At 42.0% G+C, this 57,040-nt stretch carries 61 protein-coding genes (2 of these 61 running past the window's edge); 56 read left to right on the top strand and 5 right to left on the bottom strand.

Features of this window, described 5'->3' with window-relative positions:
• A protein-coding gene (locus tag I6G42_RS08490; RefSeq protein WP_038805491.1) for a UDP-N-acetylmuramoyl-L-alanyl-D-glutamate--L-lysine ligase crosses the window boundary here: on the bottom strand, positions 1-1,399 show its 5' portion. Its footprint begins 47 nt before the window's first position; the window shows 1,399 of its 1,446 coding nt (coding positions 1-1,399); its start codon is at positions 1,397-1,399; its stop codon lies off the left edge, out of view.
• A 105-nt stretch (positions 1,400-1,504) separates the two neighbouring features.
• Between I6G42_RS08490 and I6G42_RS08485 the strand changes: the two genes are divergently transcribed.
• Positions 1,505-3,127 carry a putative polysaccharide biosynthesis protein gene (locus I6G42_RS08485; protein WP_038805490.1) on the top strand — a complete coding sequence of 541 codons (1,623 nt, stop codon included), beginning with the start codon at positions 1,505-1,507 and terminating at the stop codon, positions 3,125-3,127.
• Between the two features lie 110 nt (positions 3,128-3,237).
• Here the strand turns inward: I6G42_RS08485 and I6G42_RS08480 are convergent, their stop codons facing one another.
• Positions 3,238-3,603 (bottom strand): DUF3397 domain-containing protein, encoded by a 366-nt coding sequence (locus I6G42_RS08480; protein WP_038805489.1) that lies wholly within the window; start codon positions 3,601-3,603, stop codon positions 3,238-3,240.
• A 91-nt stretch (positions 3,604-3,694) separates the two neighbouring features.
• Here I6G42_RS08480 and I6G42_RS08475 point away from each other — a divergent pair, with 91 nt between their 5' ends.
• The 7 genes from I6G42_RS08475 (at position 3,695) to I6G42_RS08445 (ending at position 9,687) form a co-directional block, all read left to right on the top strand.
• Positions 3,695-4,651: a TIGR01212 family radical SAM protein gene (locus I6G42_RS08475; protein ID WP_038805487.1), complete on the top strand. Its 957-nt coding sequence runs from the start codon at positions 3,695-3,697 to the stop codon at positions 4,649-4,651.
• Positions 4,635-5,192, top strand: coding sequence for a tRNA (mnm(5)s(2)U34)-methyltransferase (locus tag I6G42_RS08470; RefSeq protein WP_038805486.1), 558 nt, complete (start codon positions 4,635-4,637; stop codon positions 5,190-5,192). The genes I6G42_RS08475 and I6G42_RS08470 overlap by 17 nt, the downstream gene beginning before the upstream one ends.
• The gene (locus tag I6G42_RS08465; protein WP_000361095.1) at positions 5,185-5,439 is read left to right on the top strand and encodes a hypothetical protein; all 255 of its coding nucleotides are present in this window, start codon (positions 5,185-5,187) and stop codon (positions 5,437-5,439) included. Before I6G42_RS08470 ends, I6G42_RS08465 begins: the two co-directional genes overlap by 8 nt.
• 11 nt (positions 5,440-5,450) lie before the next feature.
• The gene (locus tag I6G42_RS08460; RefSeq protein ID WP_038805485.1) at positions 5,451-7,505 is read left to right on the top strand and encodes a cation:proton antiporter; all 2,055 of its coding nucleotides are present in this window, start codon (positions 5,451-5,453) and stop codon (positions 7,503-7,505) included.
• A gap of 35 nt (positions 7,506-7,540) precedes the next feature.
• Entirely contained in the window at positions 7,541-8,425 is an 885-nt protein-coding gene (locus I6G42_RS08455) for a YihY/virulence factor BrkB family protein (RefSeq protein ID WP_038805483.1), read from the top strand.
• Positions 8,426-8,513: 88 nt separating this feature from the next.
• Entirely contained in the window at positions 8,514-8,966 is a 453-nt protein-coding gene (locus tag I6G42_RS08450; RefSeq protein WP_038805482.1) for a MarR family winged helix-turn-helix transcriptional regulator, read from the top strand.
• A 13-nt stretch (positions 8,967-8,979) separates the two neighbouring features.
• Positions 8,980-9,687 carry a B3/4 domain-containing protein gene (locus I6G42_RS08445; protein ID WP_038805481.1) on the top strand — a complete coding sequence of 236 codons (708 nt, stop codon included), beginning with the start codon at positions 8,980-8,982 and terminating at the stop codon, positions 9,685-9,687.
• Between the two features lie 61 nt (positions 9,688-9,748).
• Here I6G42_RS08445 and queA read toward each other — a convergent pair whose 3' ends face one another.
• On the bottom strand, positions 9,749-10,777 hold the full coding sequence (gene queA / locus I6G42_RS08440) for a tRNA preQ1(34) S-adenosylmethionine ribosyltransferase-isomerase QueA (protein ID WP_038805663.1): 1,029 nt from the start codon (positions 10,775-10,777) through the stop codon (positions 9,749-9,751).
• A 150-nt stretch (positions 10,778-10,927) separates the two neighbouring features.
• Between queA and I6G42_RS08435 the strand changes: the two genes are divergently transcribed.
• From I6G42_RS08435 to I6G42_RS08325, 23 genes are all read left to right on the top strand, one after another.
• Entirely contained in the window at positions 10,928-11,635 is a 708-nt protein-coding gene (locus I6G42_RS08435) for a glucosamine-6-phosphate deaminase (protein ID WP_038805480.1), read from the top strand.
• 102 nt (positions 11,636-11,737) lie between these two features.
• On the top strand, positions 11,738-12,355 hold the full coding sequence (locus I6G42_RS08430; RefSeq protein WP_038805479.1) for a class I SAM-dependent methyltransferase: 618 nt from the start codon (positions 11,738-11,740) through the stop codon (positions 12,353-12,355).
• Positions 12,356-12,368: 13 nt separating this feature from the next.
• The gene (locus I6G42_RS08425) at positions 12,369-12,992 is read left to right on the top strand and encodes a Type 1 glutamine amidotransferase-like domain-containing protein (protein WP_038805478.1); all 624 of its coding nucleotides are present in this window, start codon (positions 12,369-12,371) and stop codon (positions 12,990-12,992) included.
• Between the two features lie 158 nt (positions 12,993-13,150).
• Positions 13,151-13,327 (top strand): 30S ribosomal protein S21, encoded by a 177-nt coding sequence (gene rpsU, locus I6G42_RS08420; protein WP_000048054.1) that lies wholly within the window; start codon positions 13,151-13,153, stop codon positions 13,325-13,327.
• Between the two features lie 130 nt (positions 13,328-13,457).
• The gene (gene hprK / locus I6G42_RS08415; protein ID WP_038805477.1) at positions 13,458-14,393 is read left to right on the top strand and encodes an HPr(Ser) kinase/phosphatase; all 936 of its coding nucleotides are present in this window, start codon (positions 13,458-13,460) and stop codon (positions 14,391-14,393) included.
• A complete protein-coding gene (gene lgt, locus I6G42_RS08410; RefSeq protein ID WP_038805476.1) occupies positions 14,386-15,174 on the top strand; it encodes a prolipoprotein diacylglyceryl transferase in 789 nt (262 codons plus the stop codon). The genes hprK and lgt overlap by 8 nt, the downstream gene beginning before the upstream one ends.
• On the top strand, positions 15,175-15,558 hold the full coding sequence (locus I6G42_RS08405) for a DUF948 domain-containing protein (RefSeq protein ID WP_000895027.1): 384 nt from the start codon (positions 15,175-15,177) through the stop codon (positions 15,556-15,558).
• Positions 15,559-15,573: 15 nt separating this feature from the next.
• The gene (locus tag I6G42_RS08400; protein ID WP_038805475.1) at positions 15,574-15,972 is read left to right on the top strand and encodes a YtxH domain-containing protein; all 399 of its coding nucleotides are present in this window, start codon (positions 15,574-15,576) and stop codon (positions 15,970-15,972) included.
• Between the two features lie 73 nt (positions 15,973-16,045).
• A complete protein-coding gene (gene hemW, locus I6G42_RS08395) occupies positions 16,046-17,176 on the top strand; it encodes a radical SAM family heme chaperone HemW (RefSeq protein WP_038805474.1) in 1,131 nt (376 codons plus the stop codon).
• 4 nt (positions 17,177-17,180) lie between these two features.
• A complete protein-coding gene (locus I6G42_RS08390) occupies positions 17,181-17,918 on the top strand; it encodes an acyl-[acyl-carrier-protein] thioesterase (RefSeq protein ID WP_038805473.1) in 738 nt (245 codons plus the stop codon).
• A 10-nt stretch (positions 17,919-17,928) separates the two neighbouring features.
• On the top strand, positions 17,929-18,702 hold the full coding sequence (locus tag I6G42_RS08385; RefSeq protein WP_038805472.1) for a TIGR01457 family HAD-type hydrolase: 774 nt from the start codon (positions 17,929-17,931) through the stop codon (positions 18,700-18,702).
• On the top strand, positions 18,692-19,312 hold the full coding sequence (locus tag I6G42_RS08380; protein ID WP_038805471.1) for a TIGR01906 family membrane protein: 621 nt from the start codon (positions 18,692-18,694) through the stop codon (positions 19,310-19,312). Before I6G42_RS08385 ends, I6G42_RS08380 begins: the two co-directional genes overlap by 11 nt.
• Positions 19,313-19,509: 197 nt before the next feature.
• Positions 19,510-19,911, top strand: coding sequence for a Spx/MgsR family RNA polymerase-binding regulatory protein (locus I6G42_RS08375; protein ID WP_004246303.1), 402 nt, complete (start codon positions 19,510-19,512; stop codon positions 19,909-19,911).
• Positions 19,912-20,190, top strand: a complete 279-nt coding sequence (locus I6G42_RS08370; RefSeq protein WP_001041968.1) for a UPF0223 family protein — start codon at positions 19,912-19,914, stop codon at positions 20,188-20,190.
• Positions 20,180-20,953 (top strand): inositol monophosphatase family protein, encoded by a 774-nt coding sequence (locus tag I6G42_RS08365; RefSeq protein ID WP_038805470.1) that lies wholly within the window; start codon positions 20,180-20,182, stop codon positions 20,951-20,953. Before I6G42_RS08370 ends, I6G42_RS08365 begins: the two co-directional genes overlap by 11 nt.
• Positions 20,954-22,258, top strand: coding sequence for an RsmF rRNA methyltransferase first C-terminal domain-containing protein (locus tag I6G42_RS08360; RefSeq protein ID WP_038805469.1), 1,305 nt, complete (start codon positions 20,954-20,956; stop codon positions 22,256-22,258).
• 210 nt (positions 22,259-22,468) lie between these two features.
• Positions 22,469-23,347, top strand: a complete 879-nt coding sequence (locus tag I6G42_RS08355) for a phosphate ABC transporter substrate-binding protein PstS (RefSeq protein ID WP_038805468.1) — start codon at positions 22,469-22,471, stop codon at positions 23,345-23,347.
• Positions 23,347-24,264: a phosphate ABC transporter permease subunit PstC gene (gene pstC, locus I6G42_RS08350; RefSeq protein WP_001070950.1), complete on the top strand. Its 918-nt coding sequence runs from the start codon at positions 23,347-23,349 to the stop codon at positions 24,262-24,264. The genes I6G42_RS08355 and pstC overlap by 1 nt, the downstream gene beginning before the upstream one ends.
• Positions 24,254-25,138 (top strand): phosphate ABC transporter permease PstA, encoded by an 885-nt coding sequence (gene pstA, locus I6G42_RS08345; RefSeq protein WP_197906185.1) that lies wholly within the window; start codon positions 24,254-24,256, stop codon positions 25,136-25,138. The genes pstC and pstA overlap by 11 nt, the downstream gene beginning before the upstream one ends.
• Before the next feature lie 10 nt (positions 25,139-25,148).
• On the top strand, positions 25,149-25,952 hold the full coding sequence (gene pstB / locus I6G42_RS08340; protein ID WP_000049847.1) for a phosphate ABC transporter ATP-binding protein PstB: 804 nt from the start codon (positions 25,149-25,151) through the stop codon (positions 25,950-25,952).
• A gap of 12 nt (positions 25,953-25,964) precedes the next feature.
• On the top strand, positions 25,965-26,723 hold the full coding sequence (gene pstB / locus I6G42_RS08335) for a phosphate ABC transporter ATP-binding protein PstB (protein WP_000138670.1): 759 nt from the start codon (positions 25,965-25,967) through the stop codon (positions 26,721-26,723).
• A gap of 11 nt (positions 26,724-26,734) precedes the next feature.
• Positions 26,735-27,388 (top strand): phosphate signaling complex protein PhoU, encoded by a 654-nt coding sequence (phoU, locus tag I6G42_RS08330; RefSeq protein ID WP_000946469.1) that lies wholly within the window; start codon positions 26,735-26,737, stop codon positions 27,386-27,388.
• A gap of 160 nt (positions 27,389-27,548) precedes the next feature.
• On the top strand, positions 27,549-28,364 hold the full coding sequence (locus I6G42_RS08325; protein WP_038805466.1) for an ABC transporter substrate-binding protein: 816 nt from the start codon (positions 27,549-27,551) through the stop codon (positions 28,362-28,364).
• Positions 28,365-28,384: 20 nt separating this feature from the next.
• On the opposite strand, the gene I6G42_RS08320 is transcribed toward I6G42_RS08325, so the two are convergent.
• On the bottom strand, positions 28,385-29,656 hold the full coding sequence (locus I6G42_RS08320) for a PLP-dependent aminotransferase family protein (RefSeq protein ID WP_038805465.1): 1,272 nt from the start codon (positions 29,654-29,656) through the stop codon (positions 28,385-28,387).
• Between the two features lie 145 nt (positions 29,657-29,801).
• On the opposite strand from I6G42_RS08320, the gene budA reads away from it, so the two are divergent.
• The 10 genes from budA to alaS all read left to right on the top strand — a co-directional run bounded on the left by budA (position 29,802) and on the right by alaS (position 40,033).
• On the top strand, positions 29,802-30,533 hold the full coding sequence (gene budA / locus I6G42_RS08315; protein ID WP_000375402.1) for an acetolactate decarboxylase: 732 nt from the start codon (positions 29,802-29,804) through the stop codon (positions 30,531-30,533).
• A 9-nt stretch (positions 30,534-30,542) separates the two neighbouring features.
• Positions 30,543-31,295, top strand: coding sequence for a YhfC family glutamic-type intramembrane protease (locus I6G42_RS08310; RefSeq protein ID WP_038805464.1), 753 nt, complete (start codon positions 30,543-30,545; stop codon positions 31,293-31,295).
• Between the two features lie 111 nt (positions 31,296-31,406).
• Positions 31,407-32,312: a UDP-N-acetylmuramate dehydrogenase gene (gene murB, locus I6G42_RS08305; RefSeq protein WP_038805462.1), complete on the top strand. Its 906-nt coding sequence runs from the start codon at positions 31,407-31,409 to the stop codon at positions 32,310-32,312.
• 158 nt (positions 32,313-32,470) lie between these two features.
• Entirely contained in the window at positions 32,471-33,628 is a 1,158-nt protein-coding gene (locus I6G42_RS08300; protein WP_000742901.1) for an ABC transporter ATP-binding protein, read from the top strand.
• Positions 33,609-34,415: an ABC transporter permease gene (locus tag I6G42_RS08295; protein WP_000754120.1), complete on the top strand. Its 807-nt coding sequence runs from the start codon at positions 33,609-33,611 to the stop codon at positions 34,413-34,415. Before I6G42_RS08300 ends, I6G42_RS08295 begins: the two co-directional genes overlap by 20 nt.
• Positions 34,412-35,185: an ABC transporter permease gene (locus tag I6G42_RS08290; protein ID WP_038805461.1), complete on the top strand. Its 774-nt coding sequence runs from the start codon at positions 34,412-34,414 to the stop codon at positions 35,183-35,185. The genes I6G42_RS08295 and I6G42_RS08290 overlap by 4 nt, the downstream gene beginning before the upstream one ends.
• Positions 35,182-36,252 carry an ABC transporter substrate-binding protein gene (locus I6G42_RS08285; RefSeq protein WP_038805460.1) on the top strand — a complete coding sequence of 357 codons (1,071 nt, stop codon included), beginning with the start codon at positions 35,182-35,184 and terminating at the stop codon, positions 36,250-36,252. The genes I6G42_RS08290 and I6G42_RS08285 overlap by 4 nt, the downstream gene beginning before the upstream one ends.
• Before the next feature lie 149 nt (positions 36,253-36,401).
• On the top strand, positions 36,402-36,653 hold the full coding sequence (locus I6G42_RS10075; RefSeq protein ID WP_038805459.1) for a hypothetical protein: 252 nt from the start codon (positions 36,402-36,404) through the stop codon (positions 36,651-36,653).
• A gap of 254 nt (positions 36,654-36,907) precedes the next feature.
• The gene (locus tag I6G42_RS08280; RefSeq protein ID WP_000847086.1) at positions 36,908-37,393 is read left to right on the top strand and encodes an LURP-one-related/scramblase family protein; all 486 of its coding nucleotides are present in this window, start codon (positions 36,908-36,910) and stop codon (positions 37,391-37,393) included.
• 21 nt (positions 37,394-37,414) lie between these two features.
• Positions 37,415-40,033: an alanine--tRNA ligase gene (gene alaS, locus I6G42_RS08275; protein ID WP_038805458.1), complete on the top strand. Its 2,619-nt coding sequence runs from the start codon at positions 37,415-37,417 to the stop codon at positions 40,031-40,033.
• A gap of 88 nt (positions 40,034-40,121) precedes the next feature.
• Here alaS and I6G42_RS08270 read toward each other — a convergent pair whose 3' ends face one another.
• The gene (locus I6G42_RS08270) at positions 40,122-41,570 is read right to left on the bottom strand and encodes an alpha-amylase (RefSeq protein WP_038805457.1); all 1,449 of its coding nucleotides are present in this window, start codon (positions 41,568-41,570) and stop codon (positions 40,122-40,124) included.
• Between the two features lie 272 nt (positions 41,571-41,842).
• Here I6G42_RS08270 and I6G42_RS08265 point away from each other — a divergent pair, with 272 nt between their 5' ends.
• From I6G42_RS08265 to I6G42_RS08195, 15 genes are all read left to right on the top strand, one after another.
• A complete protein-coding gene (locus tag I6G42_RS08265) occupies positions 41,843-43,006 on the top strand; it encodes a class I SAM-dependent rRNA methyltransferase (RefSeq protein WP_038805456.1) in 1,164 nt (387 codons plus the stop codon).
• On the top strand, positions 43,003-43,680 hold the full coding sequence (aroD, locus tag I6G42_RS08260) for a type I 3-dehydroquinate dehydratase (protein WP_038805455.1): 678 nt from the start codon (positions 43,003-43,005) through the stop codon (positions 43,678-43,680). The genes I6G42_RS08265 and aroD overlap by 4 nt, the downstream gene beginning before the upstream one ends.
• Positions 43,670-44,524, top strand: a complete 855-nt coding sequence (locus I6G42_RS08255) for a shikimate dehydrogenase (protein ID WP_038805454.1) — start codon at positions 43,670-43,672, stop codon at positions 44,522-44,524. The genes aroD and I6G42_RS08255 overlap by 11 nt, the downstream gene beginning before the upstream one ends.
• Before the next feature lie 18 nt (positions 44,525-44,542).
• Positions 44,543-45,610 (top strand): 3-dehydroquinate synthase, encoded by a 1,068-nt coding sequence (gene aroB / locus I6G42_RS08250; protein ID WP_038805453.1) that lies wholly within the window; start codon positions 44,543-44,545, stop codon positions 45,608-45,610.
• Positions 45,611-45,619: 9 nt separating this feature from the next.
• Positions 45,620-46,786: a chorismate synthase gene (gene aroC, locus I6G42_RS08245; RefSeq protein WP_038805452.1), complete on the top strand. Its 1,167-nt coding sequence runs from the start codon at positions 45,620-45,622 to the stop codon at positions 46,784-46,786.
• A gap of 9 nt (positions 46,787-46,795) precedes the next feature.
• Positions 46,796-47,899 (top strand): prephenate dehydrogenase, encoded by a 1,104-nt coding sequence (locus tag I6G42_RS08240; protein ID WP_038805451.1) that lies wholly within the window; start codon positions 46,796-46,798, stop codon positions 47,897-47,899.
• Between the two features lie 10 nt (positions 47,900-47,909).
• Positions 47,910-48,248, top strand: a complete 339-nt coding sequence (locus I6G42_RS08235; RefSeq protein WP_000065973.1) for a YlbF/YmcA family competence regulator — start codon at positions 47,910-47,912, stop codon at positions 48,246-48,248.
• Between the two features lie 90 nt (positions 48,249-48,338).
• Positions 48,339-49,622 (top strand): 3-phosphoshikimate 1-carboxyvinyltransferase, encoded by a 1,284-nt coding sequence (aroA, locus tag I6G42_RS08230; protein WP_038805450.1) that lies wholly within the window; start codon positions 48,339-48,341, stop codon positions 49,620-49,622.
• A complete protein-coding gene (locus tag I6G42_RS08225) occupies positions 49,615-50,091 on the top strand; it encodes a shikimate kinase (RefSeq protein WP_038805449.1) in 477 nt (158 codons plus the stop codon). Before aroA ends, I6G42_RS08225 begins: the two co-directional genes overlap by 8 nt.
• On the top strand, positions 50,088-50,936 hold the full coding sequence (gene pheA, locus I6G42_RS08220; RefSeq protein ID WP_038805448.1) for a prephenate dehydratase: 849 nt from the start codon (positions 50,088-50,090) through the stop codon (positions 50,934-50,936). The genes I6G42_RS08225 and pheA overlap by 4 nt, the downstream gene beginning before the upstream one ends.
• Positions 50,933-52,213 (top strand): LCP family protein, encoded by a 1,281-nt coding sequence (locus I6G42_RS08215; RefSeq protein WP_038805447.1) that lies wholly within the window; start codon positions 50,933-50,935, stop codon positions 52,211-52,213. Before pheA ends, I6G42_RS08215 begins: the two co-directional genes overlap by 4 nt.
• Before the next feature lie 147 nt (positions 52,214-52,360).
• The gene (locus I6G42_RS08210; RefSeq protein ID WP_001281452.1) at positions 52,361-53,197 is read left to right on the top strand and encodes a LicD family protein; all 837 of its coding nucleotides are present in this window, start codon (positions 52,361-52,363) and stop codon (positions 53,195-53,197) included.
• Complete coding sequence (locus I6G42_RS08205; protein ID WP_038805446.1) at positions 53,194-54,162, top strand: glycosyltransferase family 2 protein; 969 nt, start codon at positions 53,194-53,196, stop codon at positions 54,160-54,162. The genes I6G42_RS08210 and I6G42_RS08205 overlap by 4 nt, the downstream gene beginning before the upstream one ends.
• A 21-nt stretch (positions 54,163-54,183) precedes the next feature.
• Positions 54,184-56,358, top strand: coding sequence for a LicD family protein (locus I6G42_RS08200; protein ID WP_038805445.1), 2,175 nt, complete (start codon positions 54,184-54,186; stop codon positions 56,356-56,358).
• A 42-nt stretch (positions 56,359-56,400) separates the two neighbouring features.
• Positions 56,401-57,040 carry the 5' portion of a LicD family protein gene (locus I6G42_RS08195; RefSeq protein WP_038805444.1) on the top strand. The gene runs 173 nt beyond the window's last position, so only the first 640 of its 813 coding nucleotides appear in the window; it begins with the start codon at positions 56,401-56,403; its stop codon lies off the right edge, out of view.

The raw sequence follows: 57,040 nt of genomic DNA, 5'->3' as shown, positions 1-57,040 counted from the left end.
TCTTTCCTTGGACGATCTGGTAGCAATCAGCTCCCTTACCAGCAATAATCACGGCATCGAGTTCTTGATTTGTGATGGCCATAGCTGCCTTGATGGCTTGTTCACGATCGACAATCTTTTCAACAGGATGACTGATATAGCTACTGATTTCTTCAGCAATGGTCATTGGATCTTCATAGTTGGGGTCATCCGCAGTTAGAAAGACTTGAATTTCAGGATGTTGATCGAGAAGGAGTCCAAAGTCTTTGCGACGACTTTCACCCTTGTTTCCAGTCGAACCGAGAACCAGAGCGATCTTTCCAGTTTGATGGGTTTCAACAACAGAAATCAGTTTTTTCAGACTGTCACCATTGTGAGCATAGTCTATGAAGACCTTGGCTCCATTTTTCTGAGTGAGAACTTCCATACGTCCAGGGACGCGGGTTGCAGCGATCCCTTTTTTGATATCTTCAAGACTGGCACCTAGACGAAGACAGGCAAGTCCTGCAGCAACGGCATTTTCTTGATTGAAGTGACCGATGAGTTGGATATCATAATCACCAGCGAGTTTACCTGTAGCGGAAAAGCTAAAGGCTTTGGAGTTCTCGATTTGGTTACTTGACTGGCTACCATAGAAGTCATGTTCTTGATCTTCCACTTGTTCTTTCAATACAGAAAAGTGGTCCATGTCGCTGTTAATGACAACTGCTCGGCTATTTTTCATCAAGAGACGTTTGTGGTAGAAGTAATCTTCAAAGCTAGGATGCTCAATCGGACCGATATGGTCAGGAGTGATGTTAAGAAAGACACCTACATCAAAGGTCAGACCATAGACTCGATGAACAAGATAGGCTTGGCTAGAGACTTCCATTACAAGATGGGTTCTTCCATTCTTAACAGCCTGAGCCATCATGTCAAAAAGATCGATATTTTCAGGCGTTGAGAAGGAAGATTTAAAGAAGGTCTCGCCATCCAGAGTTGTGTTCATAGTTGACAAGAGGGCTGTTGGGTAGCGTTGAGATAGGATGTGGTAAGCAAAGTAAGCTGCTGTTGTCTTTCCTTTGGTCCCTGTGAAAGCGAGAATTTTGAGTTTTTTTTGTGGATTGCCATAGAATTCCATCGCAATTAAACTCATGGCTTTTTTGATATCGTTCACAACGATGACAGGAATACCAACTTCGTAGTCTTGCTCAGCTATATACCATCCGAGACCATGTGTAATAGCAGAGGTAAGGAATTCTTTTTTAAAAGAAGCTCCCTTAACGAAAAATAGGCTCTGTTCTTTAACTTTACGACTGTCGTAACTGATACTATCAAAAACAACTTCACTGTAGTTGTAGTGGTAATAACCTTGGTCAATAATCTCACGAAAAAGGCCATCTTTCTTTAGTATATCTAATACGGTTTCAATCTTAATCATACTTTCTATTATAAACTTCAAGCCCGAATTTTACAAGTAACAAGGAAAAGTTTATAATGGAAGATGAGGAAAATTTCCTAGTTATCAAAATTGAATGAGGAAGCTATGTCTAACGAAAACAATCACCAGCAAGCCCAGATGTTGCGAGGGACTGCTTGGCTAACAGCTAGTAACTTTATTAGTCGCCTCCTTGGGGCTATCTATATTATTCCCTGGTATATCTGGATGGGGACCTATGCTGCCAAGGCAAATGGACTCTTTACCATGGGTTATAATATTTACGCCTGGTTCTTGCTGATTTCGACAGCGGGTATCCCGGTTGCGGTTGCCAAACAAGTGGCTAAGTATAATACTATGCGAGAAGAAGAGCATAGCTTTGCCTTGATTCGGAGTTTTCTAGGCTTTATGACGGGCTTGGGACTAGTCTTTGCCTTGGTCTTGTATCTCTTTTCTCCCTGGTTAGCAGACTTATCAGGTGTGGGGAAAGACTTGATTCCTATCATGCAGAGTTTGGCTTGGGCGGTCTTGATTTTCCCGTCTATGAGTGTTATCCGGGGATTCTTCCAAGGGATGAACAACCTTAAGCCCTATGCTATGAGTCAAATCGCCGAGCAGGTGATCCGTGTTATCTGGATGTTGCTGGCTACTTTTATTATCATGAAGATGGGTTCTGGTGATTACTTATCAGCGGTTACTCAGTCTACCTTTGCTGCCTTTGTGGGAATGGTGGCTAGTTTTGCAGTCTTGATTTATTTTCTTTCCAAGGAGGGACTGCTCCAAAAAGTATTTGAAACACGAGATAAGATCAATAGCAAGCGACTCTTGGTTGATACCATCAAGGAAGCCATTCCCTTTATCCTGACAGGATCAGCCATCCAGCTCTTCCAGATTTTAGACCAGATGACCTTCATCAATAGCATGACCTGGTTTACCAACTACAGCAATGAAGACTTGGTTGTCATGTTTTCTTATTTCTCAGCCAATCCTAATAAAATCACCATGATTTTGATCTCTGTTGGTGTCTCGATTGGAAGTGTCGGCTTGCCACTTTTGACGGAAAATTATGTCAAAGGTGATTTGAGAGCTGCTGCTCGTCTAGTTCAAGATAGTATGACCATGCTCTTTATGTTTCTCTTACCAGCAACAGTTGGAGTCGTCATGGTAGGGGAGCCTCTCTATACAGTTTTTTATGGCAAGCCAGATAGTCTGGCCATGGGCTTGTTTGTCTTTGCGGTTTTGCAGTCTACTATTTTAGGTTTGTACATGGTCTTGTCACCCATGCTTCAGGCCATGTTCCGAAACCGCAAGGCAGTTCTTTACTTTGTCTATGGATCAATTGCTAAGTTAGTCTTGCAGTTACCAGCTATTGCCATTTTCCATAGTTATGGTCCCTTGATCTCAACGACTATCGGTCTCATCATTCCAAATGTTCTGATGTACCGAGATATTTGTCAGGTGACGGGTGCACGTCGTAAGATTATCTTAAAACGGACAATTTTGATTATGATTTTGACCATGGTCATGTTTATTTTGGTTGGTTTCCTACAGTGGATTTTAGGATTTTTCTTCCAACCAACGGGACGCTTCTGGAGTTTCCTTTATGTAGCCCTCATCGGAGGCCTCGGGGGAGGACTCTATGGTTTGATGAGTCTTGCTACCCATCTATTAGATAAGATTATTGGGCAACCTCAAGCAGATCGCTTGCGAGCAAAATTTAAACGATTTTAGTAACATAGATTTACAACTAAAAGAAATGATGGCTCTTTGTTAAGTGTTTGGGTTAGCTGACACTTAAATTTCTATAAAATAAAATCCCTAGAATCAATTGTTCTAGGGATTTATTGGGATGTGAGCATCATCAACTCTATAATCATAGCGATATACATGACTAAAGTTAGGAGAAAACCGGCTCTCCAGAAGAATTTGATAAATTTAGGGTAATAAAAACTTCGTTTTTTGACGAGGAAAAAGACTACAAGGAGGATGGCTAGGAGAGAAAGTGCAACACCAAGTCGCGGTAGAAAGTTGTGGGTAAAGGCTTTAGCAGTGATAAGGTAATACTCAAATACCAAAAGTGGAAAAGCTACATCCGCAAAGTTCAGTCCTAGTTTTTTCAGTTTAAAAAGTTTTGTTACAATGATGGAGACCACGAGGGTTAATACTAACAATAAAGTAGCTGCTATTTTCATTAAAATCATACCCATATTGTATCATAAAAAAACGCTAAAGGAAATGAGAAACAAGGGAATTTGTTGGAAAGTCAGGCTTTTGAGATTGTAGGTGTTTTTTGTTATAATGAAAGTTATGAAATCTTATAATACCTTGAATGATTATTATCGAAAACTTTTTGGAGAAAAGACTTTCAAAGTTCCTATCGATGCGGGATTTGACTGTCCAAATCGGGATGGAACTGTAGCCCATGGGGGCTGTACTTTTTGTACGGTTTCTGGTTCTGGAGATGCCATCGTGGCACCGGATGCCCCTATCCGTGAGCAATTTTATAAGGAAATTGACTTTATGCACCGCAAATGGCCAGATGTTAAAAAGTATCTGGTTTATTTTCAAAACTTTACCAACACCCATGAAAAGGTAGAGGTGATTCGGGAACGTTACGAGCAGGCTATCAATGAGCCAGGTGTAGTAGGAATCAATATCGGAACGCGTCCAGACTGTTTACCAGACGAAACCATCGAATATTTGGCTGAGTTATCGGAACGCATGCATGTGACGGTAGAATTGGGCTTACAGACCACCTTTGAAGCAACATCTGACTTGATTAACCGTGCCCATTCTTATGAATTGTATGTGGAAACAGTAAAACGCTTGAGGAAATATCCCAAGATTGAGATTGTTTCCCATTTGATCAATGGTTTGCCCGGTGAGACTCATGAGATGATGATTGAAAATGTCCGTCGCTGTGTCACAGATAATGATATTCAGGGTATTAAGCTGCACTTGCTTCACCTCATGACTAATACACGGATGCAGCGGGATTACCACGAAGGACGCTTGCAACTGATGAGTCAGGATGAGTATGTCAAGGTCATTTGTGACCAACTGGAAATTATTCCCAAGCATATCGTCATCCACCGAATCACGGGAGATGCGCCTAGAGATATGCTGATTGGTCCCATGTGGAGCCTCAATAAATGGGAAGTGCTAAATGCTATTGAAACTGAGATGCGCCGTCGTGGAAGTGTGCAAGGATGCAAGGCTGTAAAACAGGAGTTTAAAAATGAAAAGACCACTTGAGATGGCACATGATTTTTTGGCGGAAGTTGTGACAAAAGAGGATATCGTAGTGGATGCGACCATGGGCAATGGGCATGATACCCTTTTTCTAGCCAAGCTAGCCAAGCAAGTCTATGCCTTTGATATCCAGGAGCAGGCTTTGGAGAAAACCCAAGAGCGTTTAAATGAGGCAGGTTTAGAGAATGTTCAGTTGATTTTGCAAGGCCATGAGACACTTGATCAATTTGTGACAGAAGCTAAGGCAGGGATTTTTAATCTGGGTTATCTACCTTCTGCTGACAAATCCGTTATCACCCGACCTCATACTACCATTGAAGCACTTGAAAAGCTTTGTCATTTGCTTGTTAAGGGTGGAAGGATTGCCATTATGATCTACTATGGTCATAAGGGAGGAGACATTGAAAGGGATGCTGTTTTGGATTTTGTTAGCCAGTTGAACCAACAAGAGTATACAGCTGCCATTTATCGGACACTCAACCAAGTCAACAATCCCCCGTTTTTAGTTATGATTGAGAAATTAGAAAGATATAGACATGGATAAGCAATACCTACGTGAGAAATTAGAGGCTATGCGCCAAAATTTTGTCGAGTCAACGCATCACGAGCGAGCAGTCGGAGTGCTCGACGAAGCACATATGAGCAAGAAAATGCTTAAAATAAAGAAAAAATTAGTGGCTCTTGAAATGGAACGATGTCAGAAAAAAATTGAGCACAAAGACTGTTCCAAGATTGATCAGAAGATCCAAGAGCAGAAGGAGATGTTTGAATTTTGTTGTAAAAAAGACTAAGGAGGGTCTAGATGACACTACTAATTTACCTGATTCTATTTTTATTAGTCTTAATCGTTTCAACTACGACCAATAAACTTTTGCCTTTTTTGCCCCTCCCTCTTGTGCAAATCCTTTTGGGGATTGGGATTGGCTTATTTGTTCCCGATACGGACTTTCATCTCAATACAGAGCTGTTTCTGGCCATGGTTATTGGTCCCTTACTTTTCCGGGAGGCAGAAGAAGCGGATATTACGTCCATTTTGAAGCATTGGCGGATTGTTGTCTTTCTGATTTTTCCTGTGATTTTTATCTCGACCTTAAGCTTGGGGGGCATGGCTCACTTCCTTTGGATGACTCTTCCTTTAGCTGCCTGTTTAGCAGTTGGAGCGGCACTTGGGCCAACAGATTTGGTTGCCTTTGCATCTCTTTCTGAACGTTTTCGTTTTCCAAAACGGGTTTCCAATATCCTAAAAGGGGAAGGGCTCTTAAATGACGCTTCTGGTTTGGTTGCCTTTCAGATGGCTCTTGCTGCTTGGACAACAGGAACTTTTTCTCTCAGCCAAGCTGGGACTTCCCTAGCGCTTTCGATCCTTGGTGGTTTTGCAGTCGGTTTTGTGACGGCAATGATCAATCGTTTCTTGCATACATTTTTACTGAGTGTGCGAGCGACTGATATAGCGAGTGAACTCTTGCTTGAACTGAGTTTACCTCTCATGACCTTCTTTATCGCTGAAGAAATCCATGTTTCAGGGATTATCGCAGTTGTAGTTGCAGGGATTTTGAAGGCCAGTCGTTTCAAAAAAATCACACTCCTCGAAGCTCAGGTAGATACTGTTACAGATACTGTTTGGCATACCGTGACCTTTATGCTCAATGGTTCTGTCTTTGTCATCTTGGGAATGGAATTGGAAATGATAGCAGAACCTATCCTGACCAATCCCCTTTATAACCCCTTACTACTATTAGTATCGGTTGTTTTGCTGACACTTTTACTTTTTGCAATTCGCTTTGTTATGATTTATGGCTTCTATGTTTGGAGAACAAGCCGCCTCAAGAAAAGTCTCCGTAAATACATGAAGGATATGCTTCTTTTGACCTTCTCTGGTGTAAAAGGAACAGTATCTATTGCAACCATTCTTCTCATACCAAGCAATCTAGAGCAGGAGTATCCCCTCTTACTTTTTCTAGTAGCAGGCGTTACACTATTGAGCTTTTTAACGGGTTTGCTGGTTCTCCCTCACTTATCTGAGGAACAAGAGGAAAGCAAGGATCACTTGATGCATATAGCGATTTTGAATGATGTAGCTACAGAATTAGAAAAAGAGCTAGACCATCACAAGAACAAACTTCCTCTGTATGCAGCTATTGACAATTACCATGGTCGGATTGAAAACCTCATCCTTAGTCAGGAAAATAAGAGAGCTCAAGAGGACTGGGAGGCTTTAAAACTCCTCATCTTGAGTATCGAAAGTGATGGTTTGGAACAGGCTTACGAGGAAGGGAGAATCGGTGAGCGTGGTTATCAAGTTTATCAACGCTATCTGAAAAATATGGAGCAGAGTATCAATCGTAAGGTAGCATCTCGTCTTACTTATTACTTCCTTGTATCACTCCGTATCTTACGTTTTCTCCTTCATGAGTTGCTGACTCTTGGTCAGACCTTCCGTAGTTGGAATGACAAGGAGCAACGCCGCCTTCGAGCTATTGATTATGATCAAATATCCGAACTCTATCTGGAAAATACAGAGTTGATTATCGAAAGTTTGGAAAATCTCAAAGGGGTTTACAAGAGTTCTCTGATTAGTTTTATGCAAGAGTCTCGTCTGCGCGAGACGGCCATTATCGGTAGTGGTGCCTTTGTCGAACGTGTTATCAATCGCATCAAGCCAAACAATATCGATGAAATGCTAAGAGGTTACTACCTAGAACGTAAGTTAATCTTTGAATTCGAAGAGAAGAAATTGATTACAACCAAGTATGCCAAGAAATTACGGCAAAATGTCAATAATCTTGAGAATTATTCTCTAAAAGAAGCCGCAAATACCCTACCCTATGATATGATGGAATTAGTCAGAAGAAATTAGTTTAGAAAATCAACTTGTATTAGGAGGATCGCAACATGAAAAAGTGGTGGAAAGAGCTGATGGACAGGCCCTTATTGAAAGCTTTTTTGCATTATTATCAAGCATCTGATAGTGAGTTGACCAGTGTTGCAGTTGCCTACTATTGGTTGGTTTCAATCTTCCCCTTGCTGATGATAGTGGTCAATATTTTGCCCTATTTTCAAATTCCGATTTCAAATTTTTTGCTCACCATCAAGGAATTTGTGCCGGATACGGTCTATGATGTGGTCGCAAAGATTGCCCGAGAAGTCTTGACTCAACCATCGACTGGTTTGCTGAGTTTTGCAGTCTTGTCTGCCCTTTGGACCTTCTCGAAATCAATGGATTTCCTCCAAAAAGCTTTTAATAAGGCCTATGGAGTGGCCAAGAGCCGAGGTATTATCTCCCATCAATTGATGAGTTTACTCGTCAGCTTTGGCTTGCAAATTCTTTTTGCCCTAGCCTTATTTTTGAGTATGTTTGGGCGTATGTTGCTCAACCTGCTCAAAACTTACTGGCAATCAGACAGTCCTTTCTTTGATTACCTACAGGACTTTACAGGCCCTTTGATTTATGCCTTGCTCTTTGCCATCTTGGTCATGCTCTACTATTTCCTTCCAAATGTCAGAGTCCCTCGTATTCGCTACGTTTTTCCTGGTAGTATCTTTGTTTTGCTGACGCTTGTCTTTCTGTTGAATATCTTTTCTGTCTATTTCAATAACTATGTCAACCATCTAGTCGATGTCCGATTTTTCAGTTCCATTATCGTGGTGGTGATGATGTTCTGGTTTATACTCATCGCAAAGATTCTGATTATCGGAGCAGTTATCAATGCCAGTGTGCAGAGTTTGAAGGATCCAAAGTTTCGTGATAACACATTCTTTTTAAAAAATGAAGAATAAAAAAAGACGCTTTGTTTTCAAAGCGTCTTTTATTGCATTTGCAACAAAAATATGCTATTCTATCATCATAGATACGAGAGGAGGAAACATGTCGTTATTACGCGAAATCGGAATTATAGCACGTGCCTTGGACTCTATTGCCAATATCGAATTTCGTGATATAGACCTAGCTCGTGGTCAGTATCTTTATTTGGTGCGAATCAAGGAGAACCCAGGAATCATTCAAGAAGTCTTGTCGGATTTACTGAAGGTTGACCGTTCGACAGTTGCTCGTTCAGTAAAAAAACTGGAAGAAAAGGGGTTAATAAAACAAGGAATGACCAGTACAAATCGGAAAAATAAAGAGTGGTTTGTCACTGAAAAAGGAGAGGCACTTTATCCTTTTATCCTTGCTGAACATCACTACTCGGAGAATTCAGCCTTAAAGGGATTTTCTAAGGAAGAAGCCAGGGAACTGGAGAGCCTACTAATTCGGGTTAGAAAAAATATTACAAGTGATTGGGATATGGTCAAAAAAGGCCAGAAAAGAAATTATTTATAATAAGAGGTGAAAGATGAAAGTTATCGTTGAAAATGAATTTTGGGGCTTGTTTCCAGAAGCACAGATTAGCGTTTTAGTAGTAAAGGGATTAGATAATACAGTTGATGAAAGCAAGGATCCCTATTTCAAAACCTTGCTAGATAAGGGAGCTAAACGAGCTGAGGATTTCATTTCGGACGAGAATTTTACTCAGAATGATGTCATTCAAGAATGGCGTCAGGCTTTCAGCAAGTTCAAAACGAAAAAAGGTGCTCGTTCTTCGATTGAAGCCCTACTTAAGCGGGTCAGTCAGGGAAGAGAGTTTAATCCCATCAATCCCTTGGTAGACATCTACAATAGTGTCTCTCTATCTTATGCGGTTCCCTGTGGTGGCGAGGATGTGAACAAGATTGTAGGCAATCTTCATCTTGGTCAGGCTAAGGGAGGAGAACCTTTCTTTCCACTAGGAGCTGAAAACGATGCGCCTGCTTTACCTGAAGAAATCATCTATTACGATGATGAAGGAGCAGTCTGTCGTTGTTTAAACTGGCGTGAAGCCCAGAGAACCATGTTGACAGAAGAGACAAAAGATGCTGTCTTAGTGATTGAAGCGATCAATGCTGAACAGGCAAGACGTGCTCGGGTTGCCATGGAAGAATTACAGGACTTGGTAAAGGACTACTTTGGTGTTCAAGGCAAACTGGTTCATCTAACTTCTGAGTCCCCAGAAATTACACTTTAAACAGAAATAGCCCTGTCATCTCTTAGGAATAAACTATCCTAAAGAAATGGCGGAGCTATTTTTAATAGATAAACATGGCATCACCGAAACTGAAGAAACGGTAGTGTTCTTGAATAGCGTGCTGGTAAGCATCTAAGACTAAGTCACGACCTGCAAAGGCAGAAACTAGCATGACGAGGGTTGATTTTGGTAGATGGAAGTTGGTTGAGAAAGCATCGACAACCTTCCATTCGTATCCAGGTTTGATAAAGATATTGGTCCAACCAGAATCTGCTTGGATTTGCCCATCAAACTTGGAACCGATGGTTTCCAGTGTGCGGATAGAAGTGGTTCCAACAGCGATAACGCGTCCACCATTTTCCTTGACAGAGCGAAGGGTGGCTGCTGCTTCATCAGAAAGTTGGTAGAACTCTGAGTGCATCTCATGTTCGTCCAGATTGTCAACAGAAACGGGTCTAAAGGTTCCTAAACCAACGTGGAGGGTCAAATAAACCAAATGGACACCCTTGGCTTGGATTTCTGCGAGCAGTTCTTTGGTGAAGTGCAATCCAGCAGTTGGTGCAGCAGCAGAGCCACTTTCTTTAGCGTAGACGGTTTGATAACGTTCACGATCATCTAGTTTTTCGTGGATATAAGGCGGTAATGGCATTTCTCCTAGACTTTCCAAGACTTCTAGGAAAATTCCTTGGTATTCAAAGCGGACAATACGGCCTCCGTGGGTCAATTCTTCCGTAACTACAGCGCTGAGGCGACCATCGCCAAAGTTGACACGAGTACCGACCTTGAGGCGTTTGGCAGGTTTGGCTAGGACTTCCCACTCATCACCAACAGTATTTTTGAGAAGGAGAAGTTCCACGTGGCCTCCTGTTTCTTCCTTTTGACCATAAAGGCGAGCAGGGAGAACACGGGTGTCGTTCATAACAAGAGCATCGCCAGGTTCCAACATATCAATAATGGAGTGGAAGTGTTTATCCTGAAACTCTCCCGTTTCTCGGTTTACGATGAGGAGTTTAGAGGCATCTCGTTTTTCAAGTGGTGTTTGGGCAATCAATTCCTCAGGTAAGTGGAAATCAAAATCAGCTGTATTCATTTTTTTCATCATTCTTTCTAAGTTCTAATCTTATCCATTATAACATGTTTCAAGTTTGGGCGCTCTTTTTTTAGAAATTAAATCGTTTTCACTTGACATAAATTGGTCTATACCATATAATAAATATAGATTAAAACGGAGGATGAAAAGATGAAAGTTATTAAAGTTGAAAATCAAGTTGAAGGTGGAAAAGTTGCTTTTGAGATTTTGAAGGAAAAATTGGCCAATGGTGCTCAAACATTAGGACTTGCGACAGGGAGCAGCCCGCTTGAGTTTTACAAGGAAATCGTTGAGAGTGACCTTGATTTCTCAAATCTAACCAGTGTAAACCTTGATGAGTATGTAGGACTTGACGGAGACAATCCTCAGTCTTACCGCCACTTTATGCAAGAACACTTATTCAACCAAAAACCATTTAAAGAAAGCTTCTTACCCCGTGGGATTAAGGACAATGCTGAAGCTGAAGTGGAACGCTACAACCAAATTTTGGCTGATCATCCAGTTGATCTCCAAATTTTAGGAATTGGACGCAATGGACATATCGGCTTTAACGAACCAGGCACTTCATTTGACAGTCAAACGCATCTAGTAGAACTTGATCAATCTACTATCGAAGCCAATGCTCGCTTCTTTGACAAGATTGAAGACGTTCCAACTCAAGCCATCTCAATGGGGATTAAAAACATCTTGGATGCCAAGTCAATTATTCTCTTTGCTTACGGTGAGTCGAAAGCAGAGGCCATTGCTGGAACAGTATCAGGCCCAGTGACTGAGAACCTCCCAGCAAGTAGCCTACAAAACCACCCTGATGTGACTATTATTGCGGATGCTGAAGCGCTCAGCTTGCTTGAAAAGTAAAATTACAAGAACCACTTGCTCTTTGGAGTGAGTGGCTTTTTACTTCAAATGTTCACTATCCTGCTAAAGTGGTATAATATAGCTATACGAGGAGGCTCGACTTTGATTTATATAATTGGTTTTACTTGTTTTTTACTTTTGATGTTACTGTTTTCTCGTCTCATTCAGCAATCAAAGAACCCTTCGGGCTTTCTAGGAAAACGAATGATGAAATTGTGGAATAGAGCCTACCTCCCCATGTTTGTATGGGCAATTCGTCATCTGGATAGGACATTTTACCCTGTAATCTTAGATGTAGGAGTTGGAAATGGCCGTTCAACCATCCTACTGAAAGAAACTTTTCTGCAAAGTACTATAACTGGAATCGATATTTCAGATGCTGCAGTAGCTCAAGCCAAACAGATAGAGATAACTAATTTAAAATTTGAACGAAGAGACGTTAGGGAGACAGGCTTTTCTGATGAAAGTGTTGATTTAATCACAGCCTTTCAAACTCATTTTCATTGGCAGGATCTAGAGGCTTCTTTTATAGAACTTCGAAGAGTACTCAAATCAGACGGGATGCTCTTGCTGGCTTGTGAATATAACAAGTTATCTTATTTTTTACCAGAGGTTCAAAGCGAAGAAGCATTTAGACGATTCTTGTTATCAGTAGGCTTTGAGCTCATAACTAGTCAAAGAAAGGGATCGTGGATCCTTTATAAAATTGTTAAAAACTAATGGAGGTACAATCATGAAACAATTATTTTTATGTTCATACTTTGCTGGAGTCAAAAAGCTTTTTAGCGATTATGCAAAGGAAAAGAATCTAGAAAACAAGGTTTTATTTATTCCTACCGCTGGGAACAAAGAGGATTATACTGCCTATATCGATGAGGCTCAGCAAACATTCAGAGATTTAGGATTTGAGATAGAGGTTCTAGATATTGCTTCTTGTGATCGAGAAACTGCACAGGCAAAGATTTTCCAAAGTAAGATTCTTTATATCTCAGGCGGGAATACCTTTTATTTATTGCAAGAATTAAAGAAAAAGCAACTCCTATCTCTCATCAAAGAGCAAATAAGAGATGGGTTGGTCTATGTGGGAGAATCAGCAGGGGCTATCATTACAGCCAAGGATATTGACTACAATAAACTAATGGACGACAAGACGGTAGCGAAAGAGTTATCGGATACAGCGGGATTGGATGAAGTGGAGTTTTACATCCTTCCACATTATGGTGAGGAGCCTTTTACTGATAGTAGCAAGAAGACCTTTGAAACCTATAAAAATCAGCTCGACTTAATGCGAATGAACAATTCACAAGCTGTTATTGTAAATGATAAAGAAATAAAAGTTGTTTCTGAACAGGATTAAAATAATTTTTTTTTTCGCTATTATGACATCTATTCTAATACGTTGTCCCTTTTAAAAAGAAAATTGAAGATAATATAAGTTTTGGCAGTTTTTCCTTGACATTTATTCATTTTGCGTGTAAAATGGAATAGATCTTGAACTTGAAGGGAGTGAAAAAAATGTCTAAAACAGTAGTACGTAAGAATGAATCTCTTGACGATGCACTTCGTCGTTTCAAACGTGCGGTTACTAAAGCTGGTACTCTTCAAGAAACACGCAAACGTGAATTCTATGAAAAACCTTCTGTAAAACGTAAACGTAAATCAGAAGCAGCTCGTAAACGTAAAAAATTCTAATTGGAAATGAAAGGCTAGAGAAATCTAGCCTTTTTATTTTTAAATAAATACTGTAAATCCTGCAAAAAAAGGAAACTTCCAACTACAATTTGATATAATAGTAGGGAGAACTCGATTGAAGGAGGAAATTATGTCGGTTTTAGTAAGAGAAGTCATTGAAAAGCTCAGACTAGATATTGTCTATGGTGAAGGCGAATTGCTTGAAAAGGAAATCAACACTGCGGACATTATGAGACCTGGTCTTGAAATGACGGGCTATTTTGATTACTATACTCCAGAACGGATTCAACTGTTAGGGATGAAGGAGTGGTCCTATTTGGTCGCTATGCCTGCCCATAACCGTTATCAAGTTTTGAAGAAAATGTTTCTACCTGAAACACCTGCTGTCATCGTTGCTCGTGGCTTGGTAGTGCCAGAAGAAATGTTGAAAGCTGCTAGGGAATGTAAGATTGCGATTTTAACCAGTCGAACATCAACCAGTCGTTTATCTGGAGAGTTATCTAGCTACCTTGATTCCCGTTTGGCTGAACGTACGAGCGTGCATGGTGTCTTGATGGACATCTATGGCATGGGTGTCTTGATCCAAGGGGATAGTGGTATCGGTAAGAGTGAGACAGGTCTTGAGCTTGTGAAACGTGGACACCGTTTGGTAGCAGACGACCGTGTAGATATCTTTGCCAAGGATGAAATGACCCTTTGGGGAGAGCCCGCTGAAATATTGAAGCATTTACTTGAGATTCGTGGAGTGGGTATTATTGACGTGATGAGTCTCTACGGAGCAAGTGCTGTAAAAGATTCCTCACAAGTCCAGTTGGCTGTTTACTTGGAAAATTATGATACCCATAAGACCTTTGACCGTCTAGGAAATAATGCCGAAGAACTCGAAGTTTCTGGTGTAACGATTCCACGTATCCGCATTCCAGTAAAAACAGGACGCAATATCTCCGTTGTTATTGAGGCGGCAGCTATGAACTATCGCGCTAAGGAAATGGGCTTTGATGCGACGCGTTTATTTGAAGAACGCTTGACTAATCTCATCTCCAAAAATGAGGTGAAAGATGATTAATCCAGTTGCGTTTGAAATCGGTCCTTTTTCCATTCGTTGGTATGCTTTGTGTATTGTGGCTGGATTGGTCTTGGCTGTCTACCTTGCCATGAAAGAAGCTCCCAAAAAGAAAATTCTATCAGATGATATTTTGGATTTTATCCTGATTGCTTTTCCGGTAGCTATTTTAGGTGCTAGACTATACTACGTACTCTTTCGTTTAGATTATTACCTGCAAAATCCAGGTGAAATCATTGCCATCTGGAATGGTGGTTTGGCCATTTATGGAGGTTTGATAGCAGGGGCTATTGTTCTTTATATCTTTGCAGATAGAAAGCTGATTAATACTTGGGATTTCTTAGATATTGCAGCACCGAGCGTCATGATTGCCCAGAGTTTAGGCCGCTGGGGAAATTTCTTTAACCAAGAAGCCTACGGTGCAGCAGTGGATAATCTGGATTATTTGCCAGGCTTTATTCGTGACCAGATGTACATCGAGGGGAGCTATCGTCAACCGACCTTTCTATATGAGTCGGTTTGGAATATGATCGGTTTTGCTTTGATTTTGATTTTTAGACGAAAATTAAAAGGAATCAGACGCGGTCAGATCACGGCATTCTACTTGATTTGGTATGGCTTTGGTCGTATGATCATCGAAGGGATGCGGACAGATAGTCTTATGTTCTTTGGGCTGCGAGTTTCCCAATGGTTATCAGTTGTCCTTATCGGACTCGGTATTTTTATCATACTTTATCAAAATCGGAAGAAAGCCCCTTTCTATCATACAGAGGAGGAAAAATAAATGTTAGAAGTTGCATATATTCTTGTTGCGATTGCTTTGATCGTCTGTTTAGTCTATTTGACAATCACGATTCAAAAAGCAGGTCGTATGATTGATGAGACAGAGAAAACCATCAAAACATTGAGCTCAGATGTGAACGTTACCTTGCATCAGACTAATGAATTACTGGCTAAGGTCAATGTGTTAGCAGACGATATCAATATCAAAGTTGCGACGATTGATCCACTCTTTACGGCTGTGGCAGACTTGTCAGAGTCAGTATCTGATCTCAACCAACATGCCCGTGTTTTAGGTAAAAAAGCTTCATCAGCTGGTTCAAAGACCATTAAAACAGGTGCAAGCTTGTCCGCTCTTCGTTTCGCAAGTAAATTTTTCAAAAAATAGAAAAGGAGAAATCTTATGGGAAAACTATCCTCAATCCTTTTAGGAACGGTTTCTGGTGCTGCTCTTGCTTTGTTTTTGACGAGTGATAAGGGTAAGCAAGTTTGTAGTCAAGCTCAGGATTTTCTAGATGATTTGAGAGAAGATCCAGAATACGCTAGAGAGCAGGTTTGTGAAAAACTGACAGAAGTGAAGGAACAGGCAACTGACTTTGTGCTGAAAACAAAGGAACAAGTAGAATCTGGTGAAATCACTTTTGATAGTGTCCTTGACCAAGCTAAAAACTGTGCTCGACAAGCGACAGAAGCATCCAAGGAAACCTTTAACAATCTCAAGGAGCAGTGGCAAGAACAGTCAGTAACTCCAGACGTTGCTGAAGGCCAAGAAGAAATCATCATCGATATTACTGAAGTATAAGGTAACACCATCTCTGGTTTTTGGAGATGGTGATTTTTATCTGCAAGCCTGTCTTTGTGGTATAATAAATACTATGCAGAAAAAACCAACGTCCGCCTACGTGCATATTCCCTTTTGTACACAGATTTGTTATTATTGTGACTTTTCAAAAGTTTTTATCAAGAATCAACCAGTAGATAGTTATCTGGAGCATCTGCTAGAGGAGTTTCGTTCTTATGATATCCAAAAGTTGCGAACTCTCTACATTGGAGGTGGGACGCCAACGGCTTTGTCAGCTCCGCAATTAGAGCTACTCTTAGATGGCTTGACTAAAAATCTAGACTTGTCTGTCTTGGAAGAGTTGACCATTGAGGCCAACCCAGGCGACTTGGATGCGGATAAGATTGCGGTTTTGAAACAGTCACCAGTCAATCGTATTTCCTTGGGAGTGCAGACTTTTGATGACAAAATGCTGAAAAAGATTGGGCGTAGTCACTTGGAGAAGGATATTTATGAAAATATCGACCGCCTCAAACTGGCTAGTTTTGACAATATCTCCATCGATCTAATCTATGCTCTTCCAGGTCAAACTATGGCTCAGGTCAAGGACAATGTAGCTAAGGCTATCTCGCTTGATATTCCTCATATGAGCCTTTATAGCTTGATTTTGGAAAATCATACGGTCTTTATGAACCGCATGCGACGTGGGAAGTTGCCTTTGCCTAAGGAGGAACTTGAAGCTGAGATGTTTGAGTACATCATCGCAGAGCTTGAGCGAGCTGGTTTTGAGCATTATGAGATTTCCAATTTCTCTAAACCCGGATTTGAAAGTCGCCACAATCTCATGTACTGGGACAATGCCGAGTATTATGGTATCGGTGCGGGTGCTTCAGGTTATGTGAACGGGGTACGTTATAAAAACCACGGTCCTATCCGCCACTATCTCAGTGCGGTAGAGGCAGGAAATGCTCGGATAACAGAAGAACACCTGAGTCAAAGGGAGCAGATGGAAGAAGAAATGTTTCTGGGACTCCGCAAGAAATCTGGGGTTTCCATGGCACTATTTGAGGAAAAATTTGGACGGTCCTTTGATGGACTTTATGGCGAAATCATCAGAGACTTGGTTCAACAAGGACTCATGCAGATCGACGGTGATCGTGTCCGAATGACAAAGAGAGGTCTCTTCTTGGGAGACACTGTAGCAGAACGATTTATTTTGGAGTAGAACAATGGGTTTAACTTATCAAATGAAAATGAAAATTCCTTTTGATATGGCGGACATGAACGGTCATATCAAACTTCCAGATGTGATTTTGCTGTCCTTGCAAGTATCAGGTATGCAATCGATTGAGCTGGGAGTCAGTGACAAGGACGTCTTGGAACGCTACAATCTGGTCTGGATTATCACGGATTATGAAATTGACGTGGTTCGCTTGCCTCGCTTTGCTGAGGAGATTACGATTGAAACAGAAGCATTGACTTACAATCGTCTTTTTTGCTACCGCCGTTTCACCATCTATGATGAAGCAGGCCAAGAAATCATTCGCATGTTGGCAACCTTTGTTCTCATGGACAGAGATAGTCGTAAAGTCCATGCTGTCGAACCGGAGATTGTTGCTCCTTACCAGTCTGAGTTTGATAAAAAACTCATCCGTGGGCCGAAGTATGCTAACCTAGAAGACCCGATCAGTAAAGACTACCATGTTCGTTTTTACGACTTGGATATGAATGGTCATGTCAATAATAGTAAATATCTGGATTGGATTTTTGAGGTCATGGGAGCAGACTTTTTGACCAAGTATATTCCAAAGAAAATCAATCTCAAATATGTCAAAGAAGTGCGACCAGGTGGTATGATTGCTTCAGCATATGAACTCAATGGACTAGAAAGCAAGCATGAGATTATCAGTGATGGCGAGATCAATGCCCAAGCTATGATTACATGGCAAGAAATTAAAGGCAATTAGAAAGGACGATATGGCTTATAAAGGTTATTTAATTGATTTAGACGGAACCATTTACAAGGGAAAAGACCGGATTCCCGCAGGTGAGGCTTTTGTGCATGAATTGCAAAAACGAGAGATTCCCTATCTCTTTGTGACTAATAATACAACTCGTACTCCTGAGAGCGTTCAAGAGATGTTGGCTCAGAATTTTAATATCAACACGCCTCTATCAACTGTCTACACAGCGACTTTGGCAACCATCGACTATATGAATGACTTGGGACTGGAAAAGACAGTCTATGTCATCGGAGAAGCAGGACTCAAGGATGCCATTCAGGCGGCTGGTTATGTCGAAGATAAGCAAAATCCTGCCTATGTGGTAGTTGGACTGGACTGGCAAGTCGACTATGAAAAATTTGCGACGGCTACACTAGCTATCCAAAAAGGTGCTCACTTTATCGGAACCAATCCAGACCTTAATATCCCAACAGAGCGTGGTCTTTTGCCAGGTGCGGGGTCACTTGTAACACTTCTTGAAGCATCAACACGGGTCAAACCGGTTTATATCGGGAAACCGAATGCTATCATTATGGACAAGGCAGTTGAGCACTTGGGCTTGAAACGAGAAGAATTGCTCATGGTGGGGGATAACTACCTGACAGATATCCGAGCAGGGATTGACAATGGCATTCCAACGCTCTTGGTGACGACAGGTTTTACCAAGGCAGAAGAAGTGGCGGACTTGCCAATCGCCCCAACTCATGTGCTTTCTAGTCTTGCGGAGTGGGATTTTGATGAAAACTAAACTAACTTTTTGGGGAAGTGTGCTTTTTTTCCTCTCCCTTTCTATTCTCTTAACCATTTATCTAGCTTGGATTTTCTATCCTATGGAGATTGAGTGGCTGAATTTAACGGATAGAGTCTATCTAAAATCCGAAACCATTCAGTACAACTTTCAAATTTTGATGAATTACCTGACCAATCCCTTTAGTCAGGTCTTAGAGATGCCAGATTTTCGTTCGTCAGCGGCAGGCCTGCACCACTTTGCAGTGGTGAAGAATCTCTTCCACTTGGTTCAGCTAGTCACATTGGTGACACTGCCAAGTTTCTATTTCTTTGTTAAAAATATAGTAAAAAAAGGCTTTCTACCCCTATATCGTAAAAGTATCCTGGCTTTAGTGCTATTGCCTCTAATCATTGGGCTTGTGGGAGTGTTGATTGGTTTTGAGCAATTCTTTACTCTCTTCCATCAGATTCTCTTTGTGGGAGATGATACCTGGCTTTTTGATCCCGCAAAGGATCCCGTTATTTTGATTTTACCAGAGACCTTCTTCCTCCATGCTTTCCTTCTCTTCTTTGGACTCTATGAAAGTTTCTTTGGTTTTCTTTATTTGAAAAGTCGTAGAATACTTTAATGTGTTGCATTGATAAAACAGAGATGAAGTTAAAAATTCTTACGAGGAGTGAATTAACTTCATTGGAATTGAGTAATTCGTTCGCATACAGTCTATTTTTCTAGAAAAAAATAGGCTTTTTTCTAGAAATTGCTAGTCAAGCGCTTTATTTTTTTGTATAATAAGAATAGCAAAGTATAGATAAAGAAGAGAAAAGCATGATTACACTATTTTTATCACCGAGCTGTACATCATGTCGTAAGGCAAAGGCCTGGTTAGAGACGCATAAAGTTCCTTTTGAGGAGCACAATATTATGACCAGTCCTTTAACAAGAAAAGAATTGCAACACATTCTTTCCTTGACCGAAAATGGTACTGATGACATCATTTCAACTCGTTCAAAAATTTTCCAAAAATTGGATATTGATGTAGAGAGTATTTCGGTATCGGAGTTGCTTCAGTTGATTGAGCAATATCCTAGTCTTTTGCGTCGCCCAATTATTATTGATACCAAACGCATGCAGATCGGTTTTAATGAAGATGAGATTCGTGCTTTTCTCCCTCGTAGTTACCGTAAACAAGAACTAAAAGAAGCAACATTGAGAGCTGGTATTGGATAGATGAACAAACAGTATAGTTACCCACTAGATTTGTCGTGGAGCACTGAAGAACTTGCTTCAGTGCTTTCTTTTTTTAATGATGTTGAAGCTGCCTATGAAGACAAGGTAGAAGCAAAAAAACTGCTAGAGTCTTACAAGGAATTTAAGTCTGTCGTTCCGAGCAAAAGTGAAGAAAAACGCCTAGGCCGCGAATTTGAGACGGCTAGCGGTTATTCCTTCTATCATGCAGTTCAATTAGCAAAAGAAAAAAGAGAAGGGAAGATTTCTCTTGGAAACTAAATTTGAATTTGCCAAACAGATTGTGCAAGAGGCTGCAGATTACATTTTGGCCCACATGAAAGAAGATTTGCAGGTCGAGCGAAAGTCTTCCCCTACAGACTTGGTGACGCGTTTGGATAAGGAAGTTCAGGATCTCTTAGTTCAGAGAATTTTAGCATCTTATCCAGAAGACTTGATTTGTGCAGAAGAGGGCTGTTTACGTGCTGCAGTCGGCCAGGGGAATGTTTGGGTGATCGATCCCATTGACGGTACCAATAACTTTGTCGCCCAGCAGGAAGATTTTGCTGTGATGTTGGCTTATTTTGAGAATGGTGTGGGCAAATTTGGTATCATTTATGATGTCATGAAAGGCGATTGTTACCATGGTGGTGGTGCCTTTCCTCCTTGTCGTAATAATGAGCCCTTACCAACTTTTAAAAAGAAATCTCTTCAAGAATTTTTAGTGGCTGGTAACTCAGGTATGTTTGAAACCAATGAGTGGGGCCTGGCGGATTTGGGGCGAGCAGCTTTGGGAGTCCGTGTCTACGGCAGTGCGGCCATTAGTTTTGCCAAGGTTTTATCGGGTCGTCTGCTGACCTATATTACCTACTTGCAGCCATGGGATTACGCTGCGGCTAGTATTTTAGGGGAAAGTCTGGGGTATCGTCTTCTTACAGTTTCTGGTGAGCCTGTTGATTTTCAAACACGTCAGCCAGTCATGATGGTGCCAATCGAGATGCAAGAAGAGATTCAGTCCTATATTTATGAAAGGAAAGAAAATTAAATGCAATTTCCAGAAGGATTTGTTGAAAAATATGAAGCGATACTAGAAGATGAGGCAAGAGATTTTCTTGCCTCTTTTAAACAGGAAGCGGTATCGGCTTTTCGGGTTAATCCCTTAAAAGAAAGTCAGCTATCGTTTGCAGATGCCATTCCTCATACACCTTGGGGGCATTATGGTAAGGTCTCTGGAAAGTCTCCAGAGCACGTGACAGGTTTCGTTTATTCGCAAGAGCCTGCAGCTCAAATAGTGGCCCAGGTAGCTCAACCAAGTCCTGGCATGAAGGTCTTGGACTTGGCGGCAGCACCAGGTGGAAAATCCACTCAACTAGCAGCTTATCTGGCTAATCAAGGAGTCCTTATTTCCAACGAAATTTCAAGTAAACGTGCTAAGATTTTAGTGGAAAATATGGAGCGGTTTGGTGCTACAAACGTAGTTGTGACCAATGAGTCTGCGGACCGCTTAGCCAAGGTCTTTAAAGGTTATTTTGATGTGATTGTCCTTGATGCCCCTTGCTCGGGTGAAGGGATGTTCCGTAAGCAGCCAGATGCCATGGACTATTGGAGTACCGATTATCCTAGTCAATGTGCTAGTCTCCAAAGGGAAATTCTAGAAGATGCAGTGACCATGCTTGCAGAAGGTGGCCGTCTGGTCTACTCGACCTGTACTTGGTCACCTGAGGAAAATGAAGAAATCGTCCGCTGGTTGCTTGATACTTATGATTTTGAATTGCTTCCAGTCGAGCATGTGAACGGTATGGTAGCAGGAATTGATCTTCCTGAAACGGCTCGAATGTACCCTCATCATTTCAAGGGAGAAGGCCAGTTTGTAGCCCACCTGCAGTTTAAGGGAGAAAATCCAGCACCTAAATTCAAAGCCAGCAAGAGCAATCTCAGTCGTGAACAACTGGATTTGTGGCATGATTTTGCCCAAAAACATCTAAAAATATCGCTAATTGGCGTACTACAAACTTTTGGAGACCAACTTTATCTCTTACCAGAGATGCTACCTGATTTAGGGAAACTTAAAATTGCCCGAAATGGACTTCATCTGGGTACTTTTAAGAAGAAACGCTTCGAACCAAGCTTTGCTCTGGGATTGGCCTTAAAACCAAGTCAGGTGAAACAAAGGGTAGAAATCAAGGATGAGAACTTTGTAAAATATGTGGCTGGGGAGACAGTTCAGTTAGCAGAAAGTCTACCAAATGGCTGGTATCAAGTTGTGGTTCAAGGAAACGGATTAGGCTTTGCAAAAGTTACTGGAAATGTTTTGAAAAATTATTATCCAAAAGGGCTCAGATTCAAGTGAAAAAGCTAGTCAAAGAATCTATTCTATGTTATATTGGAAGTATGAGTTTTTTCTGATAGTCTTTCATTTTTACTTATATTATGTGATGGAATTGTCCGCCCCTAAGAATGTCTAGATAAAATCAAGCGGGACAACCATTGATGATAATTGGATGATCAGGACAAACGGAAGAAATCAGAACATTCATCATTATGTTCAAGGAGAAAAATAGTGAAAAAAAGAAAAAAGCTCGTCCTATCTCTTGCGACTCTTTTGCTGGCAGGCTCTCTAGCAGGATGTGCAAGCTGGATTGATCGTGGAGAAACCATGACAGCCGTCGGTTCAACTGCTCTTCAGCCTTTGGTTGAAGCCGCAGCAGACGAATTTGGTTCAAAAAATATCGGAAAAACAGTCAACGTTCAAGGTGGAGGTTCGGGAACAGGACTTTCTCAGGTGCAGTCTGGAGCAGTAGACATCGGGAACTCTGACGTCTTTGCTGAGGAAAAAGATGGAATTGATGCTTCAGCTCTAGTAGACCACAAGGTTGCAGTGGCTGGTCTGGCAGTGATTGTGAACAAAGAAGTGGCTGTTGAAAATCTCACAACCGAGCAACTTCGCAAAATCTTTACAGGTGAAGTGACCAATTGGAAAGAAGTTGGGGGCAAAGACCTGGCAATTTCAATCATCAACCGAGCAGCAAGTTCTGGTTCACGAGCAACCTTTGACAATGTCGTAATGAATGGCCAATCTGCTATGCAGAGCCAAGAGCAGGATTCCAATGGAATGGTCAAGTCGATTGTCTCCCAAACTCCAGGAGCCATTTCTTATCTTGCCTTTGCCTATGTGGATGACTCAGTCAAGACCATGAAGCTCAATGGGTATGAGCCTACGTCTGAAAATGTAACGACCAACAACTGGCCTTTGTGGTCTTATGAGCACATGTATACCCTAGGTCAGCCGAATGAGTTGGCGACTGAATTTTTAAAATTCATCCTCTCAGACGAAGCCCAAAATGGAATTGTTAAGGGCATGGGCTACATCTCTATCAATGAAATGAAAGTTCAAAAGGATGCTTCAGGTACCGTTACAGCAGTAGAAGGAGGTCAATAATGAATCAAGAAGAATTATCTAAAAAATTACTCTCTCCTTCAAAGAACTCTCGCCTTGAGAAGTTTGGTAAAGGTTTGACCTTCACTTGCCTTTCTTTGATTGTCATCATTGTGGCGATGATTTTGATTTTTGTAGCTCAGAAAGGCTTATCGACCTTCTTTGTCAATGGGGTGAACATCTTTGATTTCCTCTTTGGACAAACTTGGAATCCTTCAGGGAAACAATTTGGTGCCCTTCCGATGATTTTGGGTTCCTTTATTGTGACGATTTTGTCAGCCTTGATTGCAACTCCCTTTGCCATTGGTGCGGCAGTCTTTATGACAGAAGTATCACCCAAAGGTGCTAAGATTTTGCAACCAGCCATTGAACTTCTCGTCGGTATTCCTTCAGTCGTCTATGGGTTTATCGGTTTGCAAGTTGTAGTGCCTTTTGTTCGTAGCATCTTTGGTGGAACTGGTTTTGGGATTTTGTCAGGTATTTTCGTTCTCTTTGTCATGATCCTACCAACTGTAACCTTTATGACAACAGACAGCTTGCGTGCTGTTCCTCGTCATTACCGTGAAGCTAGTTTAGCTATGGGAGCCACTCGTTGGCAAACCATCTGGCGTGTGACCTTGAAAGCAGCACGTTCAGGTATTTTCACTGCAGTGGTCTTTGGGATGGCGCGTGCTTTTGGTGAAGCCCTTGCTATTCAGATGGTTGTCGGAAACTCAGCAGTTATCCCAACCTCACTAACAACACCAGCTGCGACTTTGACTTCTGTTTTGACTATGGGAATTGGGAATACCGTCATGGGAACGGTTGATAATAACGTTCTCTGGTCGCTGGCCTTAGTCTTGCTCTTGATGAGTTTGGCCTTTAACAGTGTGATTAAATTGATTACGAAAGAAAGAGGAAAGAAAAACTATGCACGCTAAGAAATTAGATAAACTTGCAACAGCTGTCCTCTATACCATCGCGGGTATCATCGTGGCCATTTTGGCGTCCTTGATTCTCTATATCTTGGTGAGAGGGTTACCGCACATCTCTTGGTCCTTCTTGACTGGGAAATCCTCCTCTTATCAAGCAGGTGGGGGTATCGGGATTCAGCTCTATAATTCCTTCTTCCTTTTGGTCATTACCTTGATCATTTCTGTTCCTTTATCCATGGGAGCTGGCGTTTTCCTTGCTGAGTATGCCAAAAAAGGGCCTGTGACCAATTTTATTCGTACCTGTATTGAGATTTTGTCTTCTCTACCATCAGTCGTTGTGGGTCTCTTTGGTTACTTGATCTTTGTTGTCCAGTTTGAGTATGGATTTTCAATTATTTCAGGTGCCTTAGCCTTGACGGTCTTTAACCTCCCTCAGATGACTCGAAATGTTGAGGATAGCTTAAAACATGTTCACCATACGCAACGTGAGGCTGGCTTAGCCCTTGGGATTTCTCGTTGGGAGACTGTGGTCCATGTCGTCATTCCAGAAGCCCTTCCAGGTATCGTAACGGGTGTTGTCTTGGAATCTGGCCGTATCTTTGGTGAAGCCGCTGCTCTTATCTATACAGCGGGACAATCCGCTCCATCCCTTGACTGGTCTAACTGGAATATCCTCAGTGTTACCAGTCCTATCTCAATTTTCCGTCAAGCAGAAACCTTGGCTGTCCACATTTGGAAGGTCAACAGTGAGGGAACCATTCCTGATGCTACTATCGTATCAGCAGGTTCTGCTGCTGTGCTCCTAATCTTTATCTTGATTTTTAACTTTGGGGCACGCAAACTCGGAAGCTATTTACACAAGAAATTAACCGCTGCCTAAAGGAGAAGCCATGTCAAAATATAACTGGGATGAAAAGCATATCATCACCTTCCCTGAAGAAAAAGTGGCCCTCTCAACCAAGGATTTACATGTTTACTATGGTAAAAATGAATCCATCAAGGGCATCGATATGCAATTTGAAAAAAATAAAATAACGGCCTTGATTGGTCCATCAGGATCTGGGAAATCTACCTATCTCCGTAGTCTCAATCGGATGAATGATACCATTGACATTGCCAAGGTCACAGGTCAAATCCTCTACCAAGGAATTGACGTCAATCGTCCAGAAATCAATGTCTATGAGATGCGTAAGCATATCGGAATGGTCTTTCAACGTCCAAATCCATTTGCCAAGTCTATTTACCGCAACATCACTTTTGCTCATGAACGTGCAGGTGTTAAGGATAAGAAAGTACTTGATGAAATTGTAGAAACCTCTCTAAGACAGGCTGCCCTTTGGGATCAGGTCAAAGACGACCTCCACAAATCAGCCTTGATGCTTTCTGGTGGTCAGCAACAACGTCTCTGTATCGCTCGTGCCATCTCTGTCAAGCCAGATATCCTCTTGATGGATGAGCCTGCTTCAGCCTTGGATCCGATTGCGACAGCCCAGCTGGAAGAAACAATGCTGGAATTAAAGAAGGATTTTACCATAATTATCGTTACCCACAGTATGCAACAGGCCGCCCGTGCGAGTGACTACACAGGATTTTTCTACTTGGGCGATTTGATCGAGTATGATAAGACATCCAACATTTTCCAAAATGCCAAGCTACAGTCTACCAATGACTATGTAACGGGACACTTTGGTTAGAAAGGAAGCAGTATGACAGAACCGATTTTGCAGGTTAAAGACCTGTCCGTTTATTACAATAAAAAGAAGGCCTTGAATAGTGTTTCTCTTTCTTTCCAACCCAAGGAAATAACCGCCCTCATTGGTCCATCAGGTTCAGGGAAGTCAACTCTTCTCAAGGCCATCAACCGCATGGGAGATTTAAACCCTGAGGTGACGACAACTGGAACAGTGATTTACAACGGTCACAATATCTATAGTCCTCGCACAGATACAGTTGAATTGCGTAAGGAAATCGGCATGGTTTTCCAACAGCCCAATCCCTTCCCTATGTCTATCTACGAAAATGTTGTTTACGGACTGCGAATCAATGGAGTCAAGGATAAACAAGTCCTTGATGAAGCAGTAGAAAAGGCCTTGCAACGTGCTTCTATCTGGGATGAGGTCAAGGACCGTTTGCATGATTCAGCCATTGGTCTTTCAGGAGGTCAACAGCAACGTGTCTGTGTTGCCCGTGTTTTGGCAACTAGCCCGAAAATTATCCTCTTAGATGAACCAACCTCGGCCTTGGATCCTATCTCGGCTGGAAAGATTGAGGAAACCTTGTATGGTCTAAAAGACAAATACACCATGCTCTTGGTAACGCGTTCCATGCAGCAGGCTTCTCGTATCTCTGATAAGACTGGCTTTTTCCTAGATGGAGATTTGATTGAGTTTAATGATACGAAGAAGATGTTCCTTTCCCCTCAAAACAAGGAAACAGAAGATTATATTACAGGAAAATTTGGATAAGGAGTTGAATGATGTTACGATCTCAATTTGAAGAAGATTTGGAGAAATTGCACAACCAGTTCTATGCTATGGGACAAGAAGTGCTCTCGCAGATCAATCGTACAGTGCGTGCCTTTGTCACGCATGACCGTGATTTGGCAAAAGAAGTCATCGAAGACGATGCAGAAGTAAATGAATATGAAGTGAAGTTGGAAAAGAAATCATTTGAAATGATCGCCCTCCAACAACCTGTTTCGCAAGACCTTCGTACCGTCTTGACCGTTCTCAAGGCAGTGTCAGACGTGGAACGCATGGGAGATCATGCAGTGTCTATCGCTGAGGCGACCATTCGTATGAAGGGGGAGCAACGTATCCCTTCTGTTGAAGAAGAAATCAAAAAGATGGGACGCGATGTGAAAAACTTCGTCGAAGCAGCTCTAGATCTCTATCTCAACGGTTCTGTGGATCAAGCCTACGAAGTAGCAGCGATGGATGAAAAAATCAACCATTACTTTGATAGCATCCGTGATTTGGCTACAGAAGAAATTAGGAAAAATCCTGAAGCTATCGTTACAGGCCGTGATTACTTCCAGGTCATTTCTTTCTTGGAACGTATCGGAGACTACGCAAAAAATATCTGTGAATGGGTTGTTTACTTTGAAACAGGTAAAATCGTCGAACTCTAAGAAATGGATTAAATATGCACTAAAAAGGCTAATCGACTCAGATTAGTCTTTGTTTTTTGAATAATAATGGAATTTTTTTGAAATGAAAATTCTGAAAATGTTGACAAGTATTTTCAAATAGGTTATAATTATTCAGAAATAACAGAAAGGTCGTTTATTTATGAAATTTAAAAAATGGATGTTAGTTGTATGTAGCATGCTTGCCAGCATGGTTTTGGTAGCTTGCCAATCAAGTACGGATAGTTCTCAGTCTGCTGTGGAGGCTATCAAACAAAAAGGCAAGCTAGTCGTTGCGACCAGCCCAGACTATGCACCATTTGAATTCCAATCCTTGGTAGATGGTAAAAACCAAGTGGTTGGGGCAGATATTGATATGGCTCAAGCGATTGCAGATGAGCTTGGGGTTAAACTTGAAATCTCTAGCATGAGTTTTGACAATGTCTTGACCAGTCTTCAAACTGGAAAGGCTGACTTGGCCATTGCAGGAATTAGTGCTACAGATGAGAGAAAGGAAGTCTTTGACTTTTCAATCCCTTACTATGAAAACAAAATGAGCTTCTTGGTTAGAAAAGCCGATTTAGACAAATACAAGGATCTTTCAAGCCTCGCAAGTGCCAATATTGCAGCTCAAAAGGGAACTGTTCCAGAAACCATGGTCAAGGAACAATTGCCAAATGCCCAATTGACATCCTTGACCAATATGGGGGAAGCAGTTAATGAATTGCAGGCTGGAAAAGTGGATGCTGTTCATATGGATGAACCAGTTGCTCTTAGCTACGCAGGTAAAAACTCAGATCTTGCCGTTGCAACTGTTAATTTGACGATGAAAGATGGCGAAGCCAATGCTGTTGCTATCAAGAAGAATCAATCAGACTTGAAAGCAGTAGTCGATAAGGTTATCCAAAAACTAAAAGATGACGGAACCTATCAAAGCTATCTAGAAAAAGCAGCGAAACTAACAGAAGTTGAACAATAAGAAAAGAGCAGAGTTGGACTTTAATCCAATTCTGCTTTTATGTATTCTAATAACTCTTCTAGATTTTCGAGAGTGACTTTTGCAAATTGATATGGACAGGTTTTCAAATAAGCCTTCTCAAAAAAGTCTAGTTTGAGTGAGCTATGCTTTAAACTGGCAATTTTAGGATAGTTTCTCAAATCAAGCAAAAGACCATCGTGTAGAGAATAGTGGGGCAAGGGACAGGTGTTTTTTTCAAGTACCTCCTTAATCTGAGCTTGATAGTTCTCTTGAAGGGTCAATCGAGCTAGTCGATTTTTTTCAAATAACTGGCTGTCGATGTAAAGAGAGAGTGCCTTTTGCATGATAAGATTGCTGTCATAGTCCAGGATATTTTTGTAGGAAACAAAAGCCTCTTTTAGGGCATTTGGGAGAATGAGAGCGGTAATACGAAGGGCTGGAAAGAGGCTGGTTGAGAAGGATTTGATATAAATGACCCGATCCTCAGTATCCAGATAGTGGAAAGTTTGTCCCTTTTTAGAGTCTAAGTCACCTAGATAATCATCCTCTACGATATAAACACCATACTGGTTTGCTAGATCCAAAATAGCCCTTTTTTCCTGATCAGAATAGGAATGACCTAGGGGATAGTGGAAGCGAGGAATGGTGTAGAAAAACTTGATTTTCCCAGATTTAAACTGTTCTTCCAGTTTTTCAAGGTCAATGCCATCAATACGGCGTTCAATGGTCTGGTAGGCTAATCCTTGAGCGACCAAGAGACGATTCATCCGGTGATAGGTCGGCTGTTCGACCAAAATCTCCGCTCCCTTGCTCGGAAAGTCAATCTGAGAAAGGATAAAGAGAGCTTGCTGGGTACCAGAAGTCAGAACCAGTTGATCGGGTTTGCAGTAGAGGGCTTGGTCGAAAAGAAGTTGATGGACAGATTGTCTCAGCACCTCAAGGCCTTCTTGGTTGTCATAGTAGTTGAAGAGGTAGTTTTCTCGGCCTATCAGGGTTTCATTGATACAGAGTCGGAAGTCGTCATAGGCACTAGCATGTTCGTCAGTGACTTCGATTTCCAAGTCTTGGTGCTGTCCTTGTTCTAGAACATAGTAGCCACTTTGGGGTTTGGCATAGAGGTATTGTTCATGGCGTAATTCCAGTAGGGCTCGTTGGATAGTGTCCTTGCTACAGTGGAAGTCTTGGCTCAGTTGACGGATGGAGGGAAGCCGGCTACCTGTTGGAAATTTTCCTGATTCGATCCCCTTTTTTAGAAAGGAAACGACTGCTTGGTATTTACTTTCTTTCTTCATTCCAGACCTCCCTTGATTTTGTTACATTGTACCTTTTTTTTGCCTACTTGGCAATGGGAAAAGCATTTCTCCCTTTCACATCTAGGAGCAAATGTGGTATACTTAAAAAGTATGATGATTCATTGAAAAGAAGATAAGAAAGAGAATGGATAGAAAAGTGCAGGAACCGGTAAAATTATTTCAATACAATACTCTAGGTGCCCTTATGGCTGGTCTCTATGGCGGAACCATGACAGTAGGAGAATTGCTGGAACATGGCGACCTTGGTTTAGGAACCCTTGATTCGATTGATGGGGAGTTGATTGTCCTTGATGGCAAGGCTTACCAAGCCAAAGGTTCAGGGGAACAACCTGAAATTGTAGAAGTCGCACCTGATGCCCTTATTCCTTATGCGGCAGTGGTTCCCCATCAGGCAGAAGTGATTTTCCGCCAGCGCTTTGAGATGACGGACAAGGAATTGGAAAAGCGGATTGAGTCCTACTATGATGGGGAAAATCTCTTTCGCTCCATCAAGATTCATGGCGAATTTTCACAAATGCACGTGCGGATGATTCCCAAATCCACACCTGATACCAAATTTGCTGATGTGGCGACTCACCAACCTGAATATAGCCGTGAAAATGTATCGGGAACCATTGTTGGATTTTGGACACCGGAGATTTTCCATGGGGTGAGTGTTGCAGGCTACCATTTGCATTTTATCTCAGATGATTTGACCTTTGGTGGGCATGTGATGGACTTTGTTATCAAAGAAGGAATGATTGAGGTTGGGGCAGTCGACCAGTTGGACCAACGTTTTCCAGTCCAAGATCGCCAGTATTTATTTGCCAAATTTAACGTTGACGAGATGAAGAAAGACATTGATAAGTCAGAATAGGAGAAAAAGATGACACTACATATTATCCTTACCATGATCGCTTTGGTTTTAGTCCTAGTAGGTGGGACTTGGTACGCAAAAAAACGCTTTAAGATCTCTCTTGCAGTGATGGGCTTGGGGGCAATCGCATTTTTTGTTTCTTCTCAAGTGTTAGAGAAGATTGTTCACCTTCTGATACTCCATCCGCAAAAAGATGGAACCATTCCGCTCATGCAGGAGCAGCCTTTCTTATATGTCCTTTATGGAATCGCCATGGCGGCCCTCTTTGAGGAAACAGCCCGCCTTGTCTTTTTTAAATGGTTGGAGAAAAAGAGAAGTCTAGAAGATAGAGATGCTTTGGCTTATGGCTTGGGACATGGGGGCTTGGAGTTGCTCTATCTCGGGTTAGGAAGTTTGATTAGTCTTTTGATCCTCTTTTCACTCATCCAGTCTTCAAATACTGATGTAGCCAATCTCCTTCCAAAGTCTACCCTCGAAACGGTTCAGTCTCTATCGGTATGGCAGGTTTATTTATTAGGAGTTGAACGTGTGCTTGCTCTGGTTCTACAAATTGGTCTTTCCATCTGGGTCTATCAAAGTGTTCGTCAAAAGAAATGGATCTACCTCGTTGCTGCCTATGGTTTGCATGCCTTGTTTGACTTGGCTCCAGCCTTATCTCAAGTAGGATGGATTGCAAATCCACTTCTAGTGGAGGTCATTCTTCTTTTAGAAGTACTAGCTTTTATCTGGCTTACAAAATCTACATTTTGGAAAAAATCATAAAAAGAGGGAAACCTCTTTTTTTACGCAATGCTTTGACACCAAGAATTTTCCTGTCGTCAAATGTCTCTAAAAATGGTATAATGGAATGAATTTTGAAAAAGGAAGAGTGACATGTCAGTAAAAGAAAAAATGCTTGAAATCTTAGAAGGGATTGATATCCGTTTCAAGGAACCCTTGAAGACCTATACCTATACCAAGGTAGGAGGTCGAGCGGATTACCTAGTTTTGCCACGCAATCGCTATGAGATGGCGCGTGTCGTCCAATTTGCCAATCAGGAGAATATTCCTTGGATGGTGCTAGGAAATGCCAGCAATATCATCGTTCGTGAAGGTGGAGTCCGTGGTTTTGTCATCTTGTGTGATAAGCTTAATAACGTTTCAGTTGATGGTTATACCATTGAGGCAGAAGCGGGTGCTAATTTGATCGAGACAACACGTATTGCACTTCGTCATAGTTTGACTGGTTTTGAGTTTGCTTGCGGCATTCCAGGAAGCATCGGTGGAGCTGTCTTTATGAATGCAGGTGCATACGGAGGTGAGATTGCTCATATCTTGCAGTCTTGTCAAATTTTGACCAAGGAAGGGGAAATCGAGACCTTGTCAGCCAAGGATTTGGCTTTTGGTTACCGCCATTCAGCTATTCAGGATTCTGGGGCCATTGTCTTGTCGGCTAAATTTGCTCTTGCTCCAGGAAATCACCAGGTCATCAAGCAGGAAATGGATCGCTTGACGCACCTACGTGAACTCAAACAACCTCTAGAATACCCATCTTGTGGTTCGGTCTTTAAGCGTCCAGTGGGGCATTTTGCAGGACAGTTAATTTCAGAGGCTGGCTTGAAAGGCTATCGTATCGGTGGTGTTGAAGTATCTGAAAAGCATGCTGGTTTCATGATCAATGTTGCTGACGGAACGGCGAAAGACTACGAGGACTTGATCCAATCTGTTATTGAAAAAGTCAAGGAACACTCAGGTGTCACCCTTGAGAGAGAAGTTAGAATCTTGGGTGAGAAGGAATAAGGTTTCGCCAGAATAGCTGCTGCTATGTCAATGGAAAGGGGGTGAAAGCCTATCGGTAGCGAAGATGTATGCAGGTGGTTTTACTCCCTGCAAGAGGTAGTAGCGGCCTGACAGAGCCCTGATCTGTTAATTTATGAAAAAGAAGGAATTTATGCCAATTGAAAAAACCAATTATTGAATTCAAAAACGTCTCTAAAGTTTTTGAAGACAGCAACACCAAGGTTCTCAAAGACATTAACTTTGAGTTGGAAGAAGGAAAGTTCTATACCCTTTTAGGCGCATCAGGTTCAGGGAAATCAACCATCCTAAACATCATTGCAGGTTTACTGGATGCGACGACAGGGGATATTTTGCTGGATGGGGTACGAATCAACGACATCCCAACCAACAAGCGTGATGTTCATACGGTCTTCCAATCCTATGCCTTGTTTCCACATATGAATGTGTTTGAAAATGTTGCCTTTCCACTCCGCTTGCGTAAAATCGACAAGAAAGAAATCGAACAACGCGTAGCGGAAGTTCTCAAGATGGTTCAGTTGGAAGGTTACGAGAAGCGTTCCATTCGTAAACTCTCTGGAGGACAACGTCAGCGTGTGGCCATTGCCCGTGCCATCATCAACCAACCCCGTGTGGTCTTGCTGGACGAGCCTTTATCAGCGCTGGACTTGAAGTTGCGAACAGATATGCAGTACGAACTGCGTGAATTGCAACAACGATTGGGGATTACCTTTGTCTTTGTCACTCACGATCAGGAAGAAGCCCTGGCCATGAGTGACTGGATTTTCGTTATGAATGATGGCGAGATTGTCCAGTCAGGAACGCCAGTGGACATCTATGATGAGCCGATCAACCACTTTGTTGCCACCTTTATCGGTGAGTCCAACATCTTGCCAGGAACCATGATTGAAGACTACTTGGTCGAGTTCAACGGCAAACGCTTTGAAGCGGTCGATGGAGGGATGAAGCCAAATGAGCCTGTTGAGGTTGTCATTCGTCCAGAGGACTTGCGCATTACCCTTCCTGAAGAAGGTAAGCTCCAAGTCAAGGTTGATACTCAGCTTTTTCGTGGGGTTCACTACGAGATTATCGCCTATGACGAACTCGGAAATGAATGGATGATCCACTCGACTCGTAAGGCCATTGTGGGCGAGGAAATCGGTCTGGACTTTGAACCAGAAGATATCCACATCATGCGTCTCAACGAAACCGAAGAAGAGTTCGATGCTCGTATCGAGGAGTACGTAGAAATCGAAGAGCAAGAAGCAGGTCTAATTAACGCGATCGAGGAGGAAAGAGATGAAGAAAACAACCTCTAAACTCTTTGTAGTGCCCTACATGCTTTGGATTGCCCTCTTTGTCCTTGCACCCTTGGTCTTGATTTTCGGTCAATCCTTTTTCAACATTGAAGGGCAGTTTAGTTTAGAAAACTATAAATCCTACTTTGCGTCACAAAATCTGACCTATCTCAAAATGAGTTTCAACTCTGTGCTCTATGCGGGGATTGTGACCATGGTGACGCTGCTTATCAGCTATCCAACGGCCCTCTTTTTGACCCGTCTCAAGCACCGTCAACTCTGGCTCATGCTGATTATTCTGCCAACCTGGATTAACCTGCTCCTCAAGGCCTATGCCTTTATCGGGATTTTTGGTCAGAATGGTTCTATTAACCAATTCTTGGAATTCATCGGAATCGGTTCGCAGCAGTTGCTCTTTACTGATTTCTCCTTTATATTTGTCGCAAGCTACATCGAGCTTCCCTTTATGATTTTGCCGATTTTCAATGTCTTGGACGATATGGATAACAATCTTATCAATGCCAGTTATGACCTCGGTGCGACCAAGTGGGAGACCTTCCGTCATGTCATTTTCCCTCTATCTATGAATGGAGTGAGAAGTGGGGTCCAGTCCGTCTTTATCCCCAGTTTGAGTCTCTTCATGCTGACACGTTTGATTGGGGGTAACCGCGTTATCACACTGGGAACGGCCATTGAGCAGAACTTCCTGACCAATGACAACTATGGAATGGGTTCTACCATCGGTGTAATCCTCATCCTGACCATGTTCATCACCATGTGGGTGACCAAGGAAAGGAGAGAACGATGAAAAAATTTGCCAATCTCTACCTAGCCTTTGTCTTTATCATCCTTTATTTGCCAATTTTTTACTTGATTGGCTATGCCTTTAATGCTGGCGATGATATGAACAGCTTTACTGGTTTTAGCTTGAGCCATTTTAAAACCATGTTTGGTGATGGTCGTCTCATGTTGATCCTCACCCAAACCTTTTTCTTGGCCTTTCTATCAGCCTTGATAGCGACCATTATCGGGACTTTTGGTGCTATCTATATCTACCAGTCTCGTAAGAAATACCAAGAAGCCTTTTTATCACTCAATAATATCCTCATGGTTGCGCCTGACGTTATGATTGGTGCCAGCTTCTTGATTCTCTTTACCCAGCTTAAGTTTTCACTTGGATTTTTGACGGTTCTATCTAGTCACGTGGCCTTTTCCATCCCTATCGTGGTCTTGATGGTCTTGCCTCGTCTCAAGGAGATGAATGGTGACATGATTCATGCGGCTTATGACTTAGGAGCCGGTCAGTTCCAGATGTTCAAAGAAATTATGTTGCCATATCTAACGCCGTCTATCATCGCAGGTTATTTCATGGCCTTTACCTATTCGCTGGATGACTTTGCCGTGACCTTCTTTGTCACAGGAAATGGCTTTTCGACCCTATCAGTTGAGATTTACTCTCGTGCTCGTAAGGGAATTTCACTAGAAATCAATGCCCTGTCTGCCCTTGTCTTTCTCTTTAGTATTATCCTAGTTGTAGGCTATTACTTTATCTCACGTGAGAAGGAGGAGCAAGCATGAAAAAACTCTATTCATTTTTAGCAGGAATTGCAGCAATTATCCTTGTCTTGTGGGGAATTGCTCATCATCTAGATAGTAAAATCAACAGTCGAGATAGTCAGAAATTGGTTATCTACAACTGGGGGGACTATATCGATCCAGAACTTTTGGAGCAATTCACAGAAGAAACAGGCATCCAAGTCCAGTACGAGACCTTTGACTCCAACGAAGCCATGTATACCAAGATCAAGCAAGGTGGAACAACCTATGATATTGCCATTCCTAGTGAGTACATGATCAACAAGATGAAGGACGAAGACCTCTTGGTACCACTCGATTATTCAAAAATTGAGGGAATCGAAAATATCGGACCAGAGTTCCTCAACCAGTCTTTTGATCCGGGCAATAAATTCTCCATTCCTTATTTTTGGGGAACCTTGGGAATTGTCTACAATGAAACCATGGTAGATGAGGCGCCTGAGCATTGGGATGACCTCTGGAAGCCAGAATACAAGGATTCCATCATGCTCTTTGATGGAGCGCGTGAGGTGCTGGGACTCGGACTTAACTCACTTGGTTACAGCCTCAACTCAAAGGATCCTCAGCAGTTGGAAGAGACAGTGGATAAGCTCTACAAATTGACTCCAAATATCAAGGCCATTGTGGCGGACGAGATGAAGGGTTACATGATCCAGAACAATGCTGCTATCGGTGTCACTTTCTCTGGGGAAGCCAGTCAGATGTTGGAGAAAAATCCTAACCTCAAGTATGTCGTTCCGACTGAGGCCAGCAATCTCTGGTTTGATAACATGGTCATTCCAAAAACCGTGAAAAACCAAGATGCAGCCTATGCCTTTATCAACTTTATGTTGAAACCCGAAAATGCTTTTAAAAATGCAGAATATGTCGGCTATGCAACACCAAATAACACGGCTAAGGAACTGCTCCCAGAGGAGACCAAAGAAGACAAGTCCTTCTATCCAGACGCTGATACCATGAAAAACCTAGAAGTTTATGAGAAGTTTGATCATAAATGGACAGGCAAATATAGCGACCTCTTCCTACAGTTTAAAATGTATCGGAAGTAGGAGTTAGCAGTTATGAAACGAATCAGTTAAGCTGGTTCGTTTTCTTAATAGAAGTCAACTTTTACAGCCTTATCTTTTTCTATTCTAGTTGCTTATTTGCTTGTCTAGTAGTATACTAAGTTTATACGAATAGAAAGCGGTAACAAATAATGAAACTGTCTACTTTTTTCAAAAAATTTTTTTGGCCAGCCTTTTTGACTGTTCAGCAAACTGTTATACTATTCTCTCTAAAGGATGGTTTGGATCGACAATACCTAACAACTGATTCCATACATTTGGTGATAGGGTTCTTTATATTTGTAAATATTTTCGAAGCTATCTTTAACAATTCAAAACTTTGGAATAAAAGTTGGGATAAAAAGAAAAATGGCAGTAAGAAAAAATATATCCTGAAAAAGTAATCAGGGATGTAGGGAATGATTTCCAGTTGACGCAGAACCCAAAAAACGATATAATAAGAAAGTTGAGAATTGATTTTCAGTTGTCTTAGTCCAGAGAATTGGCGGTGCTGCGAGCCATCTAAGCTAGGAAGTCATGCTACTCAATCAGACAATTGCATAAGAATAAGAGAATGACAAGTTCATTGAATGAAGGTGGTACCGCGGTTTTTCGCCCTTCGTGATGTGAGCTTGTCTTTTGATTTTTGGAGGTGTTTATGAAGACATTTCTCGTGAAACAAAAGTTTCGTCTTGGGGGCGAACGCTTTGATATCAAGGATGATAGAGGAGTAGTGAACTATCAGGTGGAGGGTTCTTTCTTCCAAATCCCTAAGACCTTTACCATCTATGACGCCTATGGTGAACAAGTTAGTGAGATTAGTAAAGAATTTTTCACCTTACTTCCTCGCTTTACTATTCAGTTACGAAACGGTTCCAATTTCGTTATTCGTAAGAAGTTGACCTTCTGGCGAGATAAGTATGAGTTTGATAATCTGGGACTTCGCATCGAGGGCAATATCTGGGATTTGAATTTCAAATTGCTAGATGATCGTGATCAGCTTGTTGCCGAGATTCGGAAAGAGATTTTCCATTTGACCTCAACTTACACCGTAACCGTCTATGAAGACTCTTATGCAGACCTGGTCATTTCCCTCTGTGTCGCAATTGACTATGTGGAAATGCTAGAAAGCCAATCAAATTAATCAAGTAAATAAGGAGATATTATGAAACAACTATCTAGTGCTCAAGTTCGCCAAATGTGGCTAGATTTCTGGGCAAGCAAAGGCCACTCTGTAGAACCATCAGTGAGTTTGGTTCCTGTAAATGACCCAACTCTTTTGTGGATTAACTCTGGGGTAGCAACTCTTAAGAAATACTTTGATGGGACGATCATCCCTGAAAACCCACGTATTACCAATGCGCAAAAAGCCATCCGTACCAACGACATCGAAAACGTAGGGAAGACTGCGCGTCACCATACCATGTTTGAAATGTTGGGGAACTTCTCTATCGGGGATTACTTCCGTGATGAAGCTATCACCTGGGCTTATGAGCTTTTGACAAGTCCAGAATGGTTTGATTTCCCAGCTGAAAAACTTTATATGACCTACTATCCTGAAGATAAGGATTCTTACAACCGCTGGATTGAAGTAGGAGTGGATCCAAGCCACTTGATCCCAATCGAAGACAACTTCTGGGAAATCGGTGCGGGGCCTTCTGGACCTGATACTGAGATCTTCTTTGACCGTGGAGAAGCCTTTGACCCAGAAAATATCGGTATTCGCCTTCTAGCAGAAGATATCGAAAATGACCGTTACATCGAAATCTGGAACATCGTTCTGTCACAATTTAACGCCGATCCTGCTGTTCCTCGTAGTGAGTACAAGGAATTGCCACACAAGAACATTGATACGGGCGCTGGTTTGGAGCGTTTGGTGGCAGTTATCCAAGGGGCTAAGACTAACTTTGAAACAGACCTCTTCATGCCGATCATCCGTGAAGTTGAGAAGTTGTCTGGTAAGGTCTACGACCAAGATGGCGACAACATGAGCTTCAAGGTCATCGCTGACCACATCCGTTCTCTTTCATTTGCAATCGGTGATGGCGCTCTTCCAGGAAATGAAGGTCGTGGCTATGTCCTTCGTCGTCTCCTTCGTCGTGCTTCTATGCACGGTCAAAAATTGGGCATCAACGAGCCTTTCCTTTACAAACTCGTTCCAACTGTTGGAAAAATCATGGAAAGCTACTACCCAGAAGTGCTTGAAAAACGTGACTTTATCGAGAAAATCGTGAAGAGCGAGGAAGAGTCATTTGCTCGTACCCTTCATTCAGGTCAACACTTTGCAGAAACCATTGTAGCTGATTTGAAAGCGAAAGGTCAAAACGTTATCGCGGGGCAAGATGTCTTCAAACTCTATGATACGTACGGATTCCCAGTGGAATTGACAGAAGAAATCGCTGAAGAAGCGGGTATGACTGTTGACCGTGAAGGCTTCGAAGCAGCCATGAAAGAACAGCAAGAACGTGCGCGTGCGTCAGCTGTTAAAGGTGGCTCAATGGGTATGCAAAACGAAACCCTTCAAAACATCACAGTGGAAAGTGTCTTTAACTACAATGCCAGTCAATTGTCTTCTAAGTTGGTGGCTATCGTAGCGGATAATGCTGAAGTAGAAGCTGTATCTGAAGGAACTGCCTCTCTTATCTTTGCAGAGACTCCATTCTACGCTGAAATGGGTGGACAAGTAGCTGACCACGGTCAAATCTTGGATGCTGCAGGAAACGTCGTGGCTACTGTGACAGATGTTCAAAAAGCACCAAACGGACAAGCTCTTCACACTGTTGAAGTTCTTGCACCACTTGCTTTGAACCAAGAATACACTTTGGCTATTGACACCAATCGTCGTCACCGTATCATGAAAAACCACACAGCAACTCACTTGCTCCATGCGGCTCTTCACAATATTCTTGGCCACCATGCGACACAAGCAGGATCTCTGAACGAAGTCGAATTCCTTCGCTTTGACTTTACTCACTTCCAAGCCGTGACTCCAGAAGAATTGCGCGCCATTGAACAGCAAGTCAATGAGAAAATCTGGGAAGCGATCGCAGTGGAAACTGTTGAGACAGATATTGACACTGCTAAAGAAATGGGAGCTATGGCCCTCTTTGGTGAGAAATACGGTAAGGAAGTTCGTGTTGTTACGATCGGTGACTACTCTGTCGAACTTTGTGGTGGTACCCACGTTGGCAACACTTCTGAGATTGGTCTCTTCAAGATTGTCAAAGAAGAAGGAATCGGTTCAGGAACTCGCCGTATCTTGGCAGTGACTGGTAAGGAAGCCTTTGAAGCTTACCGTGAACAAGAAGACGCTCTTAAAGCTGTCGCAGCAACCTTGAAAGCACCTCAACTCAAGGAAGTACCTCACAAGGTTGAAGGGCTTCAAGAACAACTTCGTCAACTCCAAAAAGAAAATGCAGAATTGAAAGAAAAAGCCGCAGCCGCAGCTGCTGGTGATGTCTTCAAGGACGTTAAGGAAGTCAACGGATACCGTTACATTGCAAGCCAAGTTTCTGTATCAGATGCAGGTGCCCTTCGTACCTTTGCGGATAACTGGAAACAAAAAGACTACTCTGACGTGCTTGTCTTAGTTGCCGCTATCGGTGACAAAGTGAACGTTCTTGTAGCTAGCAAGACAAAAGATGTGCATGCAGGAAACCTTGTCAAAGAATTGGCTCCAATCGTCGATGGACGTGGTGGTGGTAAACCAGACATGGCCATGGCAGGAGGAAGCAACCAAGCGAAAATCCAAGAACTCTTGGATGCAGTAGCAGGTAAATTGTAAGACAATAAAGATCTATCCATTTGGGTAGATCTTTTTGTGCATACAAAAAAAGCCAAATCCGGTTGGATCTGGCTTGTAACTGATAGGTTTATTTAACTGCCCAGACACTGACTGAACCCGCTGCTACTGGAAATTCTCCATAACCGTCAGCATTGATCGTAACTTGCGCTGGATGATTTTCAAGGAGGTCAACAAAGGTTTGTTCAGCCCATTCTTGCCCGACAAACATAGGCTTGCTGTTTTCTTGGTCATTGGAGATAAGGACAGCGATTGGAGATTGATGTTCAGCACCTGAACGAACCCAACCGATACAGTTGGCATCGTCAAAGTAGTCTGTTTGCTTTCCATAGGCTCTGTCTTTTCGGATGGCTAGGAGACGATCAAGAACTTCTCTGAAATCTTGTTGAGCAAATTGCCCTGAGATACCGTAATAGTCTCCGTAAAAGACACATGGAAGCCCATCTTGGCGTAATAGAATAAGGGCATAGGCTGCTGGCTTGAACCATTCTTCAACAGTAGACTCAAGGGCTTGCCCTCGTTGGGTATCGTGGTTGTCGACAAAAGTCACAGCCTTGTCAGGTTTGAGATCGACCAAGCTATCAGTAAAAATAGTACGAAGGTCGTAGCTTGCTCCAGCATGGCTAGCTTCAAAGAGGTTCTGGTGGAGGCGAACATCGACAAGGTCAAAACGTTCTTCTGTCTTTTCAAGATAGTCTAGATTGGCTTCTTTATCTGGATTCCAAAATTCACCAAAAACATAGAAATCTTGACCGTATTTTTCCTTCATATCACGGATGAAATTGCCCATAAAGAAGGAGTCGATGTGTTTAACGGCATCCAAGCGCAAACCAGCTACACCAGTCGTTTCCATGAACCAGTCAGCCCAGTCATAGATATTTTGGATGACTTCAGGATGCTTAAAGTCTAGGTCAGCATACATGAGGTAGTCGTAGTTACCGTTTTCGTTATCGACCAATTCCTCGTTGGCCCAGCCCTTGTTGTCTCCTTGAATCAGGTAAATGCCAGACTTACGGCGTTTGGCATCGTAGTCTGTACCTGTGAAGTGGTACCAGTGCCAGTGGAAGTCATTGTAGGTATCTTGGCGGCCATCGAAAGTAAAGTGAGTCCAGCCATTGATAGTAAAGGGCTCGCTTAGTTGAACTGTACGGTCCTCAGGGTCCACTTCAATAACCTGAAAGGCTTCCATATGATCAGCAGCGGCCTTGTGATTGAGCACCACATCAGCCATAGGCTGGATTCCATGCTCCTTGAGAGTCTGAATCGTTTGAAGATAGTCTTCTTTAAACCCATACTTGGTGCGGACAGTCCCTTTTTGGTTAAATTCACCTAGGTCAAAAAGATCATAAACGCCATAGCCAACATCTTTTTCATTGGTTGCCTTGAAGGCAGGTGGCATCCAGACATGACTGATACCAAGATTTGCTAGGTGTTCTGCGTCATCTGCCAATCTCGTCCAGTGTTGTCCGTCGTGGGGCAGATACCACTCAAAGTATTGCATAAGTGTCTGATTTTGCATTGTTTTTCCTCTTGCTTATCAATGTTGTGTTTTATTCTACCATAAAGTTTAGAACTAGGCAAACGTTTGCGCAAGATTCTATACTCATTTCTGAAATTGTCTATTTTTATCGATTACAATCTCTCTTTCCATCACAAGGGAGAGGATGTTTTGGTGAAAAAGTAAATGGAATAAACTTATTTTAACAAAAATGACACTCAGTAAACTAAAGTACATATGGTTAAACGGTTTCTTTTTTGAGAATTGTCACAAAATTTGCTATAATAGTAGCTATGAATAGAATTAGGGTCAGCAGACGTGTTGAAAAAAAGCTAGCTAAGGGTCTAGTTCTTTTGGAAGCAAGTGATTTAAGAGATATTGATCTGACGGATCAGGCAGTAGAAGTTCTTAGTCAAGACGGAAAGTTTTTAGGGAGCGCCTATCTTTCTCAGCAGAATAAGGGCATTGGCTGGTTCATCAGCAAGGAAAGGGTTAGCTTTAATCAAATCTTCTTTGAATCTCTGTTTCGTAAGGCCAAGGAAGCTAGAAAGCCTTATTATCAGGATGACTTGACTACTGCCTTTCGCCTTTTTAACCAAGAGGGGGATGGTTTTGGTGGTCTGATTCTTGATCTCTATGGAGATTATGCTGTCTTTTCTTGGTACAATTCCTATGTTTACCAGATTCGTGAGCTCATAGTAAAGGCTTTTAAGGAAGTTTTTCCTGAGGTCTTGGGGGCTTATGAGAAGATTCGTTTTAAAGGTCTAGACTACGAGTCTGCCCATGTCTATGGTGAGGAAGCGCCAGACTACTTTACTGTTCTTGAGAATGGCGTGCTCTATCAAGTCTTTATGAATGATGGCTTGATGACAGGGATTTTCCTAGACCAGCATGAGGTTCGTGGGAGTCTGGTTGACGGTCTAGCCATGGGCAAATCCTTGCTCAATATGTTTTCCTATACGGCTGCCTTTTCAGTTGCTGCAGCTATGGGAGGCGCGAGTGAGACGACTTCTGTCGACTTGGCCAAACGGTCCAGAGAGCTGTCAGAAGCTCATTTTCAGTCAAATGGACTCAGCACGGACAATCACCGTTTCATCGTCATGGATGTCTTTGACTATTTCAAGTATGCCAAGCGAAAAGGTTTGACCTACGATGTGATTGTCCTTGATCCACCTAGCTTTGCCCGCAATAAAAAACAAACATTTTCTGTGGCTAAGGACTATCACAAGTTGATTTCCCAGAGCCTAGAAATTTTAAATCCTGGAGGTATTATCATTGCCAGTACCAATGCTGCCAATGTTTCCCGCCAGAAATTTACAGAACAAATTGATAAAGGTTTTGCAGGAAGAAGGTATCAGGTCTTGAACCAATATGGTCTTCCAGCAGACTTTGTCTATAATAAAAAAGATGAAAGCAGTAATTACCTCAAGGTGATTAGTATGAAGGTTAGTAGATGAAATTAGTCGTTTCAGTAATGCCAAGAAGTTTAGAGGAAGCGCAAGAACTGGATGCCACAAGGTATGAAGATGCCGATATCATTGAGTGGCGTGCGGACTTTCTTGCAAAGGACGCTATTTTACAGGTAGCACCCGCTATCTTTGAGAAATTTGCAGGACGCGAACTTGTCTTTACCCTTCGGACTCGCGCTGAGGGAGGAGAAATCGAACTTTCCTCAGAAGAGTATGTTCAAATCATCAAGGAAGTGACCCAACTCTACCAACCAGACTATGTGGATTTTGAGTATTTCAGCCACAAGGATGTTTTTGAGGAGATGTTGGATTTTCCAAATCTGGTCTTGAGTTATCACAATTTCCAGGAAACACCTGAAAACATGATGGAAATCTTGTCTGAGTTGACCAGTCTCTCTCCGAAAGTGGTCAAAGTATCAGTAATGGCAAATACAGCTCAGGATGTTTTGGATCTGATGAATTATACGCGAGGTTTCAAGACACTCAATCCTGAGCAAGAGTACGTGACTATTTCAATGGGGAAAATTGGTAAGGTTTCGCGTATCACTTCAGATGTGACAGGTTCTAGCTGGTCATTTGCTAGTCTAGATGAAGCGAGTGCCCCAGGTCAGATTTCGCTATCAAACATGAAGAAAATCAGGGAGATTTTGGATGAAGCTTGATGGCTATACACGTTTAGCTGCAGTTGTTGCCAATCCCATCAAACACTCTATTTCCCCCTTCATCCACAATAGGGCCTTTGAGACGACAGCTACCAATGGTGTCTATGTGGCTTGGGAGATTGAAGCAGGTGACTTGGCGGAAACAGTAACCAATATTCGCCGTTACCAGATGTTTGGAATCAACCTCTCCATGCCTTACAAGGAGCAAGTGATTCCTTATCTGGATGAGTTGAGTGATGAGGCTCGTTTGATTGGGGCGGTCAACACAGTTGTCAATCAAGACGGAACGTTAATTGGATATAATACAGATGGCAAGGGATTTTTTAAGAGCTTGCCTTCTTTTACAATCTCGGATAAGAAAATGACCATTCTGGGAGCAGGGGGCGCAGCCAAGTCCATTCTGGTGCAAGCTATTTTGGATGGGATTAGTCAGATTTCTGTCTTTGTGCGTTCAACTTCTATGGAAAAAACAAGACCTTACCTAGACAAGTTGCAGGACCAAACAGGATTTAAAGTGGACTTGTATGCTTTAGAAGATCTTTCTGAACTGCAATCAAGGATTGCCGAGTCGGACCTGCTCGTCAACGCGACTAGTGTTGGGATGGATGGCCAGTCGTCGCCAGTTCCAGAAAGTATCAATTTGCCAGAGGCTCTCTTGGTCGCAGATATCATTTACCAACCCTTTGAGACGCCATTTTTGAAATGGGCTAGAAGTCAGGGCAATCCAGCTGTCAACGGCCTGGGGATGTTGCTCTATCAAGCTGCTGAAGCTTTTCAACTGTGGACAGGTAAAGAAATGCCGACAGACGAGATTTGGCAGTCCTTAACAGAAAAATATAAATAGTGAAAAGGATACCCTACTATGAAAATCAGAATCGATATTCCGCATCATCCTTATGATATTCAGATTGAAAAAGGTTGTCTAGCTCAGGCTGGTCAGTGGTTGCGAGAACTCTGGCAACCTCAAAAAGTGGTTATAGTAACCGACAACCATGTAGCTTCTCTCTATGCAGAGAAGGTTAAACTCAGCCTAGAAGATGCTGGTTTTCAGGTAGCTGTTTTTGATTTCTTAGAGGGAGAAGAACGAAAAAATTTAACAACTGTACAGAAGGTCTATGAATTTTTAGTCAAGCAAGATCTGACTCGTAGCGATGGAATCGTGGCTCTTGGTGGTGGTGTCGTTGGGGACTTGGCTGGTTTTGTGGCCTCTACCTATATGCGGGGCATTCACTTTGTTCAGATACCAACCAGTCTGACAGCCCAGGTTGATTCGTCTATCGGTGGTAAGACAGGCGTTAACACTCCATTTGCTAAGAATATGGTGGGTACTTTTGCCCAACCAGATGGGGTTCTGATTGATCCGCTTGTCCTTGAAACACTCGGGGAAAGAGAGTTGATTGAGGGAATGGGTGAGGTTATCAAGTACGGCTTGATTGAAGATCCAGAACTATGGGCTCTCTTGACGGAGCTAGATGGTTCTGTAGAGAGCATTCTGGAACATGCAGAGACTTTGATTGAACATTCTTGTCAGGTTAAGCGCAAGATGGTGGTTGAGGATGAATTGGACAACGGTGTTCGGCTTTACCTCAACTTTGGACACACTATTGGCCACGCCATTGAAGCAACTGCTGGTTATGGCAAGGTTATGCATGGTGAGGCAGTGGCTATGGGTATGGTGCAGATTTCCAAGGTTGCTGAGGGAAAAGGCCTCATGCCAGAAGGAATGACCCAATCTATCAAAGATATGTGCCAGAAGTTTGGTTTGCCAGTTGACTATGAAAACTGGGATGTTGAAAAGCTCTATCAGGCTTTGACTCATGACAAGAAAGCGCGTGGCAACACCTTGAAATTGGTCTTGGTACCAGGGATCGGATCAGCGACCATTCACCCAGTTTCTTTGGAAGAGATGAAAGACTACTTGGTAAAATAAGGAGAGTGTATGAGATATTTAACTGCAGGAGAATCACACGGCCCCCGTCTGACGGCTATTATTGAAGGTATTCCGGCCGGACTACCTTTGACAGCTGAGGATATTAATGGAGACCTTAAACGCCGTCAGGGTGGCTACGGTCGTGGTGGTCGTATGAAGATTGAGAGTGACCAGGTTGTCTTTACTTCGGGCGTTCGTCACGGGAAGACGACAGGGGCTCCCATTACCATGGATGTCATCAATAAGGACCACCAAAAATGGCTGGACATTATGTCTGCGGAGGACATTGAAGACCGCCTTAAAAGCAAACGAAAAATCATCCATCCACGTCCAGGACATGCCGATTTGGTAGGGGGAATCAAGTACCGTTTTGATGATTTGCGAAATTCTTTGGAACGTTCATCAGCTCGTGAAACAACCATGCGAGTAGCAGTTGGGGCAGTAGCCAAACGCCTTTTGGCTGAACTGGATATGGAGATTGCCAACCATGTCGTGGTCTTTGGTGGAAAGGAAATCGATGTACCTGAAAATCTGACAGTCGCTGAAATCAAGCAACGAGCTGCCCAGTCAGAAGTTTCTATTGTCAACCAAGAACGAGAACAGGAAATCAAGGATTATATTGACCAAATCAAACGTGACGGTGATACCATCGGTGGGGTTGTGGAGACAGTCGTCGGAGGTGTTCCAGTTGGTCTCGGTTCCTATGTCCAATGGGACAGAAAATTGGATGCGCGATTGGCCCAAGCAGTTGTCTCTATCAATGCCTTTAAAGGGGTGGAATTTGGTCTCGGCTTTGAAGCTGGTTATCGAAAAGGCAGCCAAGTTATGGATGAAATTCTCTGGTCTAAAGAAGATGGTTATACTCGCCGCACCAATAATCTAGGTGGTTTCGAAGGTGGCATGACTAATGGGCAACCCATCGTTGTCCGTGGTGTCATGAAACCCATTCCCACTCTTTATAAACCACTTATGAGTGTGGATATCGAAACCCACGAACCTTACAAGGCAACTGTGGAGAGAAGTGATCCGACCGCTCTTCCAGCAGCAGGTGTTGTCATGGAAGCTGTTGTGGCTACTGTGTTGGCACAGGAAATTCTTGAAAAATTCTCATCAGATAATCTTGAAGAATTAAAAGAGGCAGTTTCCAAGCACCGAGACTATACAAAGAACTATTAAGGAGTCCTCATGGCAAAAACCATCTATATCGCAGGTCTCGGTCTGATTGGTGCTTCGATGGCGCTCGGTATCAAGCGTGATCATCCGGACTATGAAATTTTAGGTTATAATCGCAGTCAGGATTCGAGAGAAATTGCCTTGGAGCGGGGGATGATTGACCGTGCGACGGATGATTTTGCCAGTTTCGCTCCCCTAGCAGATATCATCATCTTGACCTTGCCAATCAAACAGACCATTGCTTTTATTAAGGAGTTGGCAGATTTAGACTTGAAAGAAGGCGTCATTATCTCGGATGCTGGCTCGACTAAGTCAGCCATTGTAGATGTGGCGGAGCAGTATTTGGCTGGCAAACCTGTCCGCTTTGTCGGGTCCCATCCCATGGCTGGTAGTCACAAGACAGGAGCTGCCTCTGCGGATGTCAATCTCTTTGAAAATGCCTACTATATCTTCACACCTTCAAGCCTAACAGGTCCTGAAACACTTGAGGAAATGAAAGATCTTCTTTCAGGCCTTCACGCTCGTTTTATCGAGATTGATGCCAAGGAGCATGATCGGGTTACTTCTCAGATTAGCCATTTTCCTCATATTCTGGCTTCCAGTCTCATGGAGCAGACAGCGGTCTATGCACAAGAACACGAAATGGTAAGGCGCTTTGCGGCGGGAGGATTTCGAGATATGACCCGAATTGCGGAGAGTGAGCCAGGTATGTGGACTTCCATTCTCTTGTCTAATCGTGAGACTATTCTAGAGCGAATTGCGGATTTCAAGGAACGTTTGGAAGCGATTGGTCAGTCCATCAGCAATGGAGATGAAGAGCAAATCTGGAACTTTTTCAATCAGGCGCGTGAGCAACGGCAGGCCATGGAAATCCATAAACGTGGAGGTGTGGATAGCTCTTATGACCTCTATGTCGATGTTCCCGATGAAGAAGATGTCATCTTGCGGATTTTGGAATTGCTACGTGGAACTTCCTTGGTCAACATCCACATCAACGAAGAAAACCGGGAGGATGTTCACGGGATTCTACAAATTTCCTTTAAAAATGCTCAGGATCTGGAACGAGCTGAGCGCTTAATTACAGAAAACACGGACTACACAGTCGTCATCAAATAAGGAGAAAATCATGTCAAATATTTACGATAGTGCAAATGAACTCAGCCGTGGGTTACGCGAATTACCAGAATACAAGGCAGTTAAGGCAGCAAAAGATGCCATCCAAGCTGATGAACAAGCTAGCAAGATTTTTGCAGACTACCTCGCTTTCCAGCAAGAAATCCAAGTCATGGCGCAAACGGGACAAATGCCAGACGCCTCTTTCCAAGAAAAGATGCAGTCTTTCAGCAAGCAAATCCAAGAGAACGCTCTTTTGTCAGATTTCTTTGCTAAACAGCAACAATTGTCCATTTACCTTTCAGACATTGAAAAAATTGTCTTTGAACCTGTTTCAGAATTATTGAAATAGTATTTTATCTGTATAAAAGCCAGAAATTTCAGGAATTTCTGGCTTTTTTGTGATAAAATAAGAAAAAGTATCGCAAGTATGGGGTCAACTATGAAACTAAAAACAAACATTCGCCACTTACATGGCAGTATCCGGGTTCCAGGTGACAAGTCTATCAGCCACCGTTCGATTATTTTTGGAAGTTTGGCTGAGGGAGAAACCAAGGTATATGATATTCTGCGTGGAGAGGATGTGCTCTCAACCATGCAGGTTTTTCGTGACCTTGGTGTTGAAATTGAGGATAAAGACGGTGTCATTACCATTCAAGGTGTTGGAATGGATGGCTTAAAAGCTCCGCAAAACGCCTTGGATATGGGGAATTCTGGAACCTCGATTCGCCTGATTTCAGGTGTCCTTGCCGGTGCAGACTTCGAAGTAGAGATGTTTGGAGATGACAGTCTTTCCAAACGTCCTATGGATCGCGTGACGATTCCTCTGAAAAAAATGGGCGTCAGCATTTCAGGGCAAACGGAGCGAGACCTGCCTCCTCTTCGCTTAAAAGGAACGAAAAAACTTACACCTATTCACTATGAGTTGCCAATCGCCTCTGCTCAAGTCAAGTCTGCCTTGATATTTGCAGCCTTGCAGGCTCAGGGGGAGTCCGTTATTATCGAGAAAGAATGTACTCGTAACCACACCGAAGATATGCTACAGCAATTTGGTGGTCATTTAAGTGTGGATGGCAAAAAAATTACAGTTCAAGGACCACAAAAACTGATCGGACAAAAGGTAATCGTGCCAGGAGATATTTCTAGTGCAGCCTTTTGGTTGGTTGCAGGTTTGATTGTTCCAAACTCTCGTGTGGTGCTGCAGAATGTGGGGATTAACGAAACGCGTACAGGTATTATTGATGTCATTCGCGCCATGGGAGGAAAACTAGAAATAACTGAAATTGACCCAGTTGCTAAATCTGCAACCCTAACTGTCGAGTCTTCTGACTTAAAAGGAACAGAGATTGGTGGATCCTTGATTCCCCGTTTGATTGATGAATTGCCTATTATTGCCCTTCTAGCGACGCAAGCCCAAGGTGTAACAGTTATTAAGGATGCTGAGGAACTCAAGGTCAAGGAAACTGACCGCATTCAGGTGGTGGCTGACGCCTTAAATAGCATGGGGGCGGATATCACTCCTACAGCAGATGGGATGATTATCAAAGGGAAATCAAGACTTCATGGCGCTAGAGTCAATACGTTTGGTGATCATCGAATTGGAATGATGACAGCTATTGCAGCCCTCTTGGTTGCGGATGGAGAAGTGGAACTTGATCGTGCTGAAGCCATCAATACCAGCTATCCTAGCTTCTTTGATGATTTGGAGACTTTGATTCATGGCTAAGGTATTACTCGGATTTATGGGGGCAGGCAAATCGACAATCGCTAGAGGATTGGACCCGGACTACATCGATATGGATGCCTTAATCGAGGAACGTTTGGGAATGTCCATTGCGAATTTCTTCGCTGAAAAAGGAGAAGTGGCCTTTCGTCAAGTAGAGTCAGAAGTCCTAGCTGACTTACTAAAAACGGACCGAGTTGTGTCAACTGGCGGAGGAGTTGTCATTTCTCAGAGAAATCGTGACTTGCTCAAGACCAATCCTGATAACATCTACCTAAAAGCAGATTTTGAAACCCTCTACCAACGTATCGCAGCTGACAAGGACAATCAGCGCCCGCTTTTTCTCAACAAAAGTAAGGAAGAGCTAGCCAGAATTTTCCAAGAAAGACAAGCTTGGTATGAGGAAGTAGCCAGTCGGATTCTAGATGTGACCAAGCTAAGCCCAGAGGAAATTATAGAGGAACTGAGATGAAAATTGCCTATCTAGGTCCCAAGGGATCTTTTTCGCATCATGTTGTGCAGACAGCATTTCTCAAAGAGGAATTGCAGGCTTTTGCCAATATCACAGATGTTATTAAGGCCTATGAACAGGGCTTGGTGGACTATTCTGTGGTACCAGTTGAAAACTCCATTGAGGGGAGTGTGCATGAAAGCTTGGATTACCTTTTTCATCAGGCGGATATTCAGGCTGTTGCAGAAATCGTACAACCCATTCATCAGCAGCTGATGGCAGTTCCAGGTCAGTCAAAAATTGAGAAAATCTTTTCTCATCCTCAGGCTCTGGCTCAGGGAAAGAAGTTCATAGAGGAGCATTATCCAGAAGCCCAGCTTGAAGTGACGGCAAGCACAGCCTATGCAGCCCGATTTATTGCTGAACATCCAGACCAACCTTTTGCGGCTATTGCCCCTAGAAACTCCGCTGCAGAGTATGGTTTGGAATTGATAGCAGAAGATATCCAAGAAATGGAAGCCAATTTCACTCGTTTTTGGGTTTTAGGATCCGAGATTCCCACTATCCCTTTGCAATCGCAAACTGAAAAAATGAGTTTGGCCTTGACCTTACCAGACAATCTACCTGGTGCTCTTTACAAGGCACTTTCGACCTTTGCTTGGAGAGGGATTGACTTAACAAAGATTGAGAGTCGCCCCCTTAAAACAGCCTTGGGAGAATATTTTTTCATTATCGATGTAGACTATAGTGACAAAGAGCTGGTTCATTTTGCCAGACAAGAACTAGAAGCAATTGGAATCCAGTACAAGATACTGGGAACCTACCCTATTTTCACCATAAGGGACCTAGGAAAGGAGAGCCTATGAGCAAAGAAAGCCCTTTAAGTCATCATGAGCAGTTACGCTATGATTACCTTTTTAAGAATATTCATTACCTAAATGACAGAGAAAAGAGAGAATTTGACTATCTGAAAAGAAAAATGGACGGTGGATTTCCCTCTAATGAAGGTGAAAGGGAAAAAAATCTAGGGAAGGACATTGGGATTCCACAGTATTCCAATCAAAGTCGCTCGAATAGACATCAGAAATTTTCCTCTCTTCCAAAAGTGAAAAAGAAGAAACCAAGAAGATTTTTTAAACGAGTTCTAATTTGGCTTTTACTGTTGATAACCTGTGTGGCTGCGGGGATGATTTTTATGTTCCTGCGCGGTTTCCAGTCAGCAACTTCTACCAATAGGCCAGCTGATGCAAAAGCAGCTCAAGTAGAGGTCTTTAATGGTCAAGATACTAAAGACGGGGTGAATATCCTAATCATGGGGACAGATGGTCGTATTGGTCAAAACAGTGCAGAAACCCGTACAGATACGATTATGGTATTGAATGTTAGTGGTTCGGATAAGAAGATCAAGCTAGTCAGCTTCATGCGTGACAACCTAGTCTATATTGATGGCTACAGCCAGATTGTGAATGGCAAGAAACAAACGGATAATAAACTCAATGTTGCTTATGAACTCGGGGAACAAGAAGGGCAAAAAGGGGCTGAAATGGTCCGCAAGGTTCTAAAAGACAACTTTGATTTGGATATTAAGTACTATGCCCTAGTGGATTTCCAAGCCTTTGCAACTGCCATTGATACGTTATTTCCTGATGGGGTGACTATAGACGCTAAGTTTTCAACGTTAAATGGTCAGCCTCTGACAGCAGCCACAGTTGGAGATGACCTTCATGCAACAGAAACCGAATCGCCAACTCAAACTATTAAAGTTGGGAAACAGCAGATGAATGGCTCAACCTTGCTCAACTACGCTCGTTTCCGTGATGATGATGAAGGAGACTATGGTCGTACCAAACGTCAGCAGCAAGTCATGTCAGCTGTTCTTGAGCAAATCAAAGATCCAACCAAACTCTTTACAGGATCAGAAGCACTTGGAAAAGTATTTGGAATGACTTCTACCAACCTACCATATACATTCTTACTGACCAATGGCTTATCAGTTATCGAAGGTGCACAGAATGGTATCGAAAGACTCACAGTGCCAGAACTGGGCGATTGGGTGGATGCTTATGATGTCTACGGAGGACAGGGTCTACTTATCGACCAGAACAAATACCGGACTAAACTCGCCCAAATGGGAATGAGATAAGATGTAAATAAATAAAAATCAAAGCTTCATTCACCAGTAAAAATGGTGGATTGGGCTTTGATTTTTTACGGTATCTGATGGATTTTTAAGGCTTTTTTATGGTATAATAAAACGATATAACTCGTTATTGGACAGAAGAGGAGAGACATGAGTGATTTGAAAGCGATTCAGGCTCGTAGTCTGGAAATGGCTGAATATTTCGTCGCATTTTGTAAAGAACATAATTTGTTGTGCTATCTCTGTGGTGGTGGGGCTATTGGTGCCCTTCGCAACAAGGGCTTCATTCCTTGGGATGATGACCTAGATTTTTTCATGCCTCGCAAGGACTATGAAAAGTTAGCCGAACTATGGCCTCGTTATGCAGATGAGCGTTATTTCTTGTCAAAGAGTCACAAGGACTTTGTAGACCGTAACCTTTTTATTACTATACGTGATAAAGAAACAACTTGTATCAAGCCTTATCAGAAGGATTTGGATTTGCCACATGGTTTGGCTTTGGACGTTTTGCCTTTAGATTATTATCCTAAAAATCCAGCTGAGCGTAAGAAACAGGTTCGTTGGGCCTTGATCTATTCCCTTTTTTGTGCCCAAACTGTTCCAGAAAAACATGGTGCAGTCATGAAATGGGGAAGTCGTATCTTACTCGGTTTGACTCCCAAATCTCTACGTTATCGCATTTGGAAAAAGGCTGAAAAAGAAATGACCAAGTATGGTCTGGCTGAGAGCGATGGAATCACAGAATTATGCTCGGGTCCTGGCTACATGCGAAACAAATACCCAATCGCATCCTTTGAAGACAATCTTTTCTTGCCATTTGAAGGAACTGAGATGCCCATCCCAGTCGGCTATGATGCCTATCTTAGCACTGCTTTTGGGGATTATATGACGCCACCACCAGCAGACAAGCAGGTACCACATCATGATGCGATTATAGCAGACATGGACAAGAGTTACACAGAGTATAAGGGAGAATATGGGGCATGATGGGAGAAAAAATTAGCGTTATTGTTCCAGTCTACAATGTAGAAGCCTATCTGGAGCGATGTGTAGAGTCGATTCTTCAACAAACTTATGCCAATTTTGAACTAATTCTGATCAATGATGGTTCTACTGATTCCAGTGGACTGATCTGTGATCACTTAGCATCTCAGTATGAGAATATCAAGGTTTATCATATCGAAAATGCTGGAGTTTCAAATGCTAGAAATATGGGAATTCAGCTGGCGACTGGTGCTTGGATTACCTTTATTGATAGCGATGATTTCGTTACCCAGGATTACCTAGCTACTTTAGCTAGTGCAGTTGAGGGGGAAAATATAGGCTTTGTAATTGCTCCTCTGCACCATATTAAAAACGGCATTGTAACAGACCTACCTCCACATTCTGGAAAAACAGAACTCTGGTCAACAGAAGAAACTATGAAGGAATTACTGATGACTACTAGAACGTCATTTTTTCCAGTCGCAAAACTGTTCAAGAGAGACTTGCTAGCAGATGAAAAGTTTAATACAAATTATCACCTAGCTGAAGATGCCTTATTTTTAACTGAATTGCTACTGAAGACAAGATGCAGTAGCGTATTTATTGACAAACCAATTTATTATTATGATCATCGTGAGGGAAGTGCAACAACATCTGTTAATCAGCATGTACTTGATACGATAGAAGTTTATAAGCACATCATTGCTCAAGTATCACAAGCTTTTCCTGATTTAAAACCTGAATTGAAAAATAGAGAATGTTGGTCGTATATCACAGTTTACGATAAAATCATATTTACTTCATCTGAAGAGTATCAAAAGGAGAAAGCCGAACTACGGACTTGGATTGTTCAGCATCGACACGAAATATGGAAGGATGCTTATTTCACTACTTTTCGCAAGGTAGCGATCCTTTCACTTGTCATTTCTCCATGGCTATATAAGAAAATTGTTGGATTAAAAAACTAATATCATGAGAAGGAGTTGAAAATGAATTTTTCAAAATTGGATGAATACTTTGGAAAATCAAAACTATGGATTGCATATCTGTTTGTTTTTATTTCGATTTTAAGTATGAGTTCACTGGTTTATAAGGTAGCAAATCCCCTCTACAAAGGATTGTCAGCGATTGTTGTACTTTATATTTGCTATACCTTGTTGTTTAAGTGGAAACAGATTACAGTAGATCGAAAGTTTTTGGCCTTATTTGGCTTGTTATCTGGGAGTCATCTGCTATCGGCTATATTCAATCGCTCTGGACATTTGATTGGGAATGTGATTGAAATCCTTTTCATGGTAACCTATGTTTTATTATTTACCATGTTACAATCGGGTCAGCTTAAAAGATTATTTGACTGGATTGCCTATACGGTTCAAATTGTATCTTTTTCTTCAGCAATTTTTGCGTTTGGTTTATTGGTAAGTAGAGTCCTTATCCTATTTAAGATTGGCGAACAATCTTATTACTATGGTGTCATGAATGGACGTCTGTGGGGGATTGTTAATCCTAATGCTAGTGCGATATTTTCATACATTAGCATTATATTGGCTATGTATTTGATCCATAAAGGAAGTAAATATTCTGTTTATCTTAAACTGAACAACGTCATTCAATTAGTTTATTTTGCAACTATGCAAAGTCGAGGGGCCTTATTGTCCTTGCTTCTCATGATTGGACTCTATAGTTTCTTTGCTAGTAGAGGAAGTATCGTTAAACGATTTCTTACTTTTATCGTTGCTGGTTTGCTGATTACTGCTACCAACATTGGATTGAGTTATGCAACTTCAATTTATATCTCATCTGAAACTGCGACTGTTTTTGACTTAAACAAAGGACAATCCTACGCTGAGACAGATTCGTCTATCACTAAGAAGAATGGTGAACTCCATCTAATTGAAACAACACCAAGTGGTAGAACCTATATCTGGAAAAACGCAATCAAGATGGGAAGTGCCAAACCAATTTTTGGTTATGGTGTACGGAATGTTCCAGATTACTATACAGAATATTTCAGTAAATTTGAGATTCAAAACTCCCTTATTGGTGGGAATTTCCATAATATTTTTGTAACCATATTTGTCAGTTCGGGAGTTCTAGGCTTGGTATCCTTCCTTCTTATATTAGGTTATGTCATCAAGCGCTTTTTAACTTATTTGATTGTGTCCAAGAAAAATACTGACAAATTGATTATGATTCTTTTCTTCGGTATCTTGTTTGGTCAGTTGTTTGAAAGTCAGATCATGTACTCTACCAACTTTATCAATATCATCTTTTGGTTGGCAATCGGTTATGGACTAGTGGTTTGTAAACGGGATGAAGGAGTTCGGTATCAAGAAGTAACAGATGTCAGTGAAATTCAACAGATGGAACTTGGAATCATGGAGTACATTCATGAGGTTTGTCAGAAAATTGGTGTCAAGTATTTCTTAGCATATGGAAGTCTAATTGGTGCTGTTCGCCATCAAGGATTTATCCCTTGGGATGATGACATGGATATCTGCATGTTACGAGAAGATTATGAAAAGTTGCAAGACTACCTCATCGCTCATCCTGATGAACGTTATGAAGTCATGTCTTATAAAAATAATCTCAACTACGTCTATCCCTTCATGAAAGTGCAGGATAACCATACCTACTTGCTAGAAGAGGATGTTCGAATAGATTCCAATATGGGAATCTATGTAGACATTTTCCCTGTGGATGGTTACGAAGATGACGCGGATTTTAAAAACAAGATGACGAAGCTCATAAAGAAACGTCAATTGAGTTGTTACACTTTTAAAGGAATTACCAACACGAAAAGTCTACTAAATTCTTTAATTCGTTATATTTCTGTTGTCGTTTTCTATTTTACAAATACGAATAAGTATGTTGAGCAAATTGATGAGCTTGCTAAATCTAGAGCAGTTGCTGACTACGAGCAAGTTGACTATTTGATTTACAAGGATATGAATAAGCCAGTTTGGAAACGTGAGTGGTTGGAACAAGTGATTGTGGGAACATTTGAAGGCAAGGAATTTATGATTCCAAAACACTACCATGAAATTTTGACCTCTGACTATGGAGATTACATGCAATTGCCCCCTCTTGAACAGAGAGTATCTCACCATGATTTCAAACTGTGGAAAATCACTAAAAGTTCTAAGCAAGCAAATCGCAGTTAGAAATCGTTTAAAGAATTAGTCGAAATTAGGAGAATAGAACGTATGTCTGAGAGAGTTATAAGTCTTGAAGAAATAAAACAAGTGGAGTTGGATATTTTAAAGTATCTACATGAACTATGTGAAAAGCATCAGATTAAATATTTTATTGATTTTGGAACCTTACTAGGAGCTGTCCGCCATAAAGGATTTATCCCTTGGGATGATGATACGGATATTTCTTTGGCGCGAGATGAATTTGAAAAGCTTTATAAGGTTTTAAAAAATGAGAATCATCCCTACTACAAATTGATTTCATTTAGAGAAACAAAAGGCTATCCTTACAGTTATATGCGTGTCCACGATATTAGAACACGTAGAGACGCCAATCTTCTGGACCCGACAGTTGTATTAGGAACTTGTGTTGACATTTTTCCATACGATGGTGTCGTGACGGAGGAAAGTGATTGTAAGAAAATGAAGCTCTACAAACATTTTGTCCGCCTTTCTTCTTTGAATTTCAAAGGAATTAAATCGGAAAATGGGGGGATAAAAAATCTGCCTCGCTATATTGGATCGGCTATTTTTCGCCTAAGTTCTCCACAAACTTGGAATCAAAAATTAGAGAATCTTGCTTTGAAATATAGTGTAAATCAAGCTACAGATCTTACCTGTACGATATTTGATCCAAGTTTTCCAGAGGGAA

Source organism: Streptococcus oralis, from assembly GCF_016028255.1.
GTDB lineage: Bacteria > Bacillota > Bacilli > Lactobacillales > Streptococcaceae > Streptococcus > Streptococcus oralis_AC.
The sequence above is the reverse complement of the archived record's forward strand: the minus strand, read 5'-3'. Positions and strand labels throughout refer to the sequence as shown.

Excerpts from the sequence above, each read along its gene's own strand:
- I6G42_RS08485 (WP_038805490.1), top strand. The coding sequence starts at position 1,505 with ATGTCTAACGAAAACAATCACCAGCAAGCCCAGATGTTGCGAGGGACT.
- I6G42_RS08480 (WP_038805489.1), bottom strand. The coding sequence starts at position 3,603 with ATGGGTATGATTTTAATGAAAATAGCAGCTACTTTATTGTTAGTATTA.
- I6G42_RS08475 (WP_038805487.1), top strand. The coding sequence starts at position 3,695 with ATGAAAGTTATGAAATCTTATAATACCTTGAATGATTATTATCGAAAA.
- I6G42_RS08470 (WP_038805486.1), top strand. The coding sequence starts at position 4,635 with ATGAAAAGACCACTTGAGATGGCACATGATTTTTTGGCGGAAGTTGTG.
- I6G42_RS08465 (WP_000361095.1), top strand. The coding sequence starts at position 5,185 with ATGGATAAGCAATACCTACGTGAGAAATTAGAGGCTATGCGCCAAAAT.
- I6G42_RS08460 (WP_038805485.1), top strand. The coding sequence starts at position 5,451 with ATGACACTACTAATTTACCTGATTCTATTTTTATTAGTCTTAATCGTT.
- I6G42_RS08455 (WP_038805483.1), top strand. The coding sequence starts at position 7,541 with ATGAAAAAGTGGTGGAAAGAGCTGATGGACAGGCCCTTATTGAAAGCT.
- I6G42_RS08450 (WP_038805482.1), top strand. The coding sequence starts at position 8,514 with ATGTCGTTATTACGCGAAATCGGAATTATAGCACGTGCCTTGGACTCT.
- I6G42_RS08445 (WP_038805481.1), top strand. The coding sequence starts at position 8,980 with ATGAAAGTTATCGTTGAAAATGAATTTTGGGGCTTGTTTCCAGAAGCA.
- queA (WP_038805663.1), bottom strand. The coding sequence starts at position 10,777 with ATGAATACAGCTGATTTTGATTTCCACTTACCTGAGGAATTGATTGCC.
- I6G42_RS08435 (WP_038805480.1), top strand. The coding sequence starts at position 10,928 with ATGAAAGTTATTAAAGTTGAAAATCAAGTTGAAGGTGGAAAAGTTGCT.
- I6G42_RS08425 (WP_038805478.1), top strand. The coding sequence starts at position 12,369 with ATGAAACAATTATTTTTATGTTCATACTTTGCTGGAGTCAAAAAGCTT.
- rpsU (WP_000048054.1), top strand. The coding sequence starts at position 13,151 with ATGTCTAAAACAGTAGTACGTAAGAATGAATCTCTTGACGATGCACTT.
- hprK (WP_038805477.1), top strand. The coding sequence starts at position 13,458 with ATGTCGGTTTTAGTAAGAGAAGTCATTGAAAAGCTCAGACTAGATATT.
- lgt (WP_038805476.1), top strand. The coding sequence starts at position 14,386 with ATGATTAATCCAGTTGCGTTTGAAATCGGTCCTTTTTCCATTCGTTGG.
- I6G42_RS08405 (WP_000895027.1), top strand. The coding sequence starts at position 15,175 with ATGTTAGAAGTTGCATATATTCTTGTTGCGATTGCTTTGATCGTCTGT.
- I6G42_RS08400 (WP_038805475.1), top strand. The coding sequence starts at position 15,574 with ATGGGAAAACTATCCTCAATCCTTTTAGGAACGGTTTCTGGTGCTGCT.
- hemW (WP_038805474.1), top strand. The coding sequence starts at position 16,046 with ATGCAGAAAAAACCAACGTCCGCCTACGTGCATATTCCCTTTTGTACA.
- I6G42_RS08390 (WP_038805473.1), top strand. The coding sequence starts at position 17,181 with ATGGGTTTAACTTATCAAATGAAAATGAAAATTCCTTTTGATATGGCG.
- I6G42_RS08385 (WP_038805472.1), top strand. The coding sequence starts at position 17,929 with ATGGCTTATAAAGGTTATTTAATTGATTTAGACGGAACCATTTACAAG.
- I6G42_RS08380 (WP_038805471.1), top strand. The coding sequence starts at position 18,692 with ATGAAAACTAAACTAACTTTTTGGGGAAGTGTGCTTTTTTTCCTCTCC.
- I6G42_RS08375 (WP_004246303.1), top strand. The coding sequence starts at position 19,510 with ATGATTACACTATTTTTATCACCGAGCTGTACATCATGTCGTAAGGCA.
- I6G42_RS08370 (WP_001041968.1), top strand. The coding sequence starts at position 19,912 with ATGAACAAACAGTATAGTTACCCACTAGATTTGTCGTGGAGCACTGAA.
- I6G42_RS08360 (WP_038805469.1), top strand. The coding sequence starts at position 20,954 with ATGCAATTTCCAGAAGGATTTGTTGAAAAATATGAAGCGATACTAGAA.
- pstC (WP_001070950.1), top strand. The coding sequence starts at position 23,347 with ATGAATCAAGAAGAATTATCTAAAAAATTACTCTCTCCTTCAAAGAAC.
- pstA (WP_197906185.1), top strand. The coding sequence starts at position 24,254 with ATGCACGCTAAGAAATTAGATAAACTTGCAACAGCTGTCCTCTATACC.
- pstB (WP_000049847.1), top strand. The coding sequence starts at position 25,149 with ATGTCAAAATATAACTGGGATGAAAAGCATATCATCACCTTCCCTGAA.
- pstB (WP_000138670.1), top strand. The coding sequence starts at position 25,965 with ATGACAGAACCGATTTTGCAGGTTAAAGACCTGTCCGTTTATTACAAT.
- phoU (WP_000946469.1), top strand. The coding sequence starts at position 26,735 with ATGTTACGATCTCAATTTGAAGAAGATTTGGAGAAATTGCACAACCAG.
- I6G42_RS08325 (WP_038805466.1), top strand. The coding sequence starts at position 27,549 with ATGAAATTTAAAAAATGGATGTTAGTTGTATGTAGCATGCTTGCCAGC.
- I6G42_RS08320 (WP_038805465.1), bottom strand. The coding sequence starts at position 29,656 with ATGAAGAAAGAAAGTAAATACCAAGCAGTCGTTTCCTTTCTAAAAAAG.
- budA (WP_000375402.1), top strand. The coding sequence starts at position 29,802 with ATGGATAGAAAAGTGCAGGAACCGGTAAAATTATTTCAATACAATACT.
- I6G42_RS08310 (WP_038805464.1), top strand. The coding sequence starts at position 30,543 with ATGACACTACATATTATCCTTACCATGATCGCTTTGGTTTTAGTCCTA.
- murB (WP_038805462.1), top strand. The coding sequence starts at position 31,407 with ATGTCAGTAAAAGAAAAAATGCTTGAAATCTTAGAAGGGATTGATATC.
- I6G42_RS08295 (WP_000754120.1), top strand. The coding sequence starts at position 33,609 with ATGAAGAAAACAACCTCTAAACTCTTTGTAGTGCCCTACATGCTTTGG.
- I6G42_RS08290 (WP_038805461.1), top strand. The coding sequence starts at position 34,412 with ATGAAAAAATTTGCCAATCTCTACCTAGCCTTTGTCTTTATCATCCTT.
- I6G42_RS08285 (WP_038805460.1), top strand. The coding sequence starts at position 35,182 with ATGAAAAAACTCTATTCATTTTTAGCAGGAATTGCAGCAATTATCCTT.
- I6G42_RS10075 (WP_038805459.1), top strand. The coding sequence starts at position 36,402 with ATGAAACTGTCTACTTTTTTCAAAAAATTTTTTTGGCCAGCCTTTTTG.
- I6G42_RS08280 (WP_000847086.1), top strand. The coding sequence starts at position 36,908 with ATGAAGACATTTCTCGTGAAACAAAAGTTTCGTCTTGGGGGCGAACGC.
- alaS (WP_038805458.1), top strand. The coding sequence starts at position 37,415 with ATGAAACAACTATCTAGTGCTCAAGTTCGCCAAATGTGGCTAGATTTC.
- I6G42_RS08270 (WP_038805457.1), bottom strand. The coding sequence starts at position 41,570 with ATGCAAAATCAGACACTTATGCAATACTTTGAGTGGTATCTGCCCCAC.
- I6G42_RS08265 (WP_038805456.1), top strand. The coding sequence starts at position 41,843 with ATGAATAGAATTAGGGTCAGCAGACGTGTTGAAAAAAAGCTAGCTAAG.
- aroD (WP_038805455.1), top strand. The coding sequence starts at position 43,003 with ATGAAATTAGTCGTTTCAGTAATGCCAAGAAGTTTAGAGGAAGCGCAA.
- I6G42_RS08255 (WP_038805454.1), top strand. The coding sequence starts at position 43,670 with ATGAAGCTTGATGGCTATACACGTTTAGCTGCAGTTGTTGCCAATCCC.
- aroB (WP_038805453.1), top strand. The coding sequence starts at position 44,543 with ATGAAAATCAGAATCGATATTCCGCATCATCCTTATGATATTCAGATT.
- aroC (WP_038805452.1), top strand. The coding sequence starts at position 45,620 with ATGAGATATTTAACTGCAGGAGAATCACACGGCCCCCGTCTGACGGCT.
- I6G42_RS08240 (WP_038805451.1), top strand. The coding sequence starts at position 46,796 with ATGGCAAAAACCATCTATATCGCAGGTCTCGGTCTGATTGGTGCTTCG.
- I6G42_RS08235 (WP_000065973.1), top strand. The coding sequence starts at position 47,910 with ATGTCAAATATTTACGATAGTGCAAATGAACTCAGCCGTGGGTTACGC.
- aroA (WP_038805450.1), top strand. The coding sequence starts at position 48,339 with ATGAAACTAAAAACAAACATTCGCCACTTACATGGCAGTATCCGGGTT.
- I6G42_RS08225 (WP_038805449.1), top strand. The coding sequence starts at position 49,615 with ATGGCTAAGGTATTACTCGGATTTATGGGGGCAGGCAAATCGACAATC.
- pheA (WP_038805448.1), top strand. The coding sequence starts at position 50,088 with ATGAAAATTGCCTATCTAGGTCCCAAGGGATCTTTTTCGCATCATGTT.
- I6G42_RS08215 (WP_038805447.1), top strand. The coding sequence starts at position 50,933 with ATGAGCAAAGAAAGCCCTTTAAGTCATCATGAGCAGTTACGCTATGAT.
- I6G42_RS08210 (WP_001281452.1), top strand. The coding sequence starts at position 52,361 with ATGAGTGATTTGAAAGCGATTCAGGCTCGTAGTCTGGAAATGGCTGAA.
- I6G42_RS08205 (WP_038805446.1), top strand. The coding sequence starts at position 53,194 with ATGATGGGAGAAAAAATTAGCGTTATTGTTCCAGTCTACAATGTAGAA.
- I6G42_RS08200 (WP_038805445.1), top strand. The coding sequence starts at position 54,184 with ATGAATTTTTCAAAATTGGATGAATACTTTGGAAAATCAAAACTATGG.